The 57,671-nt window shown below is 70.9% G+C and carries 50 protein-coding genes and 3 tRNA genes (2 of these 53 only partly in view); 12 read left to right on the top strand and 41 right to left on the bottom strand.

The genetic code is table 11. The annotated features are described in order from the left end of the window. From G7063_RS03120 to G7063_RS03070, 11 genes are all read right to left on the bottom strand, one after another. Positions 1-1,363: the beginning of a DNA-directed RNA polymerase subunit beta' gene (locus G7063_RS03120; RefSeq protein ID WP_166413076.1), read on the bottom strand. It extends 2,516 nt beyond the left edge of the window; 1,363 of the gene's 3,879 nt are visible here — the first part of the coding sequence; it begins with the start codon at positions 1,361-1,363; its stop codon lies off the left edge, out of view. A 117-nt stretch (positions 1,364-1,480) separates the two neighbouring features. Next, positions 1,481-4,990 (bottom strand): DNA-directed RNA polymerase subunit beta, encoded by a 3,510-nt coding sequence (rpoB, locus tag G7063_RS03115; protein WP_166413074.1) that lies wholly within the window; start codon positions 4,988-4,990, stop codon positions 1,481-1,483. A 469-nt stretch (positions 4,991-5,459) separates the two neighbouring features. After that, a complete protein-coding gene (locus tag G7063_RS03110) occupies positions 5,460-6,383 on the bottom strand; it encodes a hypothetical protein (protein ID WP_166413072.1) in 924 nt (307 codons plus the stop codon). 73 nt (positions 6,384-6,456) lie between these two features. Next, on the bottom strand, positions 6,457-7,923 hold the full coding sequence (locus G7063_RS03105; RefSeq protein WP_166413070.1) for an FHA domain-containing protein: 1,467 nt from the start codon (positions 7,921-7,923) through the stop codon (positions 6,457-6,459). Continuing rightward, the gene (locus G7063_RS03100; RefSeq protein ID WP_166413068.1) at positions 7,920-9,437 is read right to left on the bottom strand and encodes a WG repeat-containing protein; all 1,518 of its coding nucleotides are present in this window, start codon (positions 9,435-9,437) and stop codon (positions 7,920-7,922) included. Before G7063_RS03100 ends, G7063_RS03105 begins: the two co-directional genes overlap by 4 nt. Continuing rightward, a complete protein-coding gene (locus G7063_RS03095) occupies positions 9,438-10,124 on the bottom strand; it encodes an A24 family peptidase (RefSeq protein ID WP_166413066.1) in 687 nt (228 codons plus the stop codon). Further along, complete coding sequence (locus tag G7063_RS03090; protein WP_166413064.1) at positions 10,121-10,693, bottom strand: hypothetical protein; 573 nt, start codon at positions 10,691-10,693, stop codon at positions 10,121-10,123. The genes G7063_RS03095 and G7063_RS03090 overlap by 4 nt, the downstream gene beginning before the upstream one ends. Then, entirely contained in the window at positions 10,693-13,140 is a 2,448-nt protein-coding gene (locus G7063_RS03085; protein WP_166413062.1) for a DUF5702 domain-containing protein, read from the bottom strand. Before G7063_RS03085 ends, G7063_RS03090 begins: the two co-directional genes overlap by 1 nt. Positions 13,141-13,163: 23 nt before the next feature. Beyond that, positions 13,164-13,925: a hypothetical protein gene (locus G7063_RS03080; protein ID WP_166413059.1), complete on the bottom strand. Its 762-nt coding sequence runs from the start codon at positions 13,923-13,925 to the stop codon at positions 13,164-13,166. After that, positions 13,925-14,143, bottom strand: coding sequence for a Flp1 family type IVb pilin (locus G7063_RS03075; protein ID WP_166413057.1), 219 nt, complete (start codon positions 14,141-14,143; stop codon positions 13,925-13,927). The genes G7063_RS03080 and G7063_RS03075 overlap by 1 nt, the downstream gene beginning before the upstream one ends. A 77-nt stretch (positions 14,144-14,220) precedes the next feature. Next, the gene (locus tag G7063_RS03070) at positions 14,221-14,940 is read right to left on the bottom strand and encodes a hypothetical protein (RefSeq protein WP_166413056.1); all 720 of its coding nucleotides are present in this window, start codon (positions 14,938-14,940) and stop codon (positions 14,221-14,223) included. A gap of 334 nt (positions 14,941-15,274) precedes the next feature. Between G7063_RS03070 and G7063_RS03065 the strand changes: the two genes are divergently transcribed. From G7063_RS03065 to G7063_RS03045, 5 genes are all read left to right on the top strand, one after another. Beyond that, positions 15,275-16,363, top strand: a complete 1,089-nt coding sequence (locus tag G7063_RS03065; protein WP_166413053.1) for a hypothetical protein — start codon at positions 15,275-15,277, stop codon at positions 16,361-16,363. Further along, positions 16,360-17,598 (top strand): CpaF family protein, encoded by a 1,239-nt coding sequence (locus G7063_RS03060; RefSeq protein ID WP_166413051.1) that lies wholly within the window; start codon positions 16,360-16,362, stop codon positions 17,596-17,598. The genes G7063_RS03065 and G7063_RS03060 overlap by 4 nt, the downstream gene beginning before the upstream one ends. Positions 17,599-17,616: 18 nt before the next feature. Then, complete coding sequence (locus G7063_RS03055; RefSeq protein ID WP_166413049.1) at positions 17,617-18,465, top strand: type II secretion system F family protein; 849 nt, start codon at positions 17,617-17,619, stop codon at positions 18,463-18,465. Positions 18,466-18,472: 7 nt separating this feature from the next. Continuing rightward, positions 18,473-19,342, top strand: coding sequence for a type II secretion system F family protein (locus G7063_RS03050; RefSeq protein WP_166413048.1), 870 nt, complete (start codon positions 18,473-18,475; stop codon positions 19,340-19,342). Between the two features lie 181 nt (positions 19,343-19,523). Next, positions 19,524-20,549: a hypothetical protein gene (locus tag G7063_RS03045; RefSeq protein WP_166413046.1), complete on the top strand. Its 1,026-nt coding sequence runs from the start codon at positions 19,524-19,526 to the stop codon at positions 20,547-20,549. A 70-nt stretch (positions 20,550-20,619) separates the two neighbouring features. Here G7063_RS03045 and G7063_RS03040 read toward each other — a convergent pair whose 3' ends face one another. From G7063_RS03040 to rplJ, 4 genes are all read right to left on the bottom strand, one after another. Continuing rightward, positions 20,620-21,579: a hypothetical protein gene (locus G7063_RS03040; RefSeq protein ID WP_166413044.1), complete on the bottom strand. Its 960-nt coding sequence runs from the start codon at positions 21,577-21,579 to the stop codon at positions 20,620-20,622. 196 nt (positions 21,580-21,775) lie between these two features. After that, positions 21,776-23,161, bottom strand: coding sequence for an OmpA family protein (locus G7063_RS03035; RefSeq protein ID WP_166413042.1), 1,386 nt, complete (start codon positions 23,159-23,161; stop codon positions 21,776-21,778). 409 nt (positions 23,162-23,570) lie between these two features. Then, complete coding sequence (gene rplL, locus G7063_RS03030; RefSeq protein ID WP_166413040.1) at positions 23,571-23,957, bottom strand: 50S ribosomal protein L7/L12; 387 nt, start codon at positions 23,955-23,957, stop codon at positions 23,571-23,573. Positions 23,958-24,032: 75 nt separating this feature from the next. Further along, entirely contained in the window at positions 24,033-24,557 is a 525-nt protein-coding gene (gene rplJ / locus G7063_RS03025) for a 50S ribosomal protein L10 (RefSeq protein WP_166413038.1), read from the bottom strand. A 377-nt stretch (positions 24,558-24,934) separates the two neighbouring features. Here rplJ and G7063_RS03020 point away from each other — a divergent pair, with 377 nt between their 5' ends. Next, positions 24,935-26,464 carry a glycosyl hydrolase family 18 protein gene (locus G7063_RS03020; RefSeq protein WP_166413037.1) on the top strand — a complete coding sequence of 510 codons (1,530 nt, stop codon included), beginning with the start codon at positions 24,935-24,937 and terminating at the stop codon, positions 26,462-26,464. Between the two features lie 78 nt (positions 26,465-26,542). Here the strand turns inward: G7063_RS03020 and G7063_RS03015 are convergent, their stop codons facing one another. The 9 genes from G7063_RS03015 to G7063_RS02975 form a co-directional block, all read right to left on the bottom strand. After that, positions 26,543-29,119, bottom strand: a complete 2,577-nt coding sequence (locus G7063_RS03015) for a CHAT domain-containing protein (RefSeq protein ID WP_166413034.1) — start codon at positions 29,117-29,119, stop codon at positions 26,543-26,545. A gap of 105 nt (positions 29,120-29,224) precedes the next feature. Then, complete coding sequence (locus G7063_RS03010; protein ID WP_166413032.1) at positions 29,225-31,111, bottom strand: S8/S53 family peptidase; 1,887 nt, start codon at positions 31,109-31,111, stop codon at positions 29,225-29,227. Positions 31,112-31,301: 190 nt separating this feature from the next. Then, the gene (locus tag G7063_RS03005; protein WP_166413031.1) at positions 31,302-31,799 is read right to left on the bottom strand and encodes a hypothetical protein; all 498 of its coding nucleotides are present in this window, start codon (positions 31,797-31,799) and stop codon (positions 31,302-31,304) included. Beyond that, positions 31,796-32,419, bottom strand: coding sequence for an RNA polymerase sigma factor (locus G7063_RS03000; protein ID WP_166415169.1), 624 nt, complete (start codon positions 32,417-32,419; stop codon positions 31,796-31,798). Before G7063_RS03000 ends, G7063_RS03005 begins: the two co-directional genes overlap by 4 nt. A gap of 227 nt (positions 32,420-32,646) precedes the next feature. Next, complete coding sequence (gene rplA / locus G7063_RS02995; protein WP_166413029.1) at positions 32,647-33,366, bottom strand: 50S ribosomal protein L1; 720 nt, start codon at positions 33,364-33,366, stop codon at positions 32,647-32,649. Positions 33,367-33,469: 103 nt separating this feature from the next. Further along, complete coding sequence (gene rplK / locus G7063_RS02990) at positions 33,470-33,901, bottom strand: 50S ribosomal protein L11 (RefSeq protein WP_166413027.1); 432 nt, start codon at positions 33,899-33,901, stop codon at positions 33,470-33,472. 69 nt (positions 33,902-33,970) lie between these two features. Then, on the bottom strand, positions 33,971-34,723 hold the full coding sequence (gene nusG / locus G7063_RS02985; RefSeq protein WP_166413025.1) for a transcription termination/antitermination protein NusG: 753 nt from the start codon (positions 34,721-34,723) through the stop codon (positions 33,971-33,973). Positions 34,724-34,776: 53 nt separating this feature from the next. Beyond that, a complete protein-coding gene (secE, locus tag G7063_RS02980) occupies positions 34,777-35,049 on the bottom strand; it encodes a preprotein translocase subunit SecE (RefSeq protein WP_166413024.1) in 273 nt (90 codons plus the stop codon). Positions 35,050-35,169: 120 nt separating this feature from the next. Beyond that, positions 35,170-35,242 (bottom strand) — tRNA-Trp (locus tag G7063_RS02975). 188 nt (positions 35,243-35,430) lie between these two features. Between G7063_RS02975 and G7063_RS02970 the strand changes: the two genes are divergently transcribed. The 3 genes from G7063_RS02970 to G7063_RS02960 are packed head-to-tail and all read left to right on the top strand — an operon-like array spanning position 35,431 to position 38,622. Next, positions 35,431-36,453 (top strand): adenosine deaminase, encoded by a 1,023-nt coding sequence (locus tag G7063_RS02970; protein ID WP_166413023.1) that lies wholly within the window; start codon positions 35,431-35,433, stop codon positions 36,451-36,453. Further along, positions 36,450-37,952: a cell wall metabolism sensor histidine kinase WalK gene (locus tag G7063_RS02965; protein WP_166413022.1), complete on the top strand. Its 1,503-nt coding sequence runs from the start codon at positions 36,450-36,452 to the stop codon at positions 37,950-37,952. Before G7063_RS02970 ends, G7063_RS02965 begins: the two co-directional genes overlap by 4 nt. A 1-nt stretch (position 37,953) precedes the next feature. Continuing rightward, positions 37,954-38,622: a response regulator transcription factor gene (locus G7063_RS02960; RefSeq protein WP_166413021.1), complete on the top strand. Its 669-nt coding sequence runs from the start codon at positions 37,954-37,956 to the stop codon at positions 38,620-38,622. Positions 38,623-38,732: 110 nt separating this feature from the next. On the opposite strand, the gene G7063_RS02955 is transcribed toward G7063_RS02960, so the two are convergent. From G7063_RS02955 to G7063_RS15395, 5 genes are all read right to left on the bottom strand, one after another. Continuing rightward, a complete protein-coding gene (locus G7063_RS02955; RefSeq protein WP_166413020.1) occupies positions 38,733-39,242 on the bottom strand; it encodes a hypothetical protein in 510 nt (169 codons plus the stop codon). A gap of 426 nt (positions 39,243-39,668) precedes the next feature. Further along, positions 39,669-40,934, bottom strand: coding sequence for a phosphotransferase family protein (locus G7063_RS02950; protein ID WP_166413019.1), 1,266 nt, complete (start codon positions 40,932-40,934; stop codon positions 39,669-39,671). 82 nt (positions 40,935-41,016) lie between these two features. Then, the gene (locus tag G7063_RS02945; protein ID WP_166413018.1) at positions 41,017-42,180 is read right to left on the bottom strand and encodes a UDP-N-acetylmuramate dehydrogenase; all 1,164 of its coding nucleotides are present in this window, start codon (positions 42,178-42,180) and stop codon (positions 41,017-41,019) included. A gap of 116 nt (positions 42,181-42,296) precedes the next feature. Next, positions 42,297-43,526 (bottom strand): MFS transporter, encoded by a 1,230-nt coding sequence (locus G7063_RS15400; protein ID WP_166413017.1) that lies wholly within the window; start codon positions 43,524-43,526, stop codon positions 42,297-42,299. Then, on the bottom strand, positions 43,523-44,833 hold the full coding sequence (locus G7063_RS15395) for an MFS transporter (protein ID WP_166413016.1): 1,311 nt from the start codon (positions 44,831-44,833) through the stop codon (positions 43,523-43,525). The genes G7063_RS15400 and G7063_RS15395 overlap by 4 nt, the downstream gene beginning before the upstream one ends. Positions 44,834-45,049: 216 nt before the next feature. Between G7063_RS15395 and G7063_RS02930 the strand changes: the two genes are divergently transcribed. Next, on the top strand, positions 45,050-46,144 hold the full coding sequence (locus G7063_RS02930) for a LacI family DNA-binding transcriptional regulator (RefSeq protein ID WP_166413015.1): 1,095 nt from the start codon (positions 45,050-45,052) through the stop codon (positions 46,142-46,144). A gap of 293 nt (positions 46,145-46,437) precedes the next feature. Here G7063_RS02930 and G7063_RS02925 read toward each other — a convergent pair whose 3' ends face one another. The 7 genes from G7063_RS02925 to G7063_RS02895 form a co-directional block, all read right to left on the bottom strand. Next, positions 46,438-46,860 (bottom strand): MaoC family dehydratase, encoded by a 423-nt coding sequence (locus G7063_RS02925; protein ID WP_166413014.1) that lies wholly within the window; start codon positions 46,858-46,860, stop codon positions 46,438-46,440. Further along, positions 46,857-47,312 (bottom strand): MaoC family dehydratase N-terminal domain-containing protein, encoded by a 456-nt coding sequence (locus tag G7063_RS02920; RefSeq protein ID WP_166413013.1) that lies wholly within the window; start codon positions 47,310-47,312, stop codon positions 46,857-46,859. The genes G7063_RS02925 and G7063_RS02920 overlap by 4 nt, the downstream gene beginning before the upstream one ends. Positions 47,313-47,343: 31 nt before the next feature. Then, positions 47,344-47,514 (bottom strand): 50S ribosomal protein L33, encoded by a 171-nt coding sequence (gene rpmG / locus G7063_RS02915; protein WP_040594352.1) that lies wholly within the window; start codon positions 47,512-47,514, stop codon positions 47,344-47,346. An 80-nt stretch (positions 47,515-47,594) separates the two neighbouring features. Beyond that, positions 47,595-47,671, bottom strand: a tRNA-Met gene (locus tag G7063_RS02910). 86 nt (positions 47,672-47,757) lie between these two features. Further along, positions 47,758-47,829, bottom strand: a tRNA-Thr gene (locus G7063_RS02905). Positions 47,830-47,972: 143 nt separating this feature from the next. After that, positions 47,973-48,842 (bottom strand): MYG1 family protein, encoded by an 870-nt coding sequence (locus G7063_RS02900; RefSeq protein WP_166413012.1) that lies wholly within the window; start codon positions 48,840-48,842, stop codon positions 47,973-47,975. Between the two features lie 126 nt (positions 48,843-48,968). After that, positions 48,969-50,330: a hypothetical protein gene (locus tag G7063_RS02895; protein WP_166413011.1), complete on the bottom strand. Its 1,362-nt coding sequence runs from the start codon at positions 50,328-50,330 to the stop codon at positions 48,969-48,971. 129 nt (positions 50,331-50,459) lie between these two features. On the opposite strand from G7063_RS02895, the gene G7063_RS02890 reads away from it, so the two are divergent. After that, complete coding sequence (locus G7063_RS02890; RefSeq protein ID WP_240916168.1) at positions 50,460-51,386, top strand: AEC family transporter; 927 nt, start codon at positions 50,460-50,462, stop codon at positions 51,384-51,386. Between the two features lie 60 nt (positions 51,387-51,446). Here G7063_RS02890 and G7063_RS02885 read toward each other — a convergent pair whose 3' ends face one another. Beyond that, complete coding sequence (locus G7063_RS02885; protein WP_166413009.1) at positions 51,447-52,748, bottom strand: immunoglobulin domain-containing protein; 1,302 nt, start codon at positions 52,746-52,748, stop codon at positions 51,447-51,449. Positions 52,749-52,944: 196 nt separating this feature from the next. On the opposite strand from G7063_RS02885, the gene G7063_RS02880 reads away from it, so the two are divergent. Then, entirely contained in the window at positions 52,945-54,603 is a 1,659-nt protein-coding gene (locus G7063_RS02880) for an FAD-binding dehydrogenase (protein WP_166413008.1), read from the top strand. Positions 54,604-54,637: 34 nt separating this feature from the next. Here G7063_RS02880 and G7063_RS02875 read toward each other — a convergent pair whose 3' ends face one another. The 4 genes from G7063_RS02875 to G7063_RS02860 form a co-directional block, all read right to left on the bottom strand. Continuing rightward, positions 54,638-54,907 carry a hypothetical protein gene (locus tag G7063_RS02875; protein WP_166413007.1) on the bottom strand — a complete coding sequence of 90 codons (270 nt, stop codon included), beginning with the start codon at positions 54,905-54,907 and terminating at the stop codon, positions 54,638-54,640. A gap of 8 nt (positions 54,908-54,915) precedes the next feature. After that, positions 54,916-55,731 carry an alpha/beta fold hydrolase gene (locus tag G7063_RS02870; RefSeq protein ID WP_166413006.1) on the bottom strand — a complete coding sequence of 272 codons (816 nt, stop codon included), beginning with the start codon at positions 55,729-55,731 and terminating at the stop codon, positions 54,916-54,918. A 75-nt stretch (positions 55,732-55,806) separates the two neighbouring features. Continuing rightward, positions 55,807-57,480, bottom strand: coding sequence for a nuclease-related domain-containing DEAD/DEAH box helicase (locus G7063_RS02865; RefSeq protein WP_166415168.1), 1,674 nt, complete (start codon positions 57,478-57,480; stop codon positions 55,807-55,809). 116 nt (positions 57,481-57,596) lie between these two features. Next, a protein-coding gene (locus G7063_RS02860; protein ID WP_166413005.1) for an SNF2-related protein crosses the window boundary here: on the bottom strand, positions 57,597-57,671 show its end. The gene runs 3,336 nt beyond the window's last position; the window shows 75 of its 3,411 coding nt (coding positions 3,337-3,411); its start codon lies off the right edge, out of view; its stop codon occupies positions 57,597-57,599.

Here is a 57,671-nt window from a genome sequence, read left to right as displayed (position 1 = left end):
ACGGCTTGAAGAGCTCGAGCGCCATCTGCTTCGGCAGGCCGCACTGGTGCAGCTTGAGCTGCGGGCCGACGACGATGACCGAACGGCCCGAGTAGTCGACGCGCTTGCCGAGGAGGTTCTGGCGGAAACGACCCTGCTTGCCCTTGAGCATGTCCGAGATGGACTTGAGCGGGCGGTTGCCGGGGCCCGTCACCGGGCGGCCACGACGGCCGTTGTCGAACAGCGAGTCCACGGCCTCCTGGAGCATGCGCTTCTCGTTGTTGACGATGATCTCGGGGGCACCGAGGTCGAGAAGACGCTTGAGGCGGTTGTTGCGGTTGATGACGCGGCGGTACAGGTCGTTGAGGTCCGACGTCGCGAAACGTCCACCGTCGAGCTGCACCATCGGGCGAAGGTCCGGCGGGATGACCGGGACGGCGTCCAGCACCATGGCCGACGGCGAGTTCGTCGTCGTGAGGAAGGCGTTGACGACCTTGAGGCGCTTGAGGGCGCGGGTCTTCTTCTGGCCCTTGCCCGTCGCGATGATCTCGCGGAGCAGCTCGGACTCGGCGACGAGGTCGAAGTCCTGCAGACGCTTCTGGATCGCCGCGGCGCCCATCGAGCCCTCGAAGTAGTTGCCGTACCGGTCGGCGAGCGAGCGGTAGAGCATCTCGTCGCCGAGGAGGTCACCGACCTTGAGGTTCTTGAACTTGTCCCAGACCTCCTCGAGACGGTCGAGCTCTGCGTCCGAGCGCTTGCGCAGCTGCGCCATCTCGCGCTCGGCCGAGTCGCGGACCTTGCGGCGGGCGTCGGCGCGAGCGCCCTCGGCCTCGAGCGTCGCGAGGTCGTCCTCGAGACGCTTCGCGCGCGTCTCGATCTCGTTGTCACGGCGGTCCGTGATCTCCTTCTTCTCTAGGTCGATCTCGTTCTGGAGGTTGGGGAGGTCCTCGTGGCGACCGTCGGCGTCGACCGACGTGATCATGTACGCCGCGAAGTAGATGACCTTCTCGAGGTCCTTCGGGGCGATGTCGAGCAGGTAGCCGAGGCGCGAGGGCACACCCTTGAAGAACCAGATGTGCGTGACGGGCGCTGCGAGCTCGATGTGGCCCATGCGCTCACGACGGACCTTCGAACGCGTCACCTCGACGCCGCAGCGCTCGCAGATGATGCCCTTGAAGCGCACGCGCTTGTACTTGCCGCAGTAGCACTCCCAGTCCCGGGTCGGACCGAAGATCTTCTCGCAGAAGAGACCGTCCTTCTCGGGCTTGAGGGTGCGGTAGTTGATGGTCTCGGGCTTCTTGACCTCACCGTGCGACCAGGCGCGGATGTCGTCCGCGGTCGCCAGTCCGATACGCAGCTCGTCGAAGACGTTGACGTCGAGCAATGTGTCCTACTTCCGTGGTCCGCCGGGGTGGGGCTCCCGCCCCGGCGTCATTCTCGAAAAAGTGGTGTCAGGCTCGCGCGGCCCGCATCGTGTGCGGAGCGGGCCACGCGCCCGAGGTCAGATCTCGTCGATCGAGGCGGCTGCGTTGGGGCGGCGGGACAGGTCGATGCCCAGCTCCTCCGCAGCGCGGTACACCTCGTCGTCGGACTCGCGCATCTCGATCGAGACGCCGTCGGACGACAGCACCTCGACGTTGAGGCAGAGCGACTGCATCTCCTTGAGGAGGACCTTGAAGGACTCCGGGATGCCCGAGTCGGGGATGTTCTCGCCCTTGACGATCGCCTCGTAGACCTTGACACGGCCGGGGACGTCGTCCGACTTGATGGTGAGCAGCTCCTGGAGGGTGTAGGCAGCGCCGTACGCCTCGAGGGCCCACACCTCCATCTCGCCGAATCGCTGTCCACCGAACTGCGCCTTACCACCGAGCGGCTGCTGCGTGATCATCGAGTAGGGACCCGTCGACCGCGCGTGGATCTTGTCGTCCACGAGGTGGTGCAGCTTGAGGATGTACATGTAGCCCACGGACACCGGCTCCGGGAACGGCTCGCCGGAGCGGCCGTCGAAGAGACGGGCCTTGCCGTCGCCGCCGACCATGCGGTCGCCGTCGCGGTTCGGGATGGTCGCGCCGAGGAGGCCCGTGAGGCCCTCCTCCTCGAGACCGTCGAACACGGGGGTCGCGAGCGGGCGGCCGGGCTCGGAGGCGAGCGCCGTCTCCGGGAGCGACTTGAGCCACTCGAGGTCGCCCTCGGCCAGCTTGACGTCGTAGCCCTGCGAGGCGATCCACCCGAGGTGGACCTCGAGCACCTGGCCGACGTTCATACGGCCCGGGACACCCATGGGGTTGAGGATGATGTCGACCGGCGTGCCGTCCGGGAGGAACGGCATGTCCTCGACAGGAAGGATCGTCGAGATGACGCCCTTGTTGCCGTGGCGGCCGGCGAGCTTGTCACCCGCGGTGATCTTGCGTCGCTGCGCGATGTAGACGCGCACGAGCTCGTTGACGCCGGCGGGCAGCTCGTCGCCGTCCTCGCGACGGAACTCCTTGACGCCGATGACCGTGCCCGACTCGCCGTGGGGAACCTTGAGCGACGTGTCGCGGACCTCACGGGCCTTCTCGCCGAAGATCGCACGGAGCAGGCGCTCCTCCGGGGTGAGCTCGGTCTCGCCCTTGGGCGTGACCTTGCCGACGAGCACGTCGCCGGCGCCGACCTCGGCACCGATGCGGATGATGCCGCGCTCGTCGAGGTCCGCGAGGACCTCCTCGGAGACGTTCGGGATGTCCCGCGTGATCTCCTCCGGGCCGAGCTTCGTGTCACGAGCGTCGATCTCGTGCTCCTCGATGTGGATCGAGGAGAGGACGTCGTCCTGGACGAGGCGCTGCGACAGGATGATCGCGTCCTCGTAGTTGTGACCCTCCCACGACATGAACGCGACGAGGAGGTTGCGGCCGAGCGCGAGCTCGCCACCGTCGGTCGCGGGGCCGTCGGCGAGGACGGAACCGACCTCGACACGCTGGCCCTCGTCGACGAGGACACGCTGGTTGTACGACGTGCCCTGGTTCGAGCGACGGAACTTCGACGCGCGGTAGCTCGTCTTCGTGCCGTCGTCGTTCGCGACCGTCACGAGGTCGGCGGAGACCTCCGTGACGACGCCCGGACGCGTCGCGACGATGACGTCGCCCGCGTCGACCGCGGCACGCCACTCCATGCCGGTGCCGACGAGCGGCGCCTCGGAGCGGACGAGCGGCACGGCCTGGCGCTGCATGTTCGCACCCATGAGGGCGCGGTTCGCGTCGTCGTGCTCGAGGAACGGGATGAGCGCGGTCGCGACCGAGACCATCTGGCGCGGGGAGACGTCCATGTAGTCGACGTCGGCACGCGGAGCCAGGTCGACCTCGCCGCCCTTCATGCGGACCGTGACGCGGGCGTCGACGAACGCGCCGTCGAGCGTCAGCGGCTGGTTGGCCTGGGCGATGATGTGGCGGTCCTCGTCGTCGGCCGTGAGGTAGACGACCTCGTCGGTGACGACCCCGTCGACAACCTTGCGGTACGGCGTCTCGATGAAGCCGAACGGGTTGATGCGACCGAACGACGCGAGCGAGCCGATGAGGCCGATGTTCGGGCCTTCAGGCGTCTCGATGGGGCACATGCGGCCGTAGTGCGACGGGTGGACGTCACGGACCTCCATGCCGGCGCGGTCGCGCGAGAGACCGCCCGGGCCGAGCGCCGAGAGACGACGCTTGTGGGTGAGACCCGCGAGCGGGTTGTTCTGGTCCATGAACTGCGAGAGCTGCGACGTCCCGAAGAACTCCTTGATGGAGGCCACGACGGGGCGGATGTTGATGAGCGTCTGCGGCGTGATGGCCTCGACGTCCTGCGTCGTCATGCGCTCGCGCACGACACGCTCCATGCGCGACAGGCCCGTGCGGACCTGGTTCTGGATGAGCTCGCCCACGGCGCGGATACGACGGTTGCCGAAGTGGTCGATGTCGTCGGTCTCGACACGCACGTCGATGTTCTCGCCGTCGCGCAGACCGCCCATCGTCACCTTGTCGGCGTGCAGCGACGCGAGGTACTTGATGGTCGCGACGATGTCCGAGACCTCGAGCACCGAGGCCTCGAGCTCCGCGTCGCGGCCGAGCTTCTTGTTGAGCTTGTAGCGGCCGACCTTCGCGAGGTCGTAGCGCTTGGAGTTGAAGTAGAAGTTGTCGAGCAGGCTGCGCCCGGCCTCGACCGTCGGCGGCTCGCCCGGACGGATCTTGCGGTAGAGGTCGACGAGCGCCTCGTCCTGCGTCTGGACCGTGTCCTTGTCGAGCGTGTCGAGGACCGCGGGGAACTCCGCGAACTCCTCGCGGATCTCGGACTCCGTGAGGCCGAGGGCCTTGAGGAGGACCGTCACCGACTGCTTGCGCTTGCGGTCGACGCGGACGCCGACGGCGTCACGCTTGTCGATCTCGAACTCGAGCCACGCGCCACGGCTCGGGATGACCTTTGCCGAGAAGATGTCCTTGTCCGACGTCTTGTCGGGCGTGCGCTCGAAATAGACGCCCGGCGAACGGACGAGCTGGGAGACGACGACACGCTCGGTGCCGTTGATGATGAAGGTGCCGCGCTCCGTCATGAGCGGGAAGTCGCCCATGAAGACCGTCTGGCTCTTGATCTCGCCCGTACCCGTGTTCGTGAACTCGGCCGTGACGAAGAGCGGCGCAGCGAAGGTGAAGTCCTTCTCCTTGCACTCGTCGGCCGAGTGCTTCGGCGGCTCGAACCGGTGGTTCGAGAACGCGAGCTCCATGGTCTCGCCGAAGTCCTGGATCGGGGAGATCTCCTCGAAGATCTCCTCGAGGCCCGACTTCATCGGGACGTCCCGACGGCCGGCCTCCTGCGCGGCGGCGACGCGCGCCTGCCACTTCTCGTTGCCGAGGAGCCAGTCGAAGCTCTCGGTCTGAAGCCCCAGGAGGTCGGGGACCTCGAGGGGCTCATAGATCCTTGCGAAGGAGAGACGCGGCGACGCGGTGCGGTTCGCGATCGCGTCGGCGGACGGTGCAGAAGGGGTGCGCGAGGCAGCCAAGAGGGGTCCTTCCCTGCGGTTCGAGTGCACGCTGTGCGCTTCGGCGCACCCGACCGCCGACCACGTTCCGCGCACGGCTACGGCCAGCGGTGGGATACCGTGGGCCGTGCAGGCAGGGATTCGATGGCGGGCAAGACGTCAGGACACACGTCAGCGCAAAGCGCTAGCATAATGCCGAATGGTCGCCCGAAGCAACCATCCTGGTCAGGTGAGGTGAACCACACCTGTTTCCCGCACGCGAGCGGCGGCCTTCGGCCACCACCACCCGTCCGGGCGACAACCCCGTGAGGGGTTCGAACTCGTCCCCACACGCCCGCCATCTGATGCGTGAGGCTGCGGCGCGCGACAGGCACGCCAACAGGCCACTCTAGCATGCCGCCGCAACCGGGTCGCCGCAGCCCTCGCTACGCCGAAGACCCCGGCACGCGGGTGCGCACCGGGGCCCACGGTGGGAGCTGTGGCCGTGCCGTCAGCGATCCTCGAGCTTCGTCTTCGCCGGCTGGAGCGCGACGTGCCACGTCACGACGTCGTCATAGGTCGCAACAGGCATCTGGTTGCGCAAGTCGTCGGAGGACGAGCCACCGCCGACCTTGAGCTCGATCGTGCGGGTCTCCCCCAACGTGAACGGGTCGATGGACGCCGACGCCTTCGTCACGACGGTTCCGTCAGCGTCGAGCCCCAGGACGAACATGTCGTCCTCCGAGAGTCCCGTCCGCTCCGGCATGCCGGGCTTGAGACCGTTGAGCGTCACCGTCACCGGGAGGGTCGCGTCTCCCCCCTTGCCCTCGACCTTGCCGACCTCGGTCGTGAGGTCGTAGTAGTCGAGGTACGGGTCACGCGTCACGAGATTGACCGAGGGCGTGATCTTGGCCGCGGGCTTCGCGTCCTTCGAGTCGGCGCTGAACTTCACCATCTCCTCGAGGTCGAACGCCTGGAACGAGTACGACTCGCCCGGGAGCAGCGGAACCGTGAGGTCCTCGTTCGCCGTCCTGCCGCCGTCGACGGCGCCGTCGAGCCACAGGTCAAACGTGCACGGCACGTCCATGCGGTTCGTCACCGTCACGGGGATGTAGTGCCGCCAGGTACGGTCGATCGAGCTCGCCCACTCGTCGCTCGCCGCAGAGATCTTGCCGAACGTCACCTCGACGTCGCCCTCGTCCGCGTCGCCGGGGGCGCACCAGAGCGAGGCGTCGACCTCCGGCGCGTTCGTCGTCGGCGCGGCGTCGGGAGTCGTGGTCTCCTCACCGGGCGTCGTCGGCGCCGGGATCGTCGGCGCGGGAACCGTCGTGGGCGGCACGATCGTCGGGCCGGGGTCGTTGCTCGCGGTACAGCCGGTGAGCGCGATCGCGCACACCCCGGCCACCAGCAGGGTCCTCGAGCTCTTCACGCTCATCCGCTCCTCCTCATGCTCCTGGGTCCGGTGACAGTAACCAGCACGCGGTCACGTCGCAACAGGGCACCGCCGTTCAGCGGTGCTCGACGACCGTGAACCGTGCCTCACCGATCTTCACGTGCGTTCCCTGACGTACGACCACGGGCTCGAGCGGAGCGATCTTCTGGCCGTCGACCTCGACACCGTTCGTCGAGGCGTTGTCGATGATCGAGCACACACCCGCGTCGACCTGAAGGATCGCATGCTGCTTGCTCACGAGGTCGTCCGAGATCGCGACGTCGACCCGTGCCCGACGGCGCCCGACGACCGTGATGGGCTTCTCGAGCCACGTCGTCACGCCCGTCGCCTCGTCACGCAGCCCGAAGAGCACGTACGGCGACGGAGGCAAGGGCTGCCCGGGCGGTCCCGCGTGACGCGGGTCCGCGGGCGGGCCGGCGCTGACGTGCGTGACCGCGGCCGCCCCGTACGGGTACGGCTGGTGCGTGGCAGGAGCCGCTCCCGGCTGCTCGTAGCCGCCGTGGACGGCACCCTGCTGCGCAACCGCACCCGGAGCAACGCCGTGCGCATAACCGTGGACGGGATCGTGTCCGACGAGCTGCGCCGGCACCTCGGGAGACCCGTGGTCCGCATATCCGGGCGGGGGCATCGTGGGCGCCACAGGCTGCGCGACCTGCTCGAGCTCCTTCGCGTCCGCCCGCGCCTTGCGCTGACGGTCGTAGCGGTCCTTGTTCTCCTTGGTGTAGTGCTGCAGGAGGTAGAAGAGCGAGATCTGCTCCTCGTCGTCAGCCGGCTGCACCTTGGCCGCAGCCGCACGAGGCTGTGGCGTCGCCGTCGCGCCGCCCGGCACCTGGAAGACACCCGGCTGGGGGAGCCCGACGGGACGGTCCGGCGCCACCGGGGACGCGACCGGCGCGACGGCACCCGGGGGCACGTGGACACCGGCGACCGGAGCCGGCTCCGCCGCAGCGGCGTGCTGGCGGTGGGCCGCGTCGTTCGTCAGCCTGTTCGCGCGCAGCAGACGCGCAAGACGCGAGAGGTCGTGCGCCTCGGACCCGCCGAGGACGTTGATGAGGTCGCTCACGTACGTCGTGTCGTCGCGCTGGTCGTACCGGAGGTTGAAGATCACCTTCTTGAAGAAGGTCACCGGGTCACCGTGGTCGACCCCGTCGACAGGGACGCAGATCATTGTCACGGTGCGCGAGGCGGCGTCGACGTAGACGTGGTCAGGGTCGTACACGACCGACTCGACCGGGATCATGTGGCGTTCGACCGCGAGGACCGCCTCGACCATGGCATCGAGCATCCACAGGACCTCCTCCTTGCGGAGCTGCTGGTCCATCGTCCGTGCGAGCGGGGTGCCCACGACACCGAACGCGAGCGAGACCCTGTCGTCGAGCTGCGAGCGCGAGACGCGCGCGATGCCAGGGATGACGTTGTGCGAGAGCATCCCCCACGTCGTGCCGTCGATGGAGGCCTCCGGTGCGAGCACCGTCTCGAGTCGACCGCCGCCGCCCGCCTCCGTGTAGTCGAACGTCGTCACTTGAACCTCACAAGCTCGAGCAGCCGCCACCCAGGAGTTTCCTCGACACGAGGGGCCTCGCCCGGGGCGGGGGTGGTGGGAAGAGAAGGGTCCGAGGTCGCGCCGGGATCGGCCGGCGTCCCTGCCGGGTCGCTCGTCGCGTCGGCAGCGGCGGTGCCCGTCGCCGTCGGCGCGGGGGTCGCCGCGCCGTCAGGGCTCGGGGAGGCCGTCGGAGAATCGAGGTCGAGGAGCATCGCGGGCGTGCTCGCGGCGTCCGTGAGCACGAGCGCCGTGCCCTCCGAGCTGAACCGCGTCGCGTCGCGGAACGTCGCCGGGATGACGAGCTTCCCCGCAGAGTCCACATAGCCCCACAGCCCACCGGTGCGCACCGCGGCCAGACCGTTCGCGAACGAGCGAGCGTCCTCGAACGCCGGGGCGACGACCATCGAGCCGTCCGTGCCGACGAAGCCCCAGTCGCCCCCGACCTTGACGGCCGCCGGCCCCGACGCGTCGAAGGGTCGCGCGTCCTCGTACGCACCGTCCCCGACGCGCGAGCCCGCCATGTCGAACATCTGGAACGACTCGCCGACCTTGGCGAAGTAGCGGTCCTGACCGACGAGGATCCGCGACTCGTCGACAGCCACTGCCGCGTAGCCCGATCCGACGACCTTGCCGCCGCGGTCGAGCACCGACCAAGCCCCACCCTGCTTGGCGCCGGCGAGGCCACCGACGAACGTCGTGACCTCCTCGTACACCGTGTCGCCGAACGCTGGACGGAACGCGTCGGTCAGGAAAGTCGCCGTCCCGTCCTTGAGCGTCGCGTCGAAGAGCCCGTCGGCGTAGATGCCGTAGCCCGCGTACCCCGCACGCGTCGCCACGTACGTCGTCTGGCCCTTGTCGTCGACAAATCGGGGCAGCCCCTCGACGACGACGGCGCGCTCACCGTTCCAGTACGGGCTCACGACGTCGAACCGCCCGTCGAGCGTCGTCCCCTTCGCATTCACGTACGCCCACTCCGAGCCGTCGAGGATCGTCGCGACGTCGTACCGGGTGTACGGCGTGATCTCGGGGTACGGCGTGGGAGCGAGCCGGTAGCGATACGCAAGACCTGTTCGTTCAGTCGTCAGTGCCGTCGACACGACCTCGCGCGCCGCCGCAGCCTCGAGCACCGCATATGCCTCGGGCCACTCCTCGGCCTTGGTGTGCGCGGCCACGAGCATCTCGTAGCCCTCGGGACGGTTCGGGTATCCCGCGACGAGCTTCTCGAGCTCGTCGACGTACATGTCCTGCGGGGCGTTGTCGCGCAGGTACACCGCAAGCTCGTTCGCGACCTCGAAGCTCGGCCGGATCGCGAGCGCGGCGCGCATCTGCTCCTGCACCTCGCGGGTCGCACCGATCTCCGCGGCGGCGCGGCCGGCAGCGAGACGGGAGTCGTACTCGCCCGTCAGCGTCGCGTTGCTCCGGGCGAGCGAGAACCAGCCCGCCGCGATGGAGACGCAGAGGACCATGAGGACGAGCACACGATAGGACTTCACTCAGAGAGCTCCCCTGATAGAGACGAGGACGACGGCGAGCGCCGTCCCGAGCGCGATGGACGGGACCATGGCGAACGTATCCTTGCGGGTCTTGCGCTTCGTCGCCATCGCGACGAGCGCGACGAAGAATGACACGAGGAGCGAGGCGAAGATCGACGCGAGCGCGAGCTGGGTCCCGAGGAAGAGTGTCATGACGGCGAACAGCTTGACGTCGCCCATGCCGATGCCGCCCTTGTTGAGCATCCGCACCATGACGAAGAAGAGGACGACGATGCCTGCGGTGATGAGTTCCGCTCGCAGCATGTCGACGAAGACGTCGGGAAGCACGATCGCTTCCCAGACGTAGATGACCGCCCGCACCCCGAGCAGCGCGCCGAGCGCGCGATTCGGCACGACGTGCTCGCGGTGGTCGACGAGAGCGAGCGGCGCGAGCGCCACGAGCATGACCGCCATGCGCACCTGGTACGTGGGGGCGAGGCCGGCCGCCTGCCAGGCGACCGCAGTGCCGCCGACGACGAGGAGCGACACCGGGAGGATCCACCAGTCACCACGCGGGCGAACGAGCACGCCGAGCACGTCGGACCGACCGGCCACCCCACCCCGACGCGCAGCGACGTAGACGAGCCATGCGCACGACATCACCAGTGCGGCCACGGCGAGGGCCGCGACCATGAGACCGTCACTCATCCGTTGCTGCCCCAGACCCCGGTCTCGGCGTGCGCCTTCATGTCCACCTTGATGTCCCAGAAGAAGAGGACGCGCAACGTGTACTCGGCATCGAGGACGACGCGGTCGTCGTCGACCGAGGTGTCCGCCGTGAGGTCGACGCCGCCCGCTCCCCCGACGACGCCCATCGCCGCAAGGCTCGCGTCGGAGCCGGAGAGGTGCTTCGTGAGCAGAGCGCGGGCGCCGGCACGGGCGTCGGAGTTGAACGCCTGGACGAGCGGGTTCTCCGAGCCGGCCGCGTTGAAAGCGTCACCGGAGCCGCCGAGGCCTCGCGAGAAGTCGTCGAGCGCCCCCTTGACCGCCGAGACGTCGCTCCCGATCACCGTCGTCCGCACGTAGCGGTACTGCGAGATCTCCATGGCCGTCTGGTTGAGGGCGACCGTCACCTGCGCCTGCGCGATCGCCCACGACGAGATCGACAGGACGATGAGCATGAACGCGACATAGAGCGGCAGCGCGACCGCCGCCTCGACGATGAGGTACCCCTCCTCGCCACGTCCCAGCCGGTTCGCGGGCGTCCGCCTCACCATCAGAAGCCACCTACCGTCGTGAGCTGCTTTCTGCCGGCCGCACCGTCGAAGAGCTTGCCGCCGGCGTCGTAGCTGAAGAAGGTGCTCACGAGCGGGGTCATCGTGTACTCGGTCGAGACCGTGAACGCGGTGATCGCCTTGTTGAGCTGGAAGTCCTTGTTGCCTGCGTAGCCCATGTTGAACTGGACGAGGTTGCCCGTACGCTTGACGACCCCCTCCTGGTCGATGAACGTCGTGACGATGAGGAAGATCTCAAGGTAGTTCTTGTACGAGAGCTCGGGTCCCTTCGTGCCGTCGCCCTTGCCGCCGCCTCCCGTCCCCGCGCCGCCGCCGCTGCCAGGCCCCTTCGGCCCGTCGTTGTCCCCGCCGCCGCCAGCGCCGTTGTGCGGGCTGTCCGGTAGCACATCCTCGACTAGCCCGCCGAGATCGCTCCCCGGCTCGAGCATCGTCAGCCGTGGTGCGTACAGCGGCAGCTTCGCACCCGCGTGCAGCTTCGTGAGGTCGTCCACCGACTGCAGGACTGCGGCGAGCACCGGCACGACGAACGCCAGAGCGGTTCCGATGAGCGGGATGGCACCGATCGCTGTGCGGATCGCGGTGACGACCGGGTCCCGGAAGGCCGTGATGAGGTTGACCGCCAGCCGGACGATGAAGACGAGCCCGTACGCGCCGACGGCGCTGTTCATGCCGGTGAGGACGTACTCAGCCTCCGTCGCGCAGCTGTCACCCTCGCACAGCGGCTCCTTCGTGAGACGGTCGAGCGAGTCGTTCTCGTGCTCGACCGTCGAGTAGGTGAACTGGCCGACCACGTACTCGCTGATGAGCGCCGCGTCACGGACGTTCTCGAGGACCTGGGTGATCTTCTTGAGGAACTCGATGATCCCGCCGATGGCGTCGTCGCTCGCCGAGCTCAGCGAGTCCTTGTCCGACACGGTGCCGAGGTCCTTGCCCGCGTCAGACTCCGAGAAGGCTCCTTCTCCACCCGGCGCAAGCTCGGGGGAGGCGGTCTGGTTCGCGAGGTCCTCGAAGAGTGCCGTGTACTCCTCCCACTTCTTCGTGAGGACGCTGAAGAACTTCTTGAGAGCCGAGAGCCCGCCCTCGCCGACCTCCTCCTTGAGCAGCCCGCCGAGCACATCCTTCGCGTCGTCGAACGCCTTGCGCACCTGGTCGCGCACGAAGTTCTCGACCTCTTGCTCGATCTCGGTCCGGAGAGCCGTGACAGCCGCGTCGAGGTCCTCCTCGATACCGTCGATGACCGCCTGGATCGCCTCGGGCGACGAGGCGTCGTCAACACCCTCGAGGTAGCTGTCGAGGTAGTCCTTCCCGAAGCTCTTGAGCTTGTCGTAGCTCGTGATGCTCGCGAAGTCCGGCATCTTGGGGGTGAGCGCGTCCGTGAAGTTCGTGATGAAGTCCGACACGCGCTTCTCGAGGTCGTCCATCACCTGGTCCGAGAACCCGGCGATCGCCTCCTCGAGAGCGTCGATGAGCTTCTCGGCGGTCTCGATGTCTGCGCGGGCACCGGCGACGTCCTCGTTGTCGGCGCCGCCGGCGGCGACCGCCTCGTGCGCCCCGATCTTGTCCTCGAGGTCCGTCGTCGCGGACCCCTTGAGGTCCTCGATCGCCTCGACGAGGTCGCTCGGGTCGATGTCCCGCGCGAGGACGACGAACTGCTGCAACCCGCTCTTGAGGTTGGTGTAGGTCGTCACGACCCGGTTGAGGTTCTGCGAGACGGTCTTCTTCTGGTCAGCCGTCACCTCTTCACCTGCCTGCTCCTTGAGGATCAGCTCGAAGGCGCTCCGGTAGATCTCGACGATGTCGGGGTCCCCCGTGAGCAGACTGACCATGGCGTCGATGTCGACGAGCAGGGTGTCGATCTGCTTGAGCGTCGCGTCGACCTGCTTGAGCAGGTCGGTCGCCTCCTCGATGACCTTCGTCACCTTGGAGAGGTACTTGATGCGCGCACGCACCATCTCCATGTTCGTCTTGAGCGTCTTGAGCCACTCGAGGGAGTCCACGAGCTCACCCATGAAGTTGATCGGGGCGCGGTACTTCATGAACTCGACCATCTGGTTCGCAAGGACCTTGGGCTGGGCGAGGTTCGCGTTGGCGACAGGGGTCACGGTCGTCGCGCCGGAGACGCCGACCTGGAGGATGTCACCGCCCTCGCCGCCGCCGTCGAGCGAGGCCCTGACGATCGCATCGGCATCCGCGCTGAGCCCCTCGCTCTCGATGACTGCGAGCAGGCCGAGCATCTTGTTGAGCTGCGCGTCGTGCTGTGCGAGCGTGTCGTTGAGCGCCAGCTGCTCGGCGGACCTCACGACCGATCGGGTGAGGTGACCGCGACCACCGTCGACGAACACCCCGGCGACGACCACCATCGGGACGAGGAGCATCGTGAGGACGACCGTGACGGAGCCGTGCTCTCCGGACTTCGTGCGGAAGCGCATGTCAGCGCCTCTCCCTTCGGTCGTCAGCCTCCGGTGACGAAGGTGACAAAATCGGTGACGGCCTCAGCCAGGTCCTTGATGATGGCGCGCTCTTCCGCAGCGCCAGCGTAGATGTCGTCGACGAAGTCCACGTTGCGGACAAACTCGCCCATCGAGGTCACGGTGCTCACGGACTGCGCCGAGAAGTCGACGCCCATCTTTCCCTCGGGGACGAGGAACGACGCGACCGGGAGCTGGAAGCCGTAGTCGGCCGTGACCGTGTACTCGCCGTAGACGATGCTCGAGGTGTAGTCGACGTCGACCGACCGGAGGTCGGGCGCGAGCCCGAAGAAGCTGGCGCGACCTCCCGCCACCTCGCCGCGGAGCGACGCCTCGTTCGCGGAAGCCTTTGCCCCCGCGTTCGAGTCCGTCCCGCCGTTGGCGATGAACCGGTACGGATCGTTCTCGAGCGAACCGAGGTTGAGGACACCCGTTCCTGCCTCGTTGTCGACCGAGATGTTCTCGATCGCGGAGTTGCCGACCTCGGCCGCGCCCTCGATCGAGTACCGCAGGACGGCGGCCTCGATCCACGACCGTTGGTAGAACATGTCGCCCGCGTAGAGCAGGAGCGCTAGCACCGCGAAGACGACCGGATAGATGAAGGACGCCTCGACGAGAACGAGACCGTTCTCGTCACGCGCCCGTTCAGCGCCACGTCGACCCACGCGCCGGACACCCCGGAGAGCCGTGCGCGGCGCATGACCGCTCAGAGCCGCCCGGAGCGTCCGACGCGCGTCGAAGCTCATCAGCCGACGGAGGTGATGCCGTCGTTGATCTTGCCGAACATCCCCGTGAGCCAGCCCTTGATCTGGGTCTGGAACATCACGATGAGAGCGACCGCGAGGACGATGAGGAGAACCGTCGCGACGATGTTGACCTCGCCCTTCTCGTCACGCAGAGCGCGGACGAGGCGGTTGGCCGCGGAGCGGACGGCGAGCTCGGTCCTGATGAGCGTGGTGGTCATGTTCCTGGTTCCTTCTGTTCGTGCGCCGCCCCCTAAAGGCGCCGCTCCTGTTGCCCCGTCCGAGGACGGCGCGCGACCTAGCGGTCGAGGTCCGTGTAGGCGGGCTGGATCTGGATCGCCCAGTCGACGACCGTGTCATAGGTGCTGAGCGGCATGAGGTTGCGGTTGTAGCCGTTGGACTCGCCGCCGCCGATGGCGAACTGCACCGTCGTCTTCCCCGGGACCTTCGGCTCGTCGACCGAGTTGCCTGCCTTCGTGATGATGTCGCCGTTCGCGTCGAGGCCGAGGAGGTAGACATAGTCGATGTCCGCCGACCACAGTCGCTCGGGCATACCCTCGGTGATCGCCTTGATGTCGAGGTCGGCGCTCATGAGGGTCGCGGCGCCCGAGCCGGTGCGCTCACCGACCTTGAACGTCATGTCGTAGTAGTCGAACGCCGGGCCGCGCTTGATCTGCGCGACCTTCGTCTCGAACTTCTGGGTCGTCGTGGCGTCCTTCGCGTCGGCGCTGAACTTCACGTGCTCGTCGAGGTCGAAGGCCTGCGCGATGAACGACTGGCCCGGCGCCAGCGGGGCGCTCACGCGCTCTGTCGCGGCCTTGGGACCGCCGTCGACCGAGAGCTCGACATCCACCGAGTACCAGCAGGTCTTGTCCGTCGCGTTCGTGAGCTTCACCGGCACGTAGTGGCGCCACGATCGACCAAGGTCGGCAGCCCACTCGTCCTGCGCAGCGGCAGCGTCACCGAACGTGATCTGGATCTCGCTCGCCTCTGCGGTGCCGGCCGTGCACCAGGCCACGTCGTCGCCGCCGGGAGCCGGAGTGGCGCTCGAGCCCGTGGCCGTGGTGCTACCGCCCCCGCCGGTCGTCGGCGTGGGCGTTTCCGCACCTCCCGAGCACGCAGCGAGCAGACCTGCCACGGCGACCGCCGATGCGGCGAGCTTCCAACGATTCACGAACCCACGCTCCAGACTCTGTATGCGACTGGAGCGAGGCTAACCAGGGCCTTAGTACCCCGCAACTGGTAGCGGGTGAAACTCGCGCGCCGGAAGTCATAATCCTGCCAGCGGTCGACACAGGACCTCGCGCTACCTAGCATTCACGCGTCACGTCCCCCAGGTCTCCCGAGGAATCATGCGGATCCAGCTCGCCGTGGTCGATACCGACACGACCTACCTCACCCGTCTCCAGGAGAGGGTCGCCGACACCTATGCCGGGCGGGTCGAGCTTCTCGCGTTCACGTCGCTCCCCAAGGCGCTCTCATCGCTCGCCGAGACCCGCACCCACGTGCTCATCGTCCACGAGTCCATCGAGGTCGACACGGCCGCGCTGCCCCCTCGGGTCGAGCTCGCGCACCTCGTCGACGCACCCGACGTCGAGTCGGTCCGCGGCGTCCGCGCAGTCCCCAAGTACGCCCCGGTCGACGCGTTCTACCGTGCCGTCGTCGAGCTCTACGACGCCGCGTCGTCCACCATGCAGATGCGCACCGGCCGGCCCGGGGCGACGAGCCAGCTCGTCGTCCTCACGTCGCCCGCAGGCGGCGTCGGCACGACCTCCGCGGCGATCGCGCTCGCACGGTCGCTCGCCATGCAGACAAACCCGCAGCGCACGCTCTACCTCTCCCTCGACCCGTGCGAGGACGTGTCCGCACGCTTCGGTCTCGTCGACGCGACCCACGGGACGTTCAGCGACGTCGTCTACGCCGTCAAGCGTCGACGCGGCAACCTCGGCCTCCAGCTCGAGCAGCACGCCTACCAGGACGCTTTCGGGACGTACTTCTTCGCCTCGTCCCCGGTCGCGACCGACGTCCTCGAGCTCGCCGACGACGACATCTCCCTGCTCACCGACCACCTCGCGTCCGGCGCGTTCGACGCCGTCGTCCTCGACGTGCCCTTCGGTCTCGACCTGCGCACGCTGCGGCTCTACGACGCCGCGAGCCGCGTCGTCCTCGTGAGCGACGGCCGACAGTCGTCCAACGACAAGATCGTCCGCGCGCTCAGCGCCCTCGAGGTCGCGGCAGGCCAGCACGAGCTCTCCCTGCTCTCCCACACCGGGCTGCTCTACAACCGCTACGGCACGACCGGCTCCTCCCGCATCGAGAACCTCGCCGTCACCGAGCTCGGCGGCATCAACCGCTTCGAGAGCGCCGCCGACGACCAGATCGTCAACGCCATCTACGCGTCCGGCCACCTCGAGCGCCTCGTCAAGGCGGCCGTCGCGTGACGCCCGAACGCACGGCCGAGGTCACCGAGGCGCTCCGCACCTACATCGTCTCGAACGCAGAGCTCACCCGGCTCGACGACGACGCCCTCGAGCTCCACATCCGCGAGGCGCTCGAGCACCACGTCGTCGGCGAGTACGTCTCAGTGTCCGAGCGCGTGAAGATCGTCCAGCAGGTCTACGGCTCGATCCGCGGCCTCGGCCTCCTCGACTCCCTGCTCTCGGACGAGTCCGTCACCGAGGTCATGGTCAACGGACCCGACGCGATCTTCGTCGAGCGCAACGGCCAGGTGCAGCAGGTCCCCGGAAGCTTCGAGAGCTCCCGCCGCCTCGAGGACATCATCCAGCGCATCGTCGGCACCGCCGGGCGCGAGGTCAACCAGGCGAACCCGATCGTCGACACCCGCCTCCAGGACGGGTCGCGCGTCAACGTCGTCCTCCCGCCCGTCGCGCTCGACGGCCCCACCGTGACGATCCGCAAGTTCTCCCGCGACCCCATGACGATCCGACGGCTCATCAGCTACGGGTCCCTCACCCAGGAAGCGTCGGACTTCCTCTCGACGCTCGTCCGCAGCCGCTACAACGTCTTCATCAGCGGCGGCACCGGCTCGGGCAAGACCACCTTCCTCAACGCCCTGAGCAACTTCATCGGCAGCGACGAGCGCGTCATCACGATCGAGGACTCCGCCGAGCTCCAGATCGACAACGTCGACAACCTCGTCCGCCTCGAGACCCGCAACGCCAACGTCGCCGGGGCCGGCGAGATCTCCATGCGCCAGCTCATCCGCTCCTCCCTGCGTATGCGCCCCGAGCGCATCGTCGTCGGCGAGGTCCGCGGCGCCGAGGCGCTCGACATGCTCCAGGCCATGAACACGGGCCACGACGGGTCGCTCTCGACCGGCCACGCCAACTCCACACGAGACATGCTCAGCCGCCTCGAGACGATGGTCCTCCAGGCATCCGCCACCCTGCCCCTCGAGGCGATCCGCCAGCAGATCGCGTCCGCGCTCGACGTCGTCGTCCACCTCTCCCGCCTGCGCGACCACTCGCGCCGCACCATGGAGATCGCCGAGATCACCGGATACCGCGACGGCCAGATCCAGCTCAACACGCTCTACGAGTTCCGCGAGGACGAGGCATCGACGTTCACCCACGTCTCCGGCACCCTCGTCCGGACCGACAACCCCATGGTCAACACCGACAAGCTGCGCCTGGCCGGGTACCAGGACGAGTTCTGACGAGAAGAGACGCATCGCATGGCACGCAGCACGACGACCGAGCCGCAGTGGCTCTCCTCACCGATCAAGACGAAGGTCTACAACTACCGCGTCTACCACCTCACCGCCGGCGAGAAGCTCAGCTACGCGCTTCTGGCGTTCGCCGTCGGCGGGGCGGTCGGCTACCTCTTCTTCGGCGGCCTCGGGCGTGACGCCGACGGCATGCGGACGATGGCCACCAGCATCGTCGACACGATCGTCGTCGGCGGAACCGGTATCGCCGCCGCCTGGTACTTCCTCAAGCTGCGCGCCGAGCAGATCCGCGCCGCAAAGCTCAAGTCGCTCGAACGGCAGTTCCGCGACATGCTCGAGAGCCTCTCGACGTCGTTGTCCGCCGGCTCGACGATCGTCCGCGCGTTCGACGACGCGCGGACCGACCTTGCGCAGCAGTACGCCGAGGACGCAGTGATCGTCCAGGAGCTCAACACCGTCGTCGCGGGCTTCCACAACAACGTCCGCATCGAGGAGATGATCGTGGACCTCGGCGAACGCTCAGGCAGCGCCGACATCGAGTCGTTCGCAAAGGTCTTCCAGACGGCCTACCTCAAGGGCGCAGACATGAAGGAGGCCGTCCGCAACACGCATCTCGTCCTCTCGGAGAAGATGGCGATGTCCGAGGAGATCGAGACCAGCTTTGTCGCGAGCAAGAACGAGTCGCTCATCATGGTCGGCCTGCCGATCGTCATGGTCGCGATCCTCAAGTCGAGCGGCGGATCCTTCGCCGAGGCGCTCGCCACGCCCGCGGGCGTCGCATGCACGATCGTCGCCGTAGCGCTCTTCGTCGGCGCCTATGCCCTGTCCCGCAAGATCATGTCGATCGAGATGTGAGGCACTGATGTTCACCACCACCCAGATCGTCCTCATGTCCGTCGGCACGCTTCTCCTCGTCGGCTGGATCTACCTGTTCATCGTCAGCCGGAAGCACGCCCCGCTGTTCGAGGGCATCAGCGAGAAGGAGTTCCCCCTGCGGGAGCTCTACCCCATCGGCTACGAGCTGCTCGACCGCGTCGGGTACTCGTTCCGCTCCCGGAACGACATCCAGCTCCGCCAGCTCATGGACGTCCTCTTCACCCGGCAGTACGCCGAGTTCTACATGCGCGCCGTCCGTTCGCAGCAGGTGACCTTCGGCGTCACGCTCCTCGTCCTCTCGTTCGGCCTCTACGGGCTCACGAGCTCGCTCGGCTTCCTCGTCCTCATGCTCATCCTCACCGGCCTCGCCGTCTACTACTACGGCGACCAGGTCAAGACGCGGGTCCGTCGACGCGGCGAGGCGATGTACCGCGACTTCTGCGAGATGGTCTCGTCACTCGCGCTGCTGACGAACGCCGGCATGATCCTCCGCGAGGCCTGGACCCAGACGAGCCTCGGCGGCGACTCCGTCCTCTACGAGGAGATGCAGCTCGCCGTGCGCGAGATGCAGAACGGCACCCCCGACACCGAGGCCATCCAGTCCTTCGGCGCACGGAGCATGCTCCCCGAGATCAAGCGGTTCACGTCGACGCTCGTCCAGTCTGTGCAGCGCGGCGGCTCCGACCTGCCCGCGCTCCTCACCGCGCAGAGCACCGAGAGCTGGCACCTCAAGAAGCAGGCCGTCCAGCGTGAGGGCAACAAGGCAGGGAGCAAGCTCCTGTTCCCCATGATCCTCATGTTCATGGGCATCCTCATCATGCTCGTCGTCCCGATGTTCCTCACGATGGGCGTCTGACAGCCACGGTCCGATACCCGATCTGTCCGGCGCCCTCCAGGCGGCGGGCAGATCGGCCAGCTTCCGACATCACACGCATGGCGCGACCGTCTCTGCCACGATGACGGGCACGACGCCCGACGCCAAGGGACACGACGCCTTGCCCACCACCTGCCCGAGCTGTGCCGCTCCGCTCCGGAACGTGCCCGGCGGGTCGACGCTCGCCTGCCCAGCCTGCGGCACGAGGCTCGAACCAGCCGCTGCGCCCACCGCTCCGGTCGTCCACCACGCGTACGCCGAATGGGCACGCGGAGCGGCCGGACGTACGGCCGCCGAGCTCGGCGCGACGATCCTGCAGTGCCAGGGCTGCCAGGCGACGACCGTGACCACCGAGGTCGCCGGGCGGTGCGCCTTCTGCGCGTCGCCCCTCGTGCCAGTCTCCGCCCCCGAGGGCGTCCTGGCCCCGACCGGCGTCGTCCCCTTCGCTCTCAGCCGCGCCGACGCGCACAGCGCATTCCTCGCATGGCTCCACGCGAAGCAGGTGACCCCCGACAGCGTGGCTGGCGTCAACTCCGCCGAGAGCCTCACGTCCGTCTACGTCCCCTGGTGGACCGTCACTGCACGCGCGACCACCTGGTACGACGGGAAGCGTGGAACCGCGAAGGTCGTCGGGTACAAGGGCGACGACCAGCGCGAGGAGATCCTCTCGTGGTCGTGGGTCGATGCCGCTGGAACGGTGGTACGCGACGTCGCCGGCGCACCGGCCAGCGCCGCAAGCCTCAGCGACGAGGTTCGCAGGCTCGTCGCGGGAAGCGATCTCTCCTCGGCCGTCCCGTACCGGCCGGAGCTCGTCACCGGCCATGCCGTCCGCCGGTACGACGTCGAGCCGCAGGTCGCCGTGGACGCCACGACGCGCGTCGCGGCACGCGCCATCGCGCAGGACATCAAGCACGCCATCGGGGGTGATGCGGCCGACATCACCACCCAGCGCACAAGCTGGACCGACGTACGCCTCGCGCTCGTCCTCACCCCCGTCTGGATGCTGACGTTCGTCCACGAGGGCGAGACGTGGAACGTCGCGGTCGACGGCCGCACGGGAGCGGTCGACGGCCGGTTCCCGCTCGACAAGGTCAAGGTCGCCAAGGCTTTCACGAGCTGCTTCGCGCAGCTCGTCCTCACCGGCGCCGTCGTGGCCGCCGCGATGTGGGCGTGGATCAAGTTCTTCTGACCCGGCCGAGCATCGACGACCTCCCGAGGACGCACCGCGGGAACTCGCACGGCGCGTGCACCGCAACGCGTCAGCCGAAGAGTCTCCCCACAGCGTTGAGGAGCCACCCGACGACGAACGGAGCAGCGACGACGCCGGCGGCGAGGAGGCCGACGACGAGCCGCTGCTTCTTCTTGTCGACCGGGTAGTCGCCGAGCGCGACGCCGTCGACCCCGTCGACGTGGATGCGCCACGGCTTGCCCTCGTACATGAACGTCAGCACCCACACCGGCACGAGCACGAGGCGGAAGCGCGCACGCTCATACGTCGTCCCGGTCGACAGGATCTCGTTCCGGTCGCCGCCGATCGCGTCCTCGATCTCAGAGGTCACGTCGTCAGCGAACGAGTCGGCCTCGCTCGCGAACGCGGACTCGGGCGACACCGTCACCGGCGAGGTCGTGAAACCGGCGAGGAACTCCCGACGGAACGGGACGACACCGTCCCGCGAACCCGAGCGCACGCTCCGCGCCAGCTCGTCGTCGATCTCCCCGGCCGGCACACGTGCCGAGTGCTTGACCCGCACGGTGCCGTCGACGTCCGTCCAGTCGACGACGGTCCGTCGTGACTCCCGGGACCCGACCCGGCGCTCGTCGCCGCGTCGGCCCGTGTACGCGGACGACGACCTGGCGTCGAGCACCCACACCGGGTAGTACGCCGCGACGAAGGACTCGGCCACCTGGTCGGGGGTGAAGCCGCGCTGGGCGAGGAGACGGCTCATCTGCGACCAGTCGAGCAGCGCCTGGGCGGCGCCCGCGCGGTCGACCGCGAACGGCACGACGCCGTCAGGCTCGATCTCGAACGCCGACCCCGGCGCTGCCGCCAGGTGCGAGCCGCAGTATACGCACGCGTCCGAGAGCCCGCGCGATGCCGTCTCGCCGCCGCACGCCTCACAGCGCAGGACGGCCGACGTGCCCGCGCCGACGAGCCCTTCGCGCCAGCTCGCGACGTCGTGGCGCGGCAGCTTGGTCTTCGGGTCAGGTCCGAACTCCACGGTCTCGCCGCACGAGACGCAGCGCAGCGCCCTTGATCCGGGCAGGTAGGCGAGCTGGGACCCGCAGGCGGCGCAGGACGTCTGGACGGCTGGCAGGGACATTGGGCTCCTCGGCTGGGGGAAGTCGCACGGGCCACTCGGACCATACCGTCTGCGACCACGGACCCGGGTGGTCGCCGACGTCGGGACCCAGCTCTCAGCCGATCGGCACGTCGAGGAAGCGGTACGCGTCCGGGGCGTCGACCGTCACCGTCGTCGCCGACGGATCCGCGTCCGGCCACACGAGCACGTAACGGCGCGGCCCGCCCGGGACCGGGAGGATCGGGGCGGCATCGGACCCGACGAGCCTGGGCGACGCCGCCTGGTCACCGCCCGGCCTGAAGCTCGACGAGAAGGTCCTCAAGGTCGCGGAGAGCAGGTTGACGTTCGCGATCGACAGGTTGTCGAACTGCCGGTTCTCGAAGCCACGCCGCTGCAGCGTCGTGTCACCGAACAAGGCGGCGGACTCCGCCCGCACGTTGGGAGTCGCGATCTCGAGCACGCCGACGAGCTTGGTGCCCGAACGGCGCAGCGACACCATGCGCGCGTCCAGCTCGGGGTTGAGGATGCTCGCCGGGACGTGCGCCACCTCCATGCCGGACACCACGACCCCCGTGGTCGCCGGCAGCTCGGTCGGCACGTCATCGACCACGACCAGCTTGTTCGCCGAGCGTCCCGTGAACTCGATCTCCACCCGACGGTTGGCCGCACGAGCCTCTTCGCTCGTGCCCTTCGCCGTCGGCTCCGTAGAACCCTTGCCCTCGGTCTTCACCGTGAAGCCCGAGCCCAGGATCGGACGCAGACGATCAGCCACGGCCTCCGCCCGCGCCTTCGACAGCTTGGCGTTGTCCGAGGCCGTGCCCTGGTCGTCCGTGTGGCCCACGACCGTGATCTCTCCTGACTCAGCGGCAGCCTCCGCTATCTTGCGGCCCGCCTTGTCCACAACCTTCTGCGCCTTCGTCGACAGCGCCGACCTGTTGAACGCGAACAGCACGTCCGCCGGCAGATCGACGACCACCTGGTCGCCTGCGACCTCGACGGTCGACTGCGTCACGAGGCTCAGCGCCGAGGACTCCACCGGCGCGAACGCACCAGTCTTCGCGGGAGAACCCGCCCACTGCCTGGCGTCCTCGGGCCAGGTCGAGGAGTCCTGCTCCACGACCGGCACCTCGACGAGATCGAAGCCGGGCAACATCACCTGCACCGTCGCTGCCCCGGCGCTCACCGCAGGGAAGGCCACCGTCGCGGTGAGCGAGCTACCAGCGGCGATCTCCGTCGTGTCCGACGAGGCCGCCCAGCTCTCGCCCATGCGCAGGGGCGTCGCCGCAGTCCCCGCCGCAATGTCGACGAGGACGAAGCCCGTCGGCTTGATGTTGGCACCGAAGCTGAGGTTCTGCATGAAGCCGGCGCTCGACGGTCCGCCGTCCGCAGGCCGCTCGATCACCACCGTGAGCAGGGACAGTCCCTCGGCGGTCGAGCGCTGGACGGGGTAGACCCACGCGGTGAGGTCAGCCCCGAGGTTCGCGCTCCAGTCGAGCGGCATCGGCGCCTCGGCGGACACCGCGCCCGCGGGTCGCGTCGGTGCGGCAGGCTCCGTCAGGGTCGTCTCACCACTCGGCGTTGACGCGGACGCCGTCGGCGTCGAGACCGTCGTTGCGGTTGCCGGCGCGCCCTCATCGGGCCCCGACGGCGTGCAGCCAGCCAGCGCAGCCGCCACCACGAGCACTCCACACACCCTGAACGACCCACGTCCGCGCATCACTGAATAATCCCCCTTGGCCCGTTTTCCCTGTCAGCGCTCCGGAAGGGAAATTAGCACCGAGATGGCGGCACCGCTCGTCGAGAGACGGACGTCGGCAACGGGTGAGACCGGCAACAAAAAGGCTGAGGCCCGCACCACCGTGGTGGTGCGGGCCTCAGCCGCGTTCAGCGTGTGCCCCGAGGGGCACGGATCACTTGAGGGTGACCGTGGCGCCGGCGCCCTCGAGGGCAGCCTTGGCCTTCTCGGCCTGCTCCTTGTTGACAGCACCCTCGAAGACCGACTTCGGGGCACCGTCGACGAGGTCCTTGGCCTCCTTGAGACCGAGCGACGTGAGCGCGCGGATCTCCTTGATGACCTGGATCTTCTTGTCGCCAGCGGCCTCGAGGATGACCTCGAACTCGTCCTTCTCCTCAGCGGCCTCAGCGGCAGCGGCGGGAGCGGCGGCAACGGCGACGGCGGCCGGGGCAGCAGCGGTGACCTCGAAGACGTCCTCGAAGGCCTTGACGAACTCGGAGAGCTCGATGAGCGTGAGCTCCTTGAAGGCCTCGATGAGCTGCTCGGTGGTGAGCTTCGCCATGATCGGCATTCCTTTCGGTAGTTCTGCGTGAAGCAGGGGGTGGGGTGGTGATGCCGCGATCTGACCCTGGAGGGGTCAGGCCGCGGTCGAGGCCTGCTTCTCGCGCAGAGCGTCGATGGTGCGCACGGCCTGCGACGCAGGAGCCGTGAACAGGTACGCGGCCTGGTACAGCTTCGCCTTCATGGCGCCTGCAGCCTTGGCCAGGAGAACCTCGCGGGACTCGAGGTCCGCGAGCTTCGTGATGTCCTCAGCCGTCAGGGCGCGTCCGTCGAGGACACCACCCTTGATGATGAGCTGAGGATTCGCCTTGGCGAAGTCACGCAGACCCTTGGCCGCCTCGACCGGGTCACCGGTCACGAAGGCGATAGCCGACGGGCCGACGAGGGCCTCGGTGTCGAACTCGACACCGGCCTCCTTGGCCGCGATGGCGGTCAGCGTGTTCTTCACCACGGCGTAGCTTGCGTTGCCGCCGAGCGACCGACGCAGCGTCTTGAGCTGCGCGACGGTGAGCCCGCGGTACTCGGTCAGCATGGCTGCGCTCGAGTCGCGGAACAGGTCCGTGAGCTCTGCGACAGCGGCTGCCTTGTCCGGCTTCGCCATGGCAATCCTTCCGATGGTGGTGACCGCCGTCGGTCCCGCCCCGGGAAAGAGAAAGAGCCCCGCGCAGGCGCGAGGCTCGACGACGGCGAACCGTCGTGATCTTCGTTCCTGCGCCGGCCCCCGCCTCAGCGGAGCTTCGGTCCACCATGCGGGAGCACGACGGACGACCTGCGGTCTTGGGTAACGGAAAAAACCTACAGGGGCGAGGCCCGCCGGAGCAAGTCGAGGGGCGCACGTCACACCTCGGCGGGCTGTAGGGACTTCCCTCACCAGAGGTGACGAAGTGACGTGTTCTCCCTCACCTGCACCGGTGGTGAGGGCCTGCACGACGTCCTAGCGTCACGAACGTCCCCAACCCCACGACGAAGTGGACCCCCATGCGCACCACGACCCAGCGTCGGCTCGCCGCGCTCGGCGCGACGCTCGCCCTCGGGCTCGCCGGCATCACTGCCGGCGCCGTCGGCGCGAGCACGGCCACCGCGGCCGGCCCCGCCGCCCCGGCACCCGTCGCCGCAGCCGCCACCGCCACCGCACCCCATCAGTGGTTGACCGGCTACTGGCACAACTTCGACAACGGATCCACGACCATCCGGGTCAACCAGATCCCCACCGAGTACAACCTCATCACCATCGCCTTCGCCGACGCCGACACCACCAAGCCCGGCGCCATCACCTTCAACCTCGCCTCCGCCGAGCTCGGCGGCTACACCGTCGCCCAGTTCAAGGCCGACGTCGCCGCCGTCCGCGCCCAGGGACGCAAGGTCATCCTCTCCATCGGAGGCGAGAAGGGGAACGTCGTCGTCAACTCCCCCACCGCTGCCACCAACCTCGCCACCTCGACCTACGCCCTCATGCAGGAGTACGGCTTCGACGGCATCGACATCGACCTCGAGCACGGCATCGACGCTGACAACCTCACCCGCGCCATGCGCGAGCTGCGCACCCTGGCCGGCCCCAGCCTCATCATCGGCATGGCACCCCAGACCATCGACTACCAGGCCACCTCGATGGGCTACTACAAGCTCACCAAGAACATCGCCGACATCCTCACCATCGTCAACGTCCAGTACTACAACTCCGGCGCCATGATGGGCTGCAACCAGCAGGTCTACTCCCAGGGATCCGTCGACTTCCTCACCTCCCTGTCCTGCATCCTGCTCGAGATGGGCCTGCGCCCCGACCAGGTCGGCATCGGCGTCCCCGCCGTCCAGAAGGCGGCCGGCGGCGGCTACCAGCCACTGGCCAACGTCGTCGCAGCCGTCGACTGCCTCGAGAAGGGCACCAGCTGCGGCAGCTTCGTGCCCACCAAGAAGTACGGCCCCATCGGCGGCGTCATGACCTGGTCGGTCAACTGGGACGCGACGACGAACTACGCGCTCGCCAAGACCTTCGGCCCCCGCCTCAACACCGGCGGGGCACCGACGACCCCACCGACCACGGAGCCGACCGACCCGCCGACGACCACGGAGCCGCCGACGACTCCTCCCACGACGGAGCCGCCGACCACGCCGCCCACGACCGAGCCGCCGAGCGGCTGCGGCGCCCATGACGCGTGGAACGCGACGAAGATCTACACCGGCGGCGCACGCGTCACCGTCGGTCAGACGATCTACGAGGCCCGATGGTGGACCTTGGGCGAGCAGCCGGGATCGTCGGCCAACGGGCCGTGGCGCGCCATCGGCCCGTGCGACTCGACCCCCTTCCCCACCGACCCGCCCACGACGACCCCTCCCACGACCCCGCCGTCGGACGCGTGCCCCGCGCCGTGGAACGCGTCGTCCGTCTACGTCGGCGGAGCGAAGGTCTCCGTCGACGGCACCGTGTGGACCGCACGGTGGTGGACCCAGGGCGACAAGCCGGGCGCCACGCAGTGGGGTCCCTGGACCGCAGGCCAGCCCTGCGCCTGACGCACCACCCGTGATCCCCGAGGGGTCCCGCCGTCCGGCGGGGCCCCTCGGGCGTTCCCCGGCTCCGTCCGACCGGGCTCAGCCCACCACGGACGTCGTCAGCGCGACGAACGGCGAGCACGGCGCCGGCTCCGTCGCGTGCGCGAGCGCCGCGGGCACCCCCGCGCCAGGGACGACGAGTCCCGCGTGCAGGCGCGTCATCGTCGCGCGAGCGTCGCCGTCGCCCACGGTCGCGACGGATGCGACGACGTGACGGGCCCCGAGCCCCAGCAGGACGCTCGCGAGCCCGAGCGGGAGCCCGCCCGCGCGCTCGGAGGCTGCCCCGACCTCGCACGCCGCAAGCACGACCGTGCGCGCGGACACCGGCGCGGACGCGATCTCGTGGGCGAGCAACGGTCCGTCGGCAAGACGCACGCTCGAGAAGAGCGGGTTGTCCGCGACATGCGTCCCGTGCGCCGCAAGGTGCACGACGTCCGCCGACCTCAGCGCGTCCGTCACGGCCGCGCAGGTCGCGTCCGCGCCGACGAGAAGCTGTGCACCGGGCCAGCGCTCCGCGACCTCCGCGGCCTCTCGCTCGCCGTCGACGAGATCGGGACCCGCGACGACGACGACGCCCGAGCCAGCGACGGGGCCTGGCCGATCCTCTGCGAGGTCGATCCGCGGCCCTGCGCTCGTCGCGACACCCCGGCGCGACGGCAGCGTCGCCCACGGCAGCGTCACGCACCACGCCGGACCGACAACGTGCAGCGGGCCGGAGACGCCGAGCGGCACGACGAGCATCTCGTCGACGACACCTGCCTGCCTGGCCACGGACGCCTCGACGACCGACCGCATGACGACGGGCAGCCCGGGGCGCGCCAGGACGCGCAGGTCGGCGCGCAGCCGGCGGGAGGCCTCGACGACGGGGCGGACGTCACCGAGCAGGACGAGCCGCGCCCCGTCGTCGTCGACGACCGTGGCGAACAGCCTGCCGTCGACGGCGACGACCTCCGCGAGCGTCCCGGCGCCGCCCCGCAGACGCCGGACGACCTCGGTCGCGCGCGTCGCCTCGGGCGCCGTCCCCGCACCCGACGTCCGCCAGCCCTTGGCACGCAACCGCTCGCGGAGCTCGACCGTCCGGGCGTGGAGCCGCGTGACGAGCGCCGGGTCCGCCGTCGGCTCCGCGAGCCGCAGGTCCTCGCTCGCCCGCCGCAGCTCGACCGCGAGGTGCTGCGCACCGTCCGCGGGTCGCACCGACGCGAGGCCTGCGAGCAGCGTGCGCGCACGCTCCGCCGCGTCCAGCACCCGGCCCGGGTCACCCGTGCCGACCGCAGCCGCGACGTCGAGGTCCGCGAGCCGCTCCCCGAAGATGCCCGATGCGACGAGCGCCTCGACAGAGCCGAACTGTGCCCGGTGCTCCGCGAGGGCAGCCTGCCCCGCGACGACCGCACGCACCCCCGCGGTGAGGTCGCCCTCGGCGAACGCGCACCGCGCCCGGACCACCGCGACGCTCGTCCGGACGTCGATCGCTCCGCCCCAGCGGCTCCGGACCGCGCGGGCGACGAGGGCCCTCGCCTGGGCGTGCTCGCCCAGGCGAGCGTGCGCCTCCGCCCCGACGACGAGCGCCGCGACGTGCGCCTGACGCCGACCCCGCGCCGGTCCGGCGAGCGCGAGCGCTGCGTCGCGCACCTCGCGCAGCTCCGCGGCACCCACGTCGCCCTCGTCCTGCACGAGGTCGAGGCGAGCCCGCAGCTCGACGAGCCGCGCACGCTCGACCCACGTCGCGCTGCCCCGCGCCCCGAACCGCTCGCGGGCGTCGCCCGCGAGCCTGCGCGCGTCCTCGAGCCTCCCGAGGAGCCGCGCGCACCGGGCCCGCAGGACCTCGACCTCGCCGAGGTCCTGCGCGAGCCCGCGGGCCTCGAAGCTCTCGGCCGCCTGCTCGAGCAGGGTGTCCGCCTCCGTGAGGAGACCGACCTCGAAGAGCACCTGAGCCCGGTCGAGCAGTGCGATCGGCATCGTCGAGACGTCCTCGCCGAGCACCGGGAGCAGGTGCTCGGCAGCGTTCTCCATCGCGTCGAGCGCCTCCGGCAGCCGCCCTGCAAGGAACTCCGCGTACCCGAGGTTGTGGCGCGCCTTGAAGACGAGCATCGCGTCGCCCACGGCCTGCGCGCCGCGCGCGCACATGCCGAGGTCCTCGACCGCCGCGACGAGGTCGCCACGCTCGAGGTGGAGCGTGCCGCGGTTGAGGAGCAGGATGCCCGCGTCACGCGGCGACGCGTGCTCGAGCAGGGCGACGCCCGCGTCGAGGTGGGCGAGGGCTCGTTCGGCGTCGCCCGCACGCAACGCGCGCAGCCCCCGCTGACCGTGGACCGTGAGCGCGACGTCGTGCGCGCCCGTCGCGTCGGCGATCTCGAGCGCCCGCGCGAGGCGGCGCTCGCTCAGCGCCACGTCCGGCGCGAGCTCGTCGCCCTGCGCCGCGAGCGAGACGAGGATGCGAGCGGCGATGCCGGGCGCGTCCGCGGCGCCGCCGTCACGCGGGTCCTCCGGCTCGCCGAGCAGCTCGAGCGCCTCGCGCAGGAGAGCGCGGGCCTCCTCCGGGCGCCCCCGGTCCGAGCAGTCGTTCGCACGGGCGTGCAGCCCCTCAGCGGCAGCGGCACGCTCGTCGTTGGGCAGCACCGGACCTCCTCGACGTTGGGACGGCCCCGCGCGCGCAGGCCAGGGCCAGCCTAGTCTGCGCAGGTACCGGCCGGGAGGAGCCCGCCGGGCCGCCCCGCGCGGGCGTCAGCGGCGGCCTTCGGGCACGAGGCCGACGACCGCGGTCACGGCGGACCACGCACGTCGACGCTGGCGCTCCGCGGGCGAGCCTGTTCCCGGCGACGCCGTCGGTCCGGTCATCGCGCGTGCGACCTCCGCCGCCAGGACGGGCGCCGAGAACGACGTGCCCGACCACACCCCGAAACCTGCCGTGAACGCGTCCGGGTCGATCGTCGACCGGCGGACGGCGTCCCCGTACCCCGGTGCCTCCCGTGTCGCCTGGAACGTGCCGTCGAGCGTCACCGGCATCGTCGAGACGAGGGCCGCGCCGGGACGCATGGCCGTCACCCACGCGCCGTCGTTGCTGAAGTAGGCCGTCGTCCCGTCAGGGTTGAGCGCCCCGACCGTCAGCTGCGGGACCTCATCCTCCGTGAGCAGGTGAGGGTCGAGCGGCGCGGGCGGGACCGCGCGCCGATCGACCCGCGGCGCGAACGCCGCGGGGAAGCACTCGGTCGTCACGCCGTCGTTGCCCGCCGACGTCACGACGACGACCCCGTAGCGGCGCAGCGTCGCAAGGGCGTGCCCGAACGGCTCGTCGAACGCCTCGTCCCCGACCTCTTCGTGGTAGTACCCGAGCGAGAGGACGAGCACGTCGACCGGTGCATAGCCCGGGACGCCCCACAGGCCCAGCAGGTGGTACGTGAGAAGCCGCTCGAGCGAGCCCACGAGGTCGGACTCCGCGATGACGCCGTTGCCGCCGTAGACGCGCGCCGCGAGCACGACCGCGTCCGGGGCCCCCGACCGCACGAGTCCCGTGATGAACGTGCCGTGCCCCGCGACCGGGTCGAGCGGCCCCGTGAGCGGGGACGACAGTCCACCGACCTCGGGGTCCTCGACCGGGAGCGCCGGCGCCGCGACGCACGCGATCGGGAGGCCGAGCGCGTGCGGGTCGCGAACGACCGTGTCCGCGCCGAGCCACGGGTGCTCCCCGGCGCCCGAGTCGAGCACTGCGACGACTGGGCGCCGCGCCCCCTTCGCGTCGTGGAAGACGTCCGGCCCAGGCCCGGCGGAGCGGACCGGGGCGGGCCCGGTCCACGCGACCGGCTGCCGTCCGCCGCCGCCCGGGTACGCATACTCCGCGAGCCCGGCAGCCGGGTGCGACTGCGTGAACGGGTGGGACTGCGTGAAGGGATGGGACTGCGTGAAGGGATGCGACTGCGTGAACGGGTGGGACTGGGTGAACGGGTGGGACTGCGTGAAGGGGTGCGGCTGCGCAAACGGCTGCGGCTGCGAGTACGGGTGCGACTGCACGGGGTTCGCCGACACCACGTGGTCGAGGCTGTACGTCACCTCGCCCTCGACCGCGAGCCGTGCACGCTCGACGACCGTCCAGGCATCCGGCGGGACGACGACGTCCGCACCGGGGACGAGCGTCACGGCGTAGGTCCTGCCCAGCTCGCGGGCGACGAGCCCGAGCACCTCGCGGACCTCGGGCGACGCCTCTGTGCCGGCAGCGCCGGTGGGCTCGGCCGGCGCTGCGGCGCGGCGGGCCTGGCGTTCGTCGGTCCGCTGCGGTGCGCCGTCGGCCCACCCGGGCCCCTCGACGACGACGTCGTAACCGAGCCCGGCCGCGACCTCGCGCAGGACGTCGAGGCCCGGGCGACCACGGCCCTGGGGCACGGACGCTGCGGCGACGCTACGCGCCCGGGAGACGTCGGAGGGTGCGGCCACCTCGCCGTCGCGCACCGTGACGAGCACACGGTCCTGCGCGTACCACGTCGGACGCAGCGTCCGGTCGGGCGTGCCCTCCGCACGCTCCGCCCCCGCCGGATCGAGGAAACGTGTGCGCCACACGAGCGGGTCACGCGCCGACGGGCGCGGGTCGCGGGGTTCACGGGGCACGTCGGAAGCCATGGGAGTTCCTCACGTCGCAGGATCGGGTCGATCAGGGCGCAGCACTCGGATGCAACGCCGTCGGCGCGGGGACACACGCATCGCGATGTGCCGCGAGCGCCGGTGCTCGCAGGTCGGGGTACCGGATGGGCGGACGTGCGACGCTTGCGCGGTCGCAGGTGCGGTCACGTAGCCGCGAGGTGCGTGCCGCTCAGATCTCCAGGACGGGCGTCGTCAGACGCGGCGCATCGCCTGCTGCCCCCAGGAGGACGAGCCCGACGAGACCGTGCGGCACGCCTTCGAGCACGAACCGGCCGTCGAGGTCGCTCTCGGTCGCCCACACCTGCCCGTCCGCGCGCCGCAGCTCGACACGGCACACGGACGCGGGCGCGACCCAGCCGTCGAGGCGCACCCGCCCCCCGACCTCCGAGATGTCCACCATGACCGAGACGAGGGCGCTCGTGAACGTCACCGTCGACGCGGACGCCGCCGTGTCGGCACGCACCACCCCGACCGGCTCCCCCTCCGCGACGATCGCCATGAGCTCGGCGTCCATGAGTGCGAGCGACATCGCGAGGATGCTCCTCTCGACCAGATCGTGCGGCACCGGGTCGGCTCCGTCCACGAGCCGACCCAGCGCCGCGAGCATGCCCACGTCGGCCTCATCGAGGAGATGGTCGGCGCCGTCGTGCTGATCCTCGACGCTCATCGCGCCCACCTCCCATGAGACTCGAGCTCCGTCCGGAGCTTGGCGAGACAGCGACCCCGGGTGGGGCCGATGCTGCCGACCGGCATGCCCAGCGCAACCGACACCGCGGCGTAGTCGGGCCGGTCGACGAGCGCTACGAGCCGCAGCAGTGTGCGGCACCGCTCGTCGAGCCTGCCGACCGCGTCCCACAGCTGTCGGTCACGCTCGTCCCTCAGCACGACGTGCTCAGGGTCGTCGGTGGCGGCGGGAGCCCGGGTCGCCCCTGCAGACCCGGGATCCTCGCCACCTATGTCCTCCCGCAGCTCCGTACGTCGAGCGCTCCGCGCCGCGCTCCATGCTGCTCGCCTCGTCGAGACGAGCAACCACTGGAGCACGGCGCGCGGGTCCTCGATCCGCTCGGCATGGGCGACGAACTGCACCCACACTCCCTGGACGACGTCCTGCGCCTCCGTCGTACCGACCCCCTGCGACCTGGCTGTGTGCCAGAGCAGCGGAGTGACTTCGGTGACGAACGAACCGAGAGTGCCGGTGTCTCCCTCGCGCAGCGACCTCAGCGCATCGGCGCCTCGCTCAGCGAGATCGCCTCCACGCCCGTCCCCCGACCGTGGTCGCTCCTGCACGACGGTGTCCACCCCGGCACCTCCCGGCTCGTCCGCCCCCTACGACTCCAAGGAGACCGGGGACGGGATCCTGATACATCCATGACGCGACGACTTCGCGTGACCTGACTCACAGTGTGACGGATGGTGCGGCCGCGCGTCGCCACCGCCCCGTCACGGACCCCGGGAACGCCGAAGGCCGGCACCCCCGAGGGGGTACCGGCCTTCGGACGAGGATGCGGCGAGGCTCAGGCCTCGGTGTTCTCCTCGAGAAGCTTCGTCGTGCGCGACTGGTCGAGCGGGATGCCCGGGCCGTTCGTCGTCGCGAGCGTCGCCCTCGTGATGTAGCGGCCCTTCGAGGAGGACGGCTTGAGACGAAGGACCTCGTCGATCGCAGCGGCGTAGTTCTCGACGAGCTGCTCCTCCGTGAAGGACGCCTTGCCGATGATGAAGTGGAGGTTCGCGTGCTTGTCGACGCGGAACTCGATCTTGCCGCCCTTGATGTCGGTGACGGCCTTGGCGACGTCCATGGTCACCGTGCCCGTCTTCGGGTTCGGCATGAGGCCACGGGGGCCGAGGACCTTACCGAGGCGACCGACCTTGCCCATGAGGTCCGGGGTCGCGACCGCGGAGTCGAAGTCGGTCCAGCCGGCCGCGACCTTCTCGATGAGCTCGTCGCCGCCGACCTCGTCAGCACCCGCGGCGCGGGCCTGCTCGGCCTTCTCGCCGTTGGCGAAGACGATGACGCGGGCGGTCTTGCCGGTGCCGTGAGGCAGGTTGACCGTGCCACGGACCATCTGGTCCGCCTTGCGCGGGTCGACGCCGAGGCGGAACGCGACCTCGACGGTCGAGTCGAACTTGGTGGCCACCGTCTCCTTGGCGAGGCGGACGGCCTCGAGCGGGGTGTAGAGACGCTCGCGGTCGATCTTCTCGGCGGCGGAACGGTAGGACTTGCTGCGCGTTGCCATCTGCTTCTCCTTGATTATGAGCAGTCGTGGTGCGGGTCCGCGCGGACCCTGCCACTGGGGGTGGATGCGTCGCCCGGCGCAGGGCCGGGCGACGCGGTGGGCGTCAGCCCTCGACGGTGATACCCATCGAGCGAGCCGTGCCCGCGATGATCTTCGACGCGGCGTCGAGGTCGTTCGCGTTGAGGTCCTCGAGCTTCGTCTGGGCGATCTCACGCACCTGGTCGGCCGTGATCTTCGCGACCTTCACCGTGTGAGGGGTCGCGGAGCCCTTGTCGACGCCCGCAGCCTTCTTGATGAGCTGGGCCGCCGGCGGCGTCTTGAGGATGAACGTGAACGAACGGTCCTCGTAGACGGTGATCTCGACGGGGATGACGTTGCCGCGCTGCGACTCCGTCGCCGCGTTGTACGCCTTGCAGAACTCCATGATGTTGACGCCGTGCTGACCGAGCGCGGGGCCGATCGGCGGCGCGGGGTTGGCCGCGCCAGCGTTGATCTGGAGCTTGATGAGGCCGGAGACCTTCTTCTTGGGAGGCATGAGCCTTCCTTCCTTGTACGTGGACCGACGCCGTGGGCGATGACCCGGTTGCAGTGCCCTCGAGCAGGATCAGATCTTGGCGACCTGGTCGAACGAGAGCTCGACCGGGGTCTCCCGGCCGAAGATGGAGACGAGCACCTTGAGCTTCTGTGCCTCGGCGTTGATCTCGGAGATCGTCGCGGGCAGGGTCTCGAAGGGGCCGTCGGTGACGGTGACCGACTCGCCGACGGTGAAGTCGACGACGATCGTGCTGCCTGCCGCCTTGGTCGCGGGCTTCGCGGACTCAGGCTTGGGAGCGAGGCTCGGCGCGAGCATCGAGAAGATCTCGTCGTGCGTGAGCGGCACCGGCTGGTGGGTGTGGCCGACGAAGCCCGTGACTCCGGGCGTGTGACGCACGGCGCCCCACGACTCGTCGGTGAGGTCCATGCGGACGAGGACGTACCCGGGGATGCGGACGCGACGGACGATCTTCTTCTGCGCGTTCTTGATCTCCGTCACCTCCTCCATGGGCACCTCGACCTGGAAGATGTAGTCCTCCATGTTGAGGGACTGGGTGCGGTTCTCGAGGTTCGCCTTCACGCGGTTCTCGTAGCCGGCGTAGGAGTGGATGACGTACCAGTCACCCTCCTGGCGGCGGAGCTCGGCGCGGAAGACCTCGACCGGGTCGGCGTCCTCGTAGCCGTCGGGGGTCTCCTCGTCGAGGTCGACCTCGACCTCGGCCTCAACCTCGGCGGGCGCCTCGTCCGTGGCCGGGGCGGCCTCGATGTTCTCGGTCGCGGGCTCGACGACGTCGGACGTCGGCTCCTGCTGTTCCTGGGACACGTACGGACCTGCTTCCTTGAGACTGCTGCGAGCTGGGGGCGTGACGTCGGCGGTCAGCCGAACAGCCAGGCCGCGGCAGCGCCGAGCCCGAGGTCCAGCACGAAGACGACCGCGGTGAAGACCGCGACGAAGATGAGGACGACCGTGGTCAGCTTGCTGAGCTCGGCGCGCGTCGGGGTCGTGACCTTCTTGATCTCGGCGACGACCTGGCGGACGAAGAGCGCGATGCGAGCGAAGAAGCCACGCTTCTCGCCCGAGGTGCTCGCGGGGGCACGCTCGACGGCTGAGGCGTCGGCGCCCTGGGCCTCTGCGGCCGATTCGCTCACGGTGATGTCCCTCGGTCGGCGCGCTCGTCAGCGCGTGCGTCGTCGATGTCGGCACCGCCGGACGCCGACGGCGTGACGACTGCACCTGCACCCGCGTCGTCCCGGTGGACGAGCGTTGCGCAGGGTAGACAGGACTCGAACCTGCAACCTGCGGTTTTGGAGACCGCTGCGCTACCAATTGCGCCACTACCCTTCGGGGTCCTGCCCTCCCCACCGGCCTGTTCCCATGAAGGGCGCGGACCATCGGGGTGGTTCGAACCACCGACAGGACACTGTACCCGCTCGGACGCCGGCATCCCAAACCGACCGCGTCACACCACGAGAACCCTGCCGGGACCCCGCCGATGCCCGCCGGGCCCAGATCCTTGCAACACTGGACCCGTGCGCGACCTTGCCCGCCTTCCCAAGGCCCACCTGCACCTGCACTTCACCGGGTCGATGCGCCCGGCGACACTCGTCGACCTCGCGCACCGCCACCGCATCCGCCTGCCCGCCGCCCTCACGAGCGGCGACCCCCTGCGCCTCGAGCCGTCCGAGCGCGGCTGGTTCCGGTTCCAGCGCCTCTACGACGCCGCCCGCGCCTGCGTCCGCGGCGAGGCGGACATGCGCCGCATCGTGCGCGAGGCTGCCGAGGACGACGCCGCCGAAGGCTCGGGCCGTCTCGAGATCCAGGTCGACCCCACGTCTTACGCACCCTTCGTCGGCGGGATCACCCCCGCGCTCGAGATCGTCCTCGACGAGGCGCGCACCGCGAGCGCCGCGACCGGCACCGAGGTCGGCGTCGTCGTCGCCGCGTCCCGCACCCGCCACCCGCTCGACGCCCGGACCCTCGCCCGGCTCGCCGCCCGCCACGCGGGCGACCACCCCGGCGGCGTCGTCGGCTTCGGCCTGAGCAACGACGAGCGACGCGGTCTCACGAGCGAGTTCGCGGCCGCGTTCCGCATCGCCCGGCGCGCCGGGCTCGCGAGCCTCCCGCACGGCGGGGAGCTGCTCGGCCCCGACCACCTGCGCGTCGTCCTCGACGAGCTCGCCCCCGACCGTCTCGGCCACGGCGTCCGGACCGCCGAGGACCCGCGTCTCCTCGACGAGGTCGTCCGGCGCGGCATCGCCCTCGAGGTCTGCCCCGACTCCAACGTGTCGCTCGGCGTCTACCCCGGGCTCGCCCAGCTCCCGCTGCGCGCCCTCGTCGACGCCGGCGCACGCGTCGCGCTCGGCGCCGACGACCCCCTGCTCTTCGGCCCACGGCTCACTGCCCAGTACGAGCACGCGCGCACCGTGCACGGGCTGTCCGACGACGAGCTCGCGCACCTCGCGCGCTCGAGCGTCGAGGCGTCGTACGCCTCCCCCGGCACCCGCACCCGGCTGCTCACCGGGATCGACGACTGGCTGCGGGCCCCCGCATGACGGCCACCGACGCTCGGCGCGGACCGCGCGCCCGCCTCGCCGCGACGAGCGTGCGCGCGCGGATCCTCTCCGTCGTCGTCGTCCTCGCCGCGCTCAGCCTCGCGGCCGCGGGCCTCACCGCGCACGCCCTCCAGGTCCGCGTCGTCGACGCACGGATCGCAGCCGACCTGCGCGCGAGCTACACAGAGTTCCAGCAGCTCGCGGCCAACGGCCGCGATCCCGCGACCGGCGAGCGCTTCACGAGCCCCCGGGCGCTCGTCCGCGCGACCATGCAGCTCAAGGTGCCCGCACGCAACGAGGGCATGGTCGGCTTCGTCGACGACCGCCTCGCGTTCACCGCCGCCGAGACCACGGCGCTGCGCCTCGAGAGCGACGCCGAGCTCCTCCGTGCCGTGTCGACGCCCGGGCACGAGACCGCATCCCGCGTGAGGACGCTCACCACCTCCCGCACGACGTACACGTACCTCGTCATCCCCGTCGTCCTCGCCGGATCGTCCGAGACCGGCGCGATCGTCCGTGCCTACGACCGCGACGCGGAGCTCGCCTCGCTGCGCCGCACGTACCGCACGTTCGCGCTCGTCGGGCTCGGCTCGCTCCTCGGTGTCGCCGCCGTCGGCTGGCTCCTCGCCGGCCGCCTCCTGCGCCCCGTCCGCGAGCTCGACGACGCCGCGCGCACGATCGGAGGCGGCGACGACCTCACCCGACGCATCCCCGTGACGAGCGGGGACGACCTCGGTCGACTCACCGTGACCGTCAACGGCATGCTCGACAGGCTCGAGGAGGCCTTCGCGTCCCAGCGGCAGCTGCTCGACGACGTCGGGCACGAGCTGCGGACCCCCGTGACGATCGTCCGCGGCCACCTCGAGCTCATGGACGTCGAGGACCCCGACGACGTCCGCGCCGCGCGCGACGTCGCGCTCGCCGAGCTCGCGCGCTCCTCACGGCTCCTCGACGACCTCATGGTTCTCGCGACCTCCTCCCGCCCCGACTTCGTCACGACCGCACCCGTCGACCTCGGGCGCCTCACCGACGACCTCCACGACACGCTCCGCGGCCTCGCCGACCGGCGGTGGAGGGTCGACGCACGCGCCGACGCCACCGTCACGATCGACGCCCAGCGCGTCACGCAGGCCGTCGTCCAGCTCGCCGCGAACGCCGTCCGGCACACGTCCGACGGCGACGAGATCGCGATCGGCTCGAGGCTCGTCACCGACGGCGACGACGTGACCGTCGCCGAGGTCTTCGTGCGCGACACCGGCCCCGGCATCCCCGCCGACCAGCGTGCCGAGGTCCTCGAACGCTTCTCCCGGGGGCCCGAAGCCCACGCCCACCCCGACGGCGCCGGGCTCGGCCTCGCGATCGTCCGGGCGATCGCCGACGGCCACGGCGGCGACCTCCTCGTCGACGACGCCCCGGGCGGCGGCGCGCTCCTCACGCTCAGGCTGCCGGCGCCCGGCGCCGCACCCCACCCCACCGACCCCGACACCCCAGGGAGCTGACGTGCCGTCCATCCTCGTCGTCGAGGACGAGCCGCGGATCGCCGCGTTCGTCGTCAAGGGACTCACCGCCGCAGGCTTCGCATGCACCGCCGTGGGCACAGGCCGCGAGGCCGTCGCCGAGGTGCTCACCGACGGCCACGACCTCGTCGTCCTTGACCTCGGGCTCCCGGACATGGACGGGTTCGCGGTTCTCGAGCGCATCCGCGGCTCGGGCTCGACAGTCCCCGTCATCATCCTCACCGCGCGCAGCTCCGCGACCGACGTCGTCACAGGCCTCGAGAACGGCGCCGACGACTACATGGCCAAGCCCTTCGGCTTCGACGAGCTGCTCGCACGCATCCGGCTCCGGCTCCGCTCCGAGGCCGCGACCGCGACGACGTCGCTCGCGCAGGCCGACCTCTCGCTCGACCTCCGCACCCGGCAGGCGACCGTCGCCGGCACGCCCGTCGACCTCTCCGCCCGCGAGTTCGCGCTCCTCGAGACGTTCCTGCGACACCCGGGGCAGGTGCTCTCGCGTGAGCAGCTGCTCTCGCGCGTGTGGGGCTACGACTTCGACCCCGGCTCCAACGTCGTCGACGTCTACGTCCGCTACCTGCGCCAGAAGATCGGCGCCGACCGCGTCGTCACCGTGCGCGGCATGGGGTACCGGCTCGCGACCCCCGGGGCCTGAGCCCGCCCACGACGATGCCCGGCCCACCGAGGAGGTGGGCCGGGCATCGTCGTCGCGGTGGACGACAGGGGGGCGCCAGCCGCGACGACGCCGCAGCGCGGCGGCTCAGGTCAGTCGTTCGCGGTCGGCGCCGTCGGCGCGCTCACGGGCGACACGGTCGACCTCGGCGAGACGGGCGACGCCGGGGAGGCCGGGGTCTTCGGCGACGCAGGGGTCTTCGCCGAGACCGGGGACTTCACGGAGACGGGCGACTTCGCCGACACCGGAGACTTCACCGAGACGGGCGACTTCGCCGACACCGGAGACTTCACAGAGACCGGCGACTTGACCGAGACCGGCGAGACGACCGTCTGCGGCGAGACCGGCGAGACGATCGACACCGGGCTCACGGGCGAGACCGGCGACGGCGACGTGATCGCCGACGGGACAGCCGTCGCGGTCGAGCTCGGATCAGCGGCCGGCGTCGTCGCAGTCTCCTTCGTCGTTCCCTCGGTCGAGCGCAGCTCGACGCCCGGCCCCACCACGTCGTCACGGCTGTCGCCCGCGAACGCCGCGTCGAGACCCGCACCGACACCGAGGATGCCCACAGCACCCGTGACGATCCATGCACCCTTGTTCATCGTTCTGCCCTCCGGTCGGTCCCGGGCGCCGGTCTGGCGTCCCGTCCTGGAACCATCCTGCGAGAGCTCCATGAGAGACCGAGGAGGTGAGGATGAGAGAACTCTCATCCACAGCCACAACCCCGGCCGCTCGTCGTGGGACCGGGGCCCGAGCGGCCCACGGGGCACGGCACCCTGCGCGCACGCGGCAGGCCCGCCGTCCGGGGGAAACGGCGGGCCCGCCCGAGCGCTCGAGGCGCTCCGCCCGGTCCGCGGTCAGGGTCCCGCGCCGGACATCTCGATCTTCTCCCCGGACGAGGCGACCCGCGAGGCGAACCGGGCGGGTTTCACGTCCGCAGCACCCCGAGGTCGCCCACGTCACCCCCGCCGCTCACCCCGCCGGGGGTGGCGTCACCCATGTCCGGCTCAGAGGCGCCCGGCGTCGGCTCAGAAGCGCCCGGCGTCCAGGAGGAGCGCCTCGGCGGCCTCGAGCCGGCCGACCGCGTCCCGTCGGGCCGCGTCGTCCTGGTGGTTCGCCGGCATGCTCGCGAGGAGCGAGAGCACGACGCCGGCTGCACGCGCCCGCAACGAACCCGGGTTCACCGCCCGGTCGAACACCGACAGCCAGCGCGTGACAGTCGTCGGCACATGCACGTACGTCTGCGGCGCAAGGCACGGCAGCACCGTGAGATGACCCACGAGGCACGCGAGATCGTCGACCCGCTGCCCCGGACCGATCGTGTCGACGTCGAGCAGCGCCGTGATCGCGGCACCGGTCATGAGGATGTTCGCCGCGTGGAAGTCGCCGTGCGTCGGCACGAGCGGACCCGTGCCGAAACGCTCGATCTCCGCCGCGACGCCACGCTGGAGCGCCATGATCCGCTCCGTGTGCTCGGGGAGCACGTTGCACGCGGCGTCCGCGTAGTGCCGGGAACGCTCGGCCCACGGCCGGCGCAACGGCAGGTCCATCGCCTCCGGCGAGATCGCGTCAAGGCACGTGAGCAGATCACGCGGGTCCACGCCCGACGCACCGTCGCGCGCGAGGAGCTCGGGCAACGGCTCACCCTGCGCCTGCGGAAAGACGAGGACCGACTCGGGCCACACGTCCTGGACGGGCGGCGCACCAGCGGGCTCCGCGCACCGGTTGCGCACGAGCAGTCCCTCGAGCTGGTCGCGGCGGACGACCTTGAGGAAGACCCGGCGACGGTTCGTCGTGAGGCTCAGCACCGCACGACGCATCGGTCGGTAGCCGATGAGCTCGAGGACGGCCGCACCCGGATCACCGTCGAGCCCCGTGCGGGCCGCCGCGCTCGTGACGTCCGACGCCGCGACGAGACCCGGGAGCAGCGGGTCGTCCGGGTGACGCCACGCGTGGACCACACGGTCGCCGTTCGCGAGCCGCATGACGTGCGCGAGCCCCTCCGCGTCGGCCTCGTCGACCGAGCCGGTCGTCAGCAGCACGTAGTCCGGACGCGACTCGTCGTCGCCCTCGACCTGCACGCGGACGTCGTAGCCGACCGTCACGCCCGCACCCGGACGGTGGTGGACCTCGTGCACCTCCGCACCCACGAGCGAGCCACCCGCAGCCGCGACGAACGCCCCGACAGCGTCGAGCGCGTCAGGACCCGTGAGCCACGCGATGTCCTGCGCCTCGCGCAGCGCGCGGGCGTCACGCGTCGTCGGCCGCGACGGCACGGAGGAGGAGGGCATCATGGCACCAGTAGACAACGGAACCCCGCTCTCGCGCAGGCCGAGGACACCTCGGCGCGTCCTGCCCGGGAAGATCCGACGGGGCTCAGAGCTCGAGCCCGACGAGCACGGGCTCGGGCTCGAGGCGCACCCCGAACCGCTCGAGCACGCCGTCGCGCACCGCACGCGCGAGCGCCACGACGTCCGCGGCGCGGGCAGCACCACGATTCGTCAGGGCGAGCGTGTGCCGCGTCGATAGCCGCGCAGCGCTCTCCTCGCCGTCGAGGCCGAACCCCTTGCCGAAGCCCGCATGCTCGATGAGCCACGCCGCCGACGTCTTGACGAGACCCGGGTCGACCGCGCCGAGGCTCGGACCCGTCGTCGCAGCCGGCCGGGCCGAGCGGACCTCGAAGCGCGGCGCGCCCTCCGGAAGCGTGTCCGCGAGCCCCTCCGGCAGGACCGGGTTGGTGAAGAACGAGCCGGCGCTCCAACGGTCGTGGTCGTCGGCGTGCTCACCAACCCCTGCCGCGAGCATGCCCTTGGACGCGCGCAGCTCGAGGACCGCCGCCCGGACCTCGGCCGTCGGGGCACGCTCACCGACCTCGACGCCGAGCCGGCGCGCGAGCTCCGCGTACGCGACGCCCGGCGAGAGCGTGCCGAGCCGCGTCTGGAACCCGACCTCGAGGACGACCCAGCGCGGCGAGGGACGCCACGCGCGGCCCTCGGCGTCCGCGACCGTCGAGCGCTTGAGGATCGACGTGCGGTAAGCGAGACCGAGCTCGCCGACCGCGAGCGTCCGCACCCGGTTCTCCGCGCGGTCCCACACGCGCACCGTCGAGAGGACGCCTGCGACCTCCTGGCCGTATGCGCCGATGTTCTGCACGGGGGCCGCCCCGACGGTGCCGGGGATGCCCGAGAGCGCCTCGAGGCCGATCCACTGCTCCTCGACCGCCTGCGCGGCGAGCGCGTCCCACGCGTGCCCCGCGGGCACGCGGAAGCTGCCGCCCCCGCACGAGTCGACCATGTCGACAGTCACGCCCTCGCGCACGTCCTGGACGACGACCCCGTCGAAGCCCTCGTCCGCCACGAGGAGGTTCGAGCCGCCGCCGAGGACGAGCACCGACGTGCCGTCGGCGTCCGCCGCACGGATCGTGTCGATGAGCTCGGCCTCCGTCGACGCCCGCACGAGCGAGCGGGCAGGTCCCCCGACGCGCAGCGTCGTGTGGTCGGCGAGCAGGGGCGCGTGCAGGGTGGCGTCGGGTGAGGTCACACCTCCACGGTACGCCCCGCGCCCCGGCGCGGACGCACCGTCCGGGGACGGCACGCCCGCACGTACGGCGTCAGCGCGCCTGTACCAAGGGCATCAGCGCGCCCGTACGAATGGCGTCAGCGCGCGGCGGCGCGCTCTGCCTCCGGGCTGTCCGGCAGCGGCCGCGCGGCGCCCGCGAGCAGCAGCCCGAGAGCGATCGGCACGAGGATGACGAGCAGCGCCGAACGGTACCCGACGTGCTCCGCGAGCATGCCGATGAGCGGCGGGCCCATGAAGAACGCCGTGTAGCCGATCGTCGAGACGACCGAGACGCGGCCCGCTGCCCGCACGGGGTCGTCGGCCGCCGCGCTCATGCCGACGGGGAACCCGAGCGCCGCACCCATGCCCCACAGGACGACGCCGAAGAACGCGAGCGGCAGCCACGGCACGAGCGCGAAGATCCCGAGACCCACCAGCGCGAGCCCGCTCGCCAGACGCAGCACCGCGACCCGGCCGAAGCGGTCGAGGAGCGGCGTCCCGAGCAGGCGCATGCCCGTCATCGCCGTGAGGAACAGGCTGAGCGTCACCGCGCCGACCGCGTCGGTCTGCGTGAAGCCGTCGACGACCGCGAGCCCGACCCAGTCGTTCGCCGAGCCCTCCGTGAGTGCGGCAGCGAGCACGACGACGCCGATGAGCAGCGTGCGCGGCTCGAGCCATGCGCCGAAGACGTTGTGGCGCGGGGCGTCAGGCTCGGCCGGGGACGCCAACGCGACGAGAGGCTCGTCCGGCAGGAGGCCGCGGACCGCGACGAGCACGAGGAGGAACGACGCCGAGATCGCGATGACGAGGTGCCACGGAACCGAGAGCCCGACGAACGCGGCGAGCGCGCCCAGACCCGAGCCGATGATCGTGCCGAACGAGAAGCCCGCGTGCAGGCGCGGCATGAGCGTGCGGCCCAGCCGCTGCTCGACGACAGCACCCTCGAGGTTCATCGCCGCGTCCCACACGCCCGTACCGATCCCGACGAGGACGAGCGCCGCGCGCAGCAGGAGCGTCTCCCCCGTCGCGAGCGCGAGCGCAACGAGCAGCATGCCCGTCGAGTTGACGAGCGCGAACACGACGATCGTGCGACGCGCCCCGAGGCGCGACGTGATCCAGCCGGAGAGCGGGAGCGCGACGAGCGAGCCGATCGCCGCCATGAGCAGCAGCACGCCCATCTCGGCCTCGGAGAAACCGAGCATCGTGCGAGTCGTCGGCAGGCGCGACGCCCACGAGGCGAAGTTGAAGCCGTTGAGCATGAAGATGACGAAGACGGCCCAGGCTGCGACCGGCACGCTGCGGTCTGCGCGGGGATGCGTGGAGGTCACGGGTACGGGTCCTTGCGGTCGGTCGTGCCAGCGGTTGCGGGCACCGGGGCGAGAGTGCTGACGTCGTCCTCATTGTCCGACGTGCCGGACGGGACGAGGGGCGCCGGGGCGGGTTCCGGAACGAGCGGTCGGGCGCGCCCGGCGACGAGGACCGCCGCGACGAGCGGGACGAGCACGAGCATGAGCGCCGTCCGCGTCGTGAGGTGCTCGGCGACGAACCCGAGCAGCGGCGGCGCCGCGATCGACGCGACCGACGCGAACGCGGAGACCACCGAGACGCGGCCCGCGGCACGGACCGGGTCGTCGGACGCCGCAGCGATGACGAGCGGGTACGCGAGTGCGGCGCCGAACCCCCACATCGCGACGCCGACCGACGCGACCACGAGGCCGGGCGCGAGCCCGAACGTCGCGAGCCCCACGATCGAGACGAGCGCCGAGCCGCGCAGCACGACGACCCGGCCCCAGCGGTCGACGAGGCCCGCGCCCGCGAGCCGGAACGCCGTCATCGAGCCGAGGAACACACCGAAGACGACGGCGCCGACCGCCTCGGTCGCACCGAGGTCGTCGACCACCGCGATCGAGAGCCAGTCGTTCGCCGAGCCCTCCGACATCGAGGCGGCGAGGACGACGACGCCGAGCAGGAGCGTGCGCGGCTCGCGCCACGCGGCGAGGCCCGTGCGCGACGCGCGCGCCGCCCCCGGCGAGGCTGACGGCGCGTCGCGGCGAGCGATGACCGCGGGCAGCGCGAGGATGCGCCACACGACGACCACGACGGCCGACACGGCGAGCTGCGCCGCAGCCGGGACGCCGAGCGCCGAGCACGCCGCGCCGACACCCGTGCCGGCGAGCGCGCCCACCGAGAAGAACGCGTGGAACTGCGGGAGGATCGTGCGCCCCACGGCACGCTCGATCTTGGCGGACTCGAGGTTGAGCGGGACGTTGTTGAGCGCCCACGTCGCACCGTTGAGGAAGATGCCGGCCGCGACGAGCGGCACGGAGGACGCCTGGACCCCGAGCGCGAGCAGACTGAGCGCGAGGCCGAAACCCACGGTCGAGACGTGGAAGATGCGCGAGACACCGAAGCGCTCGACGAGCGGACCGGCCGCAGCGACGAGCAGCAGCGACCCGACCGACCCGACGACGAGGATGACGCCGAGCTCGCCCTCCGAGAGACCGAGCCCCAGGCGGATCGACGGCAGGCGGGAGAGCCAGCTGGACATCATGAGCCCGAGCAGCGCGAAGAGGCTCACGAGCGCCCAGCGGGCGCGCGCAGTCTGCGCGGCGGGCGTGGCGGGGGTGTGCGGCATGTGGGCCTCAGGTCGACGGGGGTGGGGTGAACGCTCACCAGATTCGGATCGAAACGTTTCGAGCGCACGTCCAGTCTCCGACGCGCCTCACCCCGAGGTCAACGCGGAGCACGTAAAATCTTGGCCAAGCAAGCCTCTCGACCCCCGGCGACGCACGACCTCACGCTCGGGGATACTGGACGCGCCGCACGTCACCGACCGGACACAGGAGCCCCCATGTCACACGCGCGACCGACGCTCACCGACGTCGCCCGTGCAGCCGGCGTGTCCGTCTCCACGGCCTCCCTCGCGTTCTCCGCCTCGGGCCCGATCGCCGACACCACACGCGCCAAGGTCCTCGACGCCGCCACCCAGCTCGGCTACGGCGGCCCCAACCCCGCCGGCCGGCAGCTCCGCTCCGGCCGCTACGACATCGTCGGCGTCGTCATCGGCGACAAGCTCAAGCGATCCTTCCGCGACCCCGTCTCGATCCAGGTGCTCGACGGCCTCACCTCCGCGCTCGGCGAGGCCGACCTCGGCGTCCTCCTCGTCCCCGGCGTCGAGTCCGGCATCGACGGCGAGGTCGGCGTCGACCCGCTCCTCACGAGCGCCGGGATGGACGTCGCCGTCCTCATCTGGGGCACCCACACCGACGACCCCCGGGTCGAGACGCTGCGCCGCCGCGGCATCCCCGTCGTCGTCGGCGAGGGCAACGAGGTCGAGGGCGCCGCCCTCGTCGAGATCGACGACCACGGCGGCGTCCTCGCGACGGTCAAGCACCTCACCGACCTCGGCCACGAGCGCTTCGTCACCATCACCCTCCCCTTCCGCATGGGACGGCGCGAGGGATGGGTCGACGACTCCCGCCACGAGCTCGTCGACTGGACCCCGACCCGGCACCGCCTCGACGCCGTCCTCGAGTCCGGGGTCGACCTCCTCGGCATCTACGAGAGCGAGGCCTCGCTCGTCGAGAACGGCGCCGCCGCCATGCGCGCGATCCTCGAACGCTTCCCCGACCCAGAGACCCGGCCGACGGCCGTCGTCGCGCAGTCGGACCTCCTCGCCGCCGGCGCGGTCCTCGCCCTGCGCGAGGCCGGGCTGCGCGTCCCCGAGGACATGTCCGTCGCGGGCTTCGACGGCCTCGACCTGCCGTGGTTCTCGGGGGACCTCACGACCGTCGTCCAGCCGCTCGAGGAGAAGGGGCGCGCCATGGGGCTCGCCGTGCGCGCGCTGCTCGCCGACGGCACCGTGACGCGGACGACGATGCCCGTCGAGCTGCGCATCGGCACGACGACGGGCCCTCCGCCGAGCGCTCCCTCCCCGATGAACTGACACGCGTCGTCTCGCCGACAGCCTGCTTCGCGCCTCCCCGCCGTCGGCCCGACGGGCCTCGTCTCCGACGCGCCTTCTCTCCGACGGATTGACGCTGCACACCCATCGAACGGGGGTGCAGCGTCAGTCCGTCGATAGACGGGGCGACTCGTAGCACCCCCGCACACTCGACCGCCGCAGCGGCAGTGTGCAGAAACGCTACGAGTCAAGGGAGAGGAACGACTCGTAGGCCTGGAGCACCGTTCGATGGTGCTGGGGACCTACGAGTCGGGGGACCGGAGCTGCCGCTCGGGTCAGAGGCGGACGACCGCCTGGGCCTTCGCGAGGACGCGCGTGCCCTCGAAGACGACCGTGAGGTCGATACGGGCCGTGCCGGCCTCGGCGTCGATCGCGCCGACCACACCCGTGACCTCGACGGTCGCGGTGCCCGGGTCCGGCACGAGGACGGGACGCGCGAAGCGCGTCTGGTAGTCCACGACGCGCCCAGGGTCGCCCACCCACTCCGAGACGACCGTGACGGCAAGACCCATGGTGAGCATGCCGTGCGCGATGACGCCGGGCAGGCCGACCTCGGTCGCGAAGCGCTCGTTCCAGTGGATCGGGTTGAAGTCGCCGCTCGCACCCGCGTAGCGGACGAGGCGCGCGCGATCGACGTCGATCGTGCGCGAGCCGATCTCCTGGCCGACAGCGAGCTCGGCGAGAACCGGGAGCGTCATGCGTCCTCCCCGCGGACGGCGAGGGTCGAGCGGACCGTCGCGACGTGGTCGGTGAGCGCCGCGTCAGCGAAGAGCTCGCAGCGCGTCGTCACCATGGCCAGCCCTGCGCGCTCGGTGATCGCGTCGACGTGGAGAACGGTCGAGATCTCGTCGCCCGCGACGATCGGTCGCGTGTGCGTGAAGCGCTCGTCGGCGTGGACGACGCGGCTGAAGTCGATCCCGGCCGCTGGGTCCTCGATGAGCTGGGCCTCCGCGGCCTGCGCGATGACGACCGCGAAGGTCGGGGTCGCGACGAGGTCCGGATAGCCAGCAGCCCGTGCTGCCACGAGGTCGTGGTGCACGGGCTGGGTCGCGGCTGTCGCCGCGGCGAACTCCTGGATCTTGGCGCGGCTCACCTGGTAGGGAGCCGTGGCGGCGTACGCACGGCCGGCGTAGGACGCGTTGATCGCCACTCGAGATCCGCGGAGGTCGAGCTGACCGAGGTCAGCGGGTCTCGCGGTGCGCGGTGTGCTTGCCGCAGCGCGGGCAGAACTTCGCCAGCTCGAGACGGTCGGGGTTGTTGCGGCGGTTCTTCTTCGTGATGTAGTTGCGCTCCTTGCAGTCCACGCAAGCGAGCGTGATCTTCGGGCGAACGTCAGCGGACTTGCTAGCCACGGTAGTGCCACCTCTCGCACCCTCGCGGGCGCTTCTCTGCTGCTCGGCACGCCGCCGGCGGGCGTGCTGTGGGTCGTTCTTGGTAGCGGAGGCGGGGCTCGAACCCGCGACCTCACGATTATGAGTCGTGCGCTCTGACCAGCTGAGCTACCCCGCCTCGAACGATGTCGTGCGACATCACGTCGACATCCGACGCCGTGCGCGGGAGCAATCCTCCCACGCGCGAGCCTCGCACACCAACAGAGCCCCCGATGGGAATCGGACCCATGACCTCAGTCTTACCAAGACTGCGCTCTACCACTGAGCTACGGGGGCAGCGCGCAGAACGATACCTGAGCGCCCGCCCGAAACGAAATCCGCAGGTCGGAGGCCGTTCGCGCGCGCCCCGCCGGGCGCCTTCGCGACACCCGGGCAGCACGTGGGGACCGCCGGAACCGGCGGTCCCCACGTGCTCGGTCTCACACCTCGGCGAGCGCGAGCTCGAGCAGCCGGAGGGCACCCTCGCGCGAGCGCGCCGCCCCGATGAAGCCCGCCTTGTGGCAGAACACCGAGTCCTCGACGCCCGTCACCGCGGCGAGCTCGGCGTCGTTGAGACCGCGCCAGGACGCCGGCAGGTGCTTGCGCGAGCCGAACTCCGAACCCTCGGGGCGCACGGTCTGGATCGTCCAGTTGCCCGTCGCGCCCGGGAACACCGTGAAGAGCAGCTCGGGCTGGGCGGTCGCCACCGAGCCGTGCGGCATGAAGCGGTCGAGCACGACGTAGCGCTTGTCGGGCGAGGCCGCGTAGATCCTCTTGAACTCGTCCTCGGCCGCGAGCGCCGTGACGTACTGCTGGCGCAGGCGCGCGAGCAGCGTGCGTGCGAGCTCGACGGCGACCTGGAACTGCCCGTCGAACGTCTCGTCGTCCCCGAGCGGGTTGAACAGCCCGAGCGTCGAGGAGAGGTCGAACGGCGGCGTGCCGAAGTCCGAGACCGCGTAGAGGTCCTGGCCGTTGTCGACCGCGTCGATCGCCGTGACGAGGCGGCGGTCGATCTTGCCGTGGACGCGCTCGTCCCCGCCGCAGTACTCGAACCCGTAGTGCTGCCACAGCAGCCCGAACGCCGAGAAGAGGATGCCGCTCGGGCGCGCACCCGACGTCTTCTGGTGGTGGTCGAAGCGCAGTGTCGCGGTGTCGTAGACCCCGCCGACGTCGAGGACGACGTCGGCCTGCGCGAGGCGCTCGGGGTCGCGCGTGCGTACGACCTCCGCGTCCGGGTGGAGCGTGGTGAGGAGAGCGACGCCGAAGACGTCGTCGGCATGGAACTTGCCGTCATGGGTGGCGATGATCACCCGTCCAGGCTAGGCCACGCGCCGTCGCGCGCCCCACGGCGGCCGCTCGGTACTCATGCACTGGCACGCGGTGCGGGCCCGGGACGCTCGCGTCCCGGGCCCGCACCGCTCCGGCTGGCGTCCCCCTCAGAAGGCCCGGATGTAGCCGGTCGAGTACGGGTAGCTCGAGCTGTCCGTCACCGCCCACACGCCTCCGTCGACGACGTCCGACGGGACGAGCGCCCCGGCCGTGAACCACGTGCATCCTTCGGAGTAGACCGTCCCGGCCTCGATGATGTCGTCGGGCATGACGTTGCCACCGTCGTCGTACGTGCGCCCGTCCGAGCCGATGAACTCGACGTCGACGTCCAGCCAGGTCGTCGACGAGCCGGTGCCGTAGTAGCAGCCGAGGACGTCGACGAGGACGTACTCCCAGCCTGCAGGCGGCACGTCGTTGAACATGTTCTCCTCGAGGACCTCGCTCGTGCCATGACGGCTAGAGCCCATCGTGAGGACGCCCCAGCCGGTGAGGATGACCGGGGTCTCGGGAGCAGCCGGATCGACGTACGTCGAGTCGACGAAGACGTACGCGAGGGCCGACGTGGCCGAGCCCAGTCCGTTCGTCACGACGACGCGGTACTCGTCACCGTTCATCGCCGTGCGCGCGGCGAACGCGTAGGTCGCTGCCGTCGCACCGGGGACGTTCGTCCACGGCTGGTCCTCGGCGGTGCGCTTCTGCCACTGGAACCGCAGGTCCGAGCCCGTGGCCGCTGCAGTGAACGTCGCCCGCTCACCGGCGGTCACGCGGACCGAGACGGGCTGGGTCGCGATCCGGGGCGCCGTCGGGACGGAGAGGACGACGGTGCGCGACGTGACCTTGCCGGCCGCGTTGCCGACGACGACGCGGTACGACGCGCCGTGGAGCGCCTCCGTCGCCGACACCTTGAGGGCCCGGCTGCTGCCGACGCTCGTCCAGGCCGACGCACCACGCGTCTTGCGCTGCCACGTGTACTTGAGGTCGCGCCCCGACGTGCCGACGGCGAAGGTCGCGACGGCCCCGGCCGACGTCGTGACGGCCTTCGGCTGCGTGGTGATCCGCGGCGTGCTGATCGTCGTGAGGCGCGCGGCCTTCGAGACGACCTTGGTGCGGCCCTTCGAGACGACGACGCGGTAGCTCGTCCCGTCTCCCTTCGAGGTCGCCCGCACCTTGAGGGTGCTCTTCGTGGCGCCCTTGACGAACTTCCAGGCCGTCGAACCGGCCACCCTCGACTGCCACCTGTAGGTGAGCTTCGACCCCGTCGCCCTCACCGTGAACGTGGTGGTGCGGCCGGACACGACCTTGACCGAGCGCGGGTGCGCCGTGATGCGGACGCTCGCCCGCGCGGCGCCGAACGCCGCTCCTCCGTCGACCACGGGTGCGGCGACCGCGACACCCGCACCACCGACCGCGACGCCGAGCGCCACGATGATCGAGAGCACCGCGCGGCGCCCTCCCTGTCCCCTGAGCATGCGCTTCCTCCCTGTACCTGAGACGTCGCTCGTGCGACGTGGCTCACGCTCGCACCAGCCACCGACATTCGCGCCGGACCTCTGTCCCAACCTTGGACGCAACCCGCGGTGTTACCGGTTTCTGCGAGGATGAGTGCCGTGCTGGGAGTGCTCGAGGGATACACGATCATCGCCGTCGTCGTCGCGGCCGGCTGGGTCGTCGGACGGGTCGGGCTCCTGGGCGCCGAGGGCCGCGAGGTGCTCGCGCGGCTCGTGTTCTTCGTCCTCGCGCCCGCGCTGCTCTTCACGATCCTGGCGGACGCCGACCCCGCGCGGCTCTTCTCGCCGCTGCTCGCGGCGTCGCTCGGTGCAGCCGTCCTCGTCGCGGCCCTCCACGTCGTCGTCGTGCGCGGCTGGTGGCGACGGCCCGTCGGCGAGACGACGATCGGCGCGCTCGGCGCGGGCTACGTCAACGCCAACAACATCGGGCTGCCCGTCGCGACGTACATCCTCGGCGAGCCTGCCGCCGTGGCGCCCGTCATCCTCGCGCAGCTGCTGCTGCTCGCGCCGACGGCGCTCGCCGTCCTCGACGCGTCGTCCTCCGGAGCGGTCTCGTGGCGGCGCGTCGCAAGCCAGCCGGTCCGCAACCCCATCATCCTCGGGTCCGCCGGGGGGCTCGTCGTCGCGCTCACGGGCCTGCGCGTGCCCGACGTCGTCATGGAGCCCCTGCGGATCCTCGGCGGCGGCGCCGTGCCGCTCATGCTCGTCGCCTTCGGCATCTCTCTCGCCGGGACGCGCCTCCTGGAGCCCGGCAGCGACCGGCGCAACGTCGCGCTCGCGACCACCCTCAAGCTCGTCGGCATGCCGGTCGCCGCGTGGGGCCTCGGCACGCTCCTCGGGCTCGACGGCCACGACCTCTACGTCGTCGTCGTGCTCGCCGCGCTGCCCACCGCGCAGAACGTCCTCAACTACGCCGACCGCTACCGCACCGGCCAGGTCGTCGCACGCGACACGATCGCGCTGACGACGCTCGGCGCGCTGCCCGTCATGGCGCTGGTCGCGCTGCTGCTGCACTGACCACCCCGACGACGGGCAGGCAAGGCCGTGAGGCCCGCCTGCCCGTCGTCGTCGAGATGGTCAGCAGAGGTCGAAGTACGCGGTCGACGGCGTCGCACCCGACGTCGACGTCACGCTCCACAGACCGTCGTGGGCACCGACCGGAACCTTGACGACAGGCATGAGGAGCACGAGCCCGGCCTCGTTGTCCACGGCGTCCTCGCCGAACGCCTCGGAGAACGCCTCAAAGACGTCGACGACTTCGACCACCTCGTACTCCGTGCCGTCCGCACCCGTGTGCCCGAACGTCAGCGACGACGCCGTCACCGGCCTCTCGTCGAGGTCGTACGCCATGAAGGCCGCCGCCTCGTACTGGAAGCCCGCGCCCGGGGCCGGGTAGTCGCTGCCGAGGTCGACGACCTCCGCCTTGTCGAGCCACAGGCTGAGCAGGTTCCCGACCGCGTACGGAACGGCGGGGACACCGGGGGCCGTGGACGTCGGGCGCACGAGAACGCCGACCTCCTCGGACGTCACGGACGCGTAGCGGTTCGCCACGAGCACCCGCACGCTGAGGCCCGACCTCGCCACTCCGACGGCCGGCACGGTGAGCTTCGTGCCCGTCCCCGCGGTCCGCCACTCCAGCGAGTCGACCTCGAGCGTCTGCCACGTGTAGGTGAGACCCTCACCCGCGGCCGCGACCGTGAACGCCGCGTCGTTGCCCTCCTCGACGACCGTGATGCGCGGCTGCGTCGTGATCCGCGGGGCGGATCCCGTCCGCAGGAGCACGGTGCGCGAGGTCGTCGACCCCGCGGCGTTCCGAGCGACCGCGCGGAACCGCGCCCCGTCGAGCGACGCCGTGGCCTTGATCGAGAGCTTCGTCCCCGTCCCGACCTTCGTGAACTTCGTGGATCCCGCGAGCTTGCGGTACCACGTGAACGCGACAGATCCGCCGGAGGCCGCCACCGTGAACGACGCGGTCCGGCCGTACGCGGTCGTCACCGCGGCGGGCGAGGTGCGGAACCTCGGCTTCGTGACGACGGTGAGCCGCGCGGACGACGACGTCGCCCGCGCCTTGCCCTTGGCGACCTTCGCGCGGTACAGGGCTCCGTCAAGCTTCGTCGTCGCCCTCACCGAGAGCTTCGTCCGCGTCGCGCCCTTGATCGTCACGTACTTCTTCGAGCCAGGCTTGCGGACCTGCCACGTGACCTTCGCGCCGCGCGGCACCTTGACGGCGAACGTCGCGGTCTTCCCGGCCGCGACCGTGCGCGCCCTGGGCTGCGAAGAAATCTTCAGCTTCGACGCCCCTGCGACGGCACCCGCCGTCACGTCGAGCGGCACGGGCGCCGCGAGCGCCGCGCCAGCCCCCACGACCCCACCGCTCACGAGTGCCAACGCTGCGGCTGCTGCGACGAGAGCTCGTCGCCACCCCTGTCGTCCCTGCACGTCGTCCGCCTCTCCTCCGGGCCCCTCGATGGGGCGATAAGGAACTGTCCCACATACCGGGCGCTGCGCGAGGCGATTCCACGGGGTCCGCTCGCAACACCGTGTGTGAGGAGCGTCACGCGAGTAGGGTGCCGCCATGACCGACGACGACGTCCTCATCATCGGCGCAGGCCTCGCCGGCCTCGTCACCGCCGCCACCCTCACCGCGCGCGGCCGCCACGTCACGATCCTCGAGCAGGAGCCCCGCGCCTCGCTCGGCGGGCAGGCGTGGTGGTCCTTCGGCGGGCTCTTCCTCGTCGACTCCCCCGAGCAGCGACGCCTCGGCGTCAAGGACTCCGCCGAGCTCGCCCTCGCCGACTGGCTCGGCTCCGCACAGTTCCTGCCAGGCGCCGACCGCGGCGAGGGCCCCGACCGCTGGGGCTACGCCTGGGCAGAACGCTTCGTCGACTTCGCGGCGCACGAGATGCGCCCCTGGCTGCACGACAAGGGCGTGCGCTGGTTCCCGCTCGTCCAGTGGGCCGAGCGCGGCGGTCACCCCGCCGGCGGCCACGGCAACACCGTCCCCCGCTTCCACGTCACGTGGGGCACCGGGCCCGGAGTCCTCGAGCCCTTCGTCCGCGCCGCCGTCGAGGCACGCCGAGCCGGCCTGCTCGACATCCGCTTCCGTCACCGCGTCACCGAGCTCGTGACGACCGACGGAGTCGTCACCGGCGTCCGCGCCGAGGTGCTCGCGCCCGACGACGCCGGCCGCGGCGAGCCGTCCGGCCGGGACGTCGTCCGCATCGTCGAGCTCGGCGCACGCGCCGTCGTCGTCGCGACCGGCGGCATCGGCGCCAACCACGAGCTCGTCCGCGCCCAGTGGCCTGCCTCGGCAGGCTCCCTGCCGTCGACCATGCTCTCGGGCGTGCCCGACTCCACCGACGGCGAGATGCTCGCCCACGCCGCCGCCGCGGGCGCCGCGCTCGTCCACACCGACCGCATGTGGCACTACCCCGAGGGCGTCGCCATGCACACGCCCGTCTGGAACCGCCACGGCATCCGCATCCTCCCCGGCCCGTCGTCCCTCTGGCTCGACGCCGACGGCGGACGCCTGCCCCACCCGCTCTACCCAGGCTTCGACGCGCTCGGCTCGCTCCGGCACGTCACCGGACGCGGCGACGACCACTCGTGGTTCGTCCTCAACCGCACGATCATGGAGAAGGAGTTCGCGCTCTCCGGCTCCGACCAGAACCCCGACCTCACCGGCAAGGACGTCAAGCTCCTCCTCGAGCGCGTCCGCAAGGGCGCCGTCGGCCCCGTCGCCCGCTTCGCCGAGGAGTCCCCCGAGTTCGTCTGGGCAGCCACCGTCCCCGAGCTCGCTGCCGGCATGAACGCGCTCACCGGCGAGGACCGCATCGACGCCGCCGCACTCGAACGGCTCGTCACGCTGCGCGACGCCCAGGTGTCGTCGGGCCTCGGCAAGGACCCGCAGGTCGTCGCGACCGCACGCGCCCGCGAGTACGTCGTCGACAAGGTCATCCGCGTCGCCCCGCCGCGCCCCCTCACGACCCCCGAGGACGGGCCGCTGCTCGCCGTCCGCCTGCGCGTCCTCACCCGCAAGACTCTCGGCGGGCTCCACACCGACACCTCGGCGCGCGTCCTGCGGCCCGACGGCGAGATCCTGCCCGGCCTCTACGCCGTCGGCGAGGCCGCCGGCTTCGGCGGCGGCGGCGTCCACGGCGAGCGAGCGCTCGAGGGCACGTTCCTCGGCGGCTGCCTCTTCTCCGGACGCACCGCGGGCGAGGCCATCGGATGACGCGCGCGGCCCAGGGGCCGCGCGCGTCAGCTCGTCAGACGCAGATCGGCTCGCCGAGGTCGATCTTCTCGCCGTCGAGCGTGACGTACCCGACCGCGCACACACGGGTATCCCGCGTCGGACGCACGATGAGCGTCGTGTACGCCCCCTGGATGTCGGGCTCGTGGGTGTCCTGGCGGTCCGTCGCGTCCGGCGCGATCTGGCGGAAGATGCTCGCACCCACCGCATTGCCCGCCGCCTCGTCGTCGTAGCGCGTCACACGTGCCCACACCGCCTGGCACGCGTTGGAGTAGATGATCTGCATGCGCAGGCTCAGAGGCCGTACGCAGCGAGCCAGCGCCTCACCGACGCCGCGACCTCGTCGGGCCGCTCGACCGAGGGCAGGTGCCCCGCACCCTCGACGAGCACGAACGTCACGTCCGGGAGGTGCGACGCGACGTGCGTCGCGACCTGCCGCTCCGCCACGAGACCGTCGTCACCGACGACGACGAGCGACGGCACCCGCACCTGCCCGAGTCGGTCCCACGCAGGACGCTCCGGCTCGCGCGGCGCCAGCTTGCCGAGCACGTGGTCGACGTTCCCCACGTGCAGCTCGAGCAGCCGCGCCGCGACGTCGGGCCCCGGCCCGCCCGACGCCCGCGACGGTCCGACCGACCGCAGCGCGACCGTCGCCTCGACGAGCGCCCGTGCGTCGCCCGCCTCCCGCGCACGCCCCACCTCGTCGGCTGCACGCTGCTCCTGGATCGTCAGCACCGACTCAGGGGCCCCGCTCACGCCCGGTGCGAGAAGCACGAGACCCGCGACCCGCTCGGGGCGGGCGAGCGCCAGGTCGAGCGCGAGCCGACCACCCTCCGCCGCCCCGACCACGACCCCACGCGAGACCCCGAGCCGGTCGAGCACCTCGACGAGGTCCTGCCGCGGGTCGAACACTGTCGCCCGCGTCGTGGACCGCCCGGAACCACGCCGATCGAACTGCACCACCCGGTGGTCCGCGGCGAGCACAGGGACGAGCGCGTCCCACATGCGGGACGTCGCGACGTCCGCGTGCAGCAGGACGACCGGCGGGGCGTCATCGTCCCCGTCGACCTCCACGAAGAGCCGGCCACCTGCAACGTCGACATGTGCCATGTCAGCGAACCTAGGACGCCTCGGTGTGCCCCGCACCGCGAGCGCACCCCGGCACCACCCCGCCGGACGTCACTTTCACCCGTCGGCGAGCACTGCGTCCGTGATGTCCTGCGCCGCGTCGAGGCGCCGAGCCACCCCTTCGCCGCCGTGCTCGACGACAAGGCTGCGCGGACCCACGACGACGAGCAGCGACCGCGCCCGGCTCAGTCCCGCGTAGAGCATCTCGCGCGCACGCTCCGCATCCCGCACGCCGTTGACCGCAAGCACGACGACCGACCGCTCGAGCCCCTTGAAACCCAGGACATGCCCGTAGAGGACATCCTCGCCCGCGAGGAACTCACCCCAGTAGCCCGGGTACCCGACCGACGCGACCCGCTCGACCTGCACCGGATGGCGCCGGCCCGTCGTGAGCAGCGCGATGCGCCCCGGCGCGTAGCCCACCTCGAGCAGCTGGTCGACGACCGTGTCCGCATGCCCGACCGCGTCCTCGGCCGGGACGTCGACGATCCGCACGGGCGGACCGTCCGCGCCCCGCGCCCGGAGCACGGCGCCCGACAGCGAGCCGAAGAGCTGCGCGATCTGCTTCGTCGAGCGCAGGTTCTCGTCGAGCTCGACGGGCGGCAGGTCGATCGGCGCCGCGCCGTCGCGCGGGAAGATCCGCTGGTTGTCGTCCATGAAGACGTAGAGCCGGCCGTGGTCCGGGTCGCGCAGGCAGCGCAGCACCGCCGACCACCACAGCTCGCCGAAGTCCTGACCCTCGTCGACGATGATCGTGTCGAAGCGCTCGGCCTCCGGCTGCGCGTCCGCGAGCTCTGCGAGGCGCAGCGGCAGACGGCGCTCCCAGTAGTCGCCGTCGTCATCCGTGCCCGGCTCCGCACCCCAGCGCAACGGCAGGTCGTGGAACAGCCCGACGTACGCAGGACGCTCGCGTGCGGGCCAGGACGACGTGAACTCCCGGAGGTACGCCGCCAGGCCCCGCGAGTAGCACAGCAGCGCGACGCGGTCGCCCTCGCGCGCACGTCGGCGCGCCTGGTCGAGCGCGAGGAACGTCTTGCCCGTGCCAGCGCCGCCGACGACCCGCAGCCGCGGGAACGCGCGCAGCTTGTCGAGCATCGCCGCCTGGTCCTTCGTCAGCTGGTCCGAGCGCAGCTCGTGCGCCGTCGTCGCCTCCGGGCCGTCCGCCTCGCCCGTGAGCACCGGGTCGAGGACCCGCAGGAAGCCGTCGACGGACGCGAGCGGCGACCGTCCCTGGCCGTGCTCGAGGATCGCGTGCTGCACGCGCGCGACGACGACCGCCGGACCGTCCTCGACGTCAGCCCTGTCGACGACGAGCGCGCGCGGCAGGTCGAGCGCGTCCCACGTCGCCGGGACGTACGTGTGCGGGAACGCGACGAGGTGCGCGGCACGCGCGTGGGCGCCCTCGACCCGGCGCTCTCCGAGCAGGTCCTGCAGCGCGTGGCGGCCGCGCTGCGCCTGCCCGACGGGATCGATGCGGTGCCGCGCGTCGCCCGAGCCCTGCCACCACGCGCCGTCCTCCCGCGCGACCATGCCGCCCTTGACCTCGAGGACCGCGACGCCGACGCCTGGCCACGCGACGACGATGTCGAGCTCACGCTCGGTCTCGCCGTCCTGGATGCGCTGGCCCGCGACGAGCAGCACGTCGGCCGGCAGATGCGTGCGCAGGGCCTCCCAGATCGCACGCTCGGCGCCCCCGTCGTCGGGGAACGTGGGCTCGGACGGAAGCAGCATCGGCACGCCCCCATCCAACCAGCCCGCACTGGCCACTCGTAGCGCTTCCGCACACTCCCGGAGAGTGCAGAAGCGCTACGAGTCGGGGAGGGTGTCGGTCAAGAGGGAGGGAGGGGTCAGGCGAGGAGCTCGCGGACGTCCGCCGCGCTGAGGCCCGCGCCACCCGCCGCGCCGCCGTCGAGCACCGAGGA

This window comes from Sanguibacter sp. HDW7, assembly GCF_011300875.1.
GTDB lineage: Bacteria > Actinomycetota > Actinomycetes > Actinomycetales > Cellulomonadaceae > Flavimobilis.
The sequence above is the reverse complement of the archived record's forward strand: the minus strand, read 5'-3'. Positions and strand labels throughout refer to the sequence as shown.

Bases quoted from the DNA above. Each gene is read 5' to 3' on its own strand.
- G7063_RS03110 (WP_166413072.1), bottom strand. From the start codon at position 6,383: ATGAGCGTGAAGAGCTCGAGGACCCTGCTGGTGGCCGGGGTGTGCGCG.
- G7063_RS03095 (WP_166413066.1), bottom strand. From the start codon at position 10,124: ATGAGTGACGGTCTCATGGTCGCGGCCCTCGCCGTGGCCGCACTGGTG.
- G7063_RS03090 (WP_166413064.1), bottom strand. From the start codon at position 10,693: ATGGTGAGGCGGACGCCCGCGAACCGGCTGGGACGTGGCGAGGAGGGG.
- G7063_RS03085 (WP_166413062.1), bottom strand. From the start codon at position 13,140: ATGCGCTTCCGCACGAAGTCCGGAGAGCACGGCTCCGTCACGGTCGTC.
- G7063_RS03080 (WP_166413059.1), bottom strand. From the start codon at position 13,925: ATGAGCTTCGACGCGCGTCGGACGCTCCGGGCGGCTCTGAGCGGTCAT.
- G7063_RS03075 (WP_166413057.1), bottom strand. From the start codon at position 14,143: ATGACCACCACGCTCATCAGGACCGAGCTCGCCGTCCGCTCCGCGGCC.
- G7063_RS03065 (WP_166413053.1), top strand. From the start codon at position 15,275: ATGCGGATCCAGCTCGCCGTGGTCGATACCGACACGACCTACCTCACC.
- G7063_RS03055 (WP_166413049.1), top strand. From the start codon at position 17,617: ATGGCACGCAGCACGACGACCGAGCCGCAGTGGCTCTCCTCACCGATC.
- G7063_RS03050 (WP_166413048.1), top strand. From the start codon at position 18,473: ATGTTCACCACCACCCAGATCGTCCTCATGTCCGTCGGCACGCTTCTC.
- G7063_RS03035 (WP_166413042.1), bottom strand. From the start codon at position 23,161: ATGCCGCTCGACTGGAGCGCGAACCTCGGGGCTGACCTCACCGCGTGG.
- rplL (WP_166413040.1), bottom strand. From the start codon at position 23,957: ATGGCGAAGCTCACCACCGAGCAGCTCATCGAGGCCTTCAAGGAGCTC.
- rplJ (WP_166413038.1), bottom strand. From the start codon at position 24,557: ATGGCGAAGCCGGACAAGGCAGCCGCTGTCGCAGAGCTCACGGACCTG.
- G7063_RS03020 (WP_166413037.1), top strand. From the start codon at position 24,935: ATGCGCACCACGACCCAGCGTCGGCTCGCCGCGCTCGGCGCGACGCTC.
- G7063_RS03010 (WP_166413032.1), bottom strand. From the start codon at position 31,111: ATGGCTTCCGACGTGCCCCGTGAACCCCGCGACCCGCGCCCGTCGGCG.
- G7063_RS03005 (WP_166413031.1), bottom strand. From the start codon at position 31,799: ATGAGCGTCGAGGATCAGCACGACGGCGCCGACCATCTCCTCGATGAG.
- rplA (WP_166413029.1), bottom strand. From the start codon at position 33,366: ATGGCAACGCGCAGCAAGTCCTACCGTTCCGCCGCCGAGAAGATCGAC.
- rplK (WP_166413027.1), bottom strand. From the start codon at position 33,901: ATGCCTCCCAAGAAGAAGGTCTCCGGCCTCATCAAGCTCCAGATCAAC.
- G7063_RS02965 (WP_166413022.1), top strand. From the start codon at position 36,450: ATGACGGCCACCGACGCTCGGCGCGGACCGCGCGCCCGCCTCGCCGCG.
- G7063_RS02955 (WP_166413020.1), bottom strand. From the start codon at position 39,242: ATGAACAAGGGTGCATGGATCGTCACGGGTGCTGTGGGCATCCTCGGT.
- G7063_RS02950 (WP_166413019.1), bottom strand. From the start codon at position 40,934: ATGATGCCCTCCTCCTCCGTGCCGTCGCGGCCGACGACGCGTGACGCC.
- G7063_RS15395 (WP_166413016.1), bottom strand. From the start codon at position 44,833: ATGCCGCACACCCCCGCCACGCCCGCCGCGCAGACTGCGCGCGCCCGC.
- G7063_RS02930 (WP_166413015.1), top strand. From the start codon at position 45,050: ATGTCACACGCGCGACCGACGCTCACCGACGTCGCCCGTGCAGCCGGC.
- G7063_RS02925 (WP_166413014.1), bottom strand. From the start codon at position 46,860: ATGACGCTCCCGGTTCTCGCCGAGCTCGCTGTCGGCCAGGAGATCGGC.
- G7063_RS02895 (WP_166413011.1), bottom strand. From the start codon at position 50,330: ATGCTCAGGGGACAGGGAGGGCGCCGCGCGGTGCTCTCGATCATCGTG.
- G7063_RS02890 (WP_240916168.1), top strand. From the start codon at position 50,460: ATGAGTGCCGTGCTGGGAGTGCTCGAGGGATACACGATCATCGCCGTC.
- G7063_RS02880 (WP_166413008.1), top strand. From the start codon at position 52,945: ATGACCGACGACGACGTCCTCATCATCGGCGCAGGCCTCGCCGGCCTC.
- G7063_RS02875 (WP_166413007.1), bottom strand. From the start codon at position 54,907: ATGCAGATCATCTACTCCAACGCGTGCCAGGCGGTGTGGGCACGTGTG.
- G7063_RS02870 (WP_166413006.1), bottom strand. From the start codon at position 55,731: ATGGCACATGTCGACGTTGCAGGTGGCCGGCTCTTCGTGGAGGTCGAC.
- G7063_RS02865 (WP_166415168.1), bottom strand. From the start codon at position 57,480: ATGCTGCTTCCGTCCGAGCCCACGTTCCCCGACGACGGGGGCGCCGAG.